The sequence below is a fragment of the Saccharopolyspora soli genome (genome assembly GCF_022678645.1).
Lineage (GTDB): Bacteria > Actinomycetota > Actinomycetes > Mycobacteriales > Pseudonocardiaceae > Saccharopolyspora > Saccharopolyspora soli.
On record NZ_JALBWV010000003.1, the window covers coordinates 1 to 56,588 of the forward strand.

Below are 56,588 nucleotides of genomic sequence, written 5' to 3' on the forward strand. Positions count from 1 at the left end.
TTGGTACCGCCGCCCCGGCCTGCTCGCCGGTATCGCCCTCATCCTCATCATCGCCCTCAACATCATCTTCGGCTGACAAGGAAGCGACATGGCCAAGAACCGGGGCACCGCGGGTGCCTTCGACATCCGATCGATAATCGGGCTGCTGTTCGGCATCTACGGTCTGGTGCTCATCGCGGTCGGCATCACGGATGGTGCGGCGGAGATCGAGAAGTCCAGCGGCATCAACATCAATCTCTATTCCGGCATCGGAATGCTCGCCTTCGCCGTGGTGCTCGTTCTTTGGGCCCGGCTGCGTCCCATCGCCGTCCCAGCCGCGGACGAGACGTCGGAATCCTGATCCGACGTTCGATGTGGACGCCTCGCAGGCGAGGCGTGACCGATGCCAGCCGGGAGAGTTCGCCGAACCCCGAACGGCCGAACTCTCCCGGCCACCATCCGCGGCGACCGGGAGGGAGGACGAATTCCTACCAGCTGCTCCAACCCCGAAAGAGTGCGGTAAGGAAAGGATTTGATGATGAGCCGAAAACCTTCGGCCAAGAAGCGAACGGCGCTGATCGCGGCCTCGACCGTGCTGCTCACCGCGGCCACCACCACCGGCGTGCTCGCGCAACAGGGGCTTGCCGCGCCGACCGTCGGTGTCTGGGTCACCACTGGTGATCAGAGCAAGCTCCTGCAGCAGGAGCCCAATGTGGAATTCGGTCCGGACGACGGCTCGGAGACCACTGTGGACGTCGACGACACCGTCACCCACCAGACGATGGACGGGTTCGGCGCCTCGTTCACCGACTCCTCGGCCTGGCTGGTCGCCAACGAGCTCGACCAGGCCCGCCGCGACGAACTGATGGCCAAGCTGTTCGCCCCGGACACCGGGATCGGGCTGAACATGGTCCGCCAGCCGATGGGCGCCAGCGACTTCGCGGTCAACGGCGACTACACCTACGACGACACCTGCTGCGACCTGGGTGACTTCTCCATCGCGCACGACCAGGAATACATCATCCCCGTGCTGCAGCAGGCCAAATCGCTCAACCCGGAGCTGAAGATCATGGGCACCCCGTGGAGCCCACCGGCCTGGATGAAGACCGGTGACTCGCTGCACGGCGGTAGCCTGAAACCGGAGAGCCACGGCGTGTTCGCCGACTACTTCGTCAAGTACGTCCAGGCATACGCTGCCGAGGGACTGCCGATCGACGCGATCACCCTGCAGAACGAGCCGCACCACGAGACGACCGGTTATCCGTCGATGCGGATGGACTCCGGCGAGCAGGCCGACGTGCTCAAGAACGAGGTGGGGCCGAAGTTCGCGGAGAACGGCATCAACACCAAGATCCTCGCCTGGGACCACAACTGGAGCGAGTCGAACTACCCGATCGAAGTGCTCAACGACCCGGCGGCCAAGCAGTACGCGGCGGGCTCGGCGTTCCACTGCTACGAAGGTGACGTCGGCGCGCAGAACGAGGTCCAGCAGGCGCACCCGGACAAGGGGCTCTGGTTCACCGAGTGCTCCGGCGGTGAGTGGTCGCCGGACTTCGCGGAGAACCTGAAGTGGCAGACCCAGAACCTGGTCATCGGCACCACCCGGAACTGGGCCAAGGGCGTCACCTTCTGGAACATGGCGCTGGACCAGAACCACGGGCCGACCAACGGCGGCTGCGCCGACTGCCGCGGCGTCGTGACCGTGGACACCAACAGCGGCGACGTGGCCTACAACGTGGAGTACTACGTGCTGGGCCATGCGAGCAAGTTCGTCCGCCCCGGTGCGCAACGCATCGACTCCAGCAGCTTCAGCAACGACATCGAGTCGGTCGCGTTCAAGAACCCGGACGGTTCGATCGCGGTCGTCGCGCTCAACGCTAGCGCGCAGGAGAAGACGTTCAAGGTGCGGCACAACGGGCAGTCGTTCCGCTACACGCTACCGGCCGGTGCGGTGGCGACGTTCACCTGGAGCGCCGCAGCGAGCTGAAACCGTGCCAGCACCTGGAAGGCTCCGGTGGACCGTCGGTTCACCGGAGCCTTCCAGGCGTTAGTGCTTTTGGTCTTGTTCTTGAAGCGGCGAAGCCGCTTAGCCCACCCTCGCCACTTGCACCGCCGCGGGTTCTCAGGCGGTGCCGTGCGGGGACACCCCGCACCCCGAGTTATCTCGGGAGGACAGCCTCGACGTGGTGCATTTGGACATACATGATGTCGGGGATCCCGGACCGAGAAGGCTTCTGAGGTTCCGCCACCCGCACCGCCATGCAGGACGAGTTCGAAGACAGGCTCTTACGACTTCGGTACCGCCACGACCATGTCGCGCAGTTCGTAGCCGCCGATCGCGTCGTTGAACGACACGCGTGGTGGTGTTTGCATCCGGACGTCCGGGAGGGCGAACAGCTTCTTGAGGAAGATCGCGGTCTCCATGATCGCGATGTTCGAACCGGGACACTTGTGCGCACCGTCGCCGAAGGACAGTCCGGGCGCGGATGCGTCGTTGAGCGGGCGCGCCGGGCACACCGCGAGCGGCTGGTCGCCCATCGCGTTCGGATCGGTGTTGGTCGCGCTGACCTGGATGTCGATGATCTCGCCGGTCGGGACCGTGACCGTTTCGCCATCCTCCGTCGGGAGTTCGACGGGCGCGGTGGTGCGACGCCGGAGATGCCCGACGACCGGTTCCAGCCGCAGCAGTTCGTGCAGGATCGCGAGCTGTTCGGGCTCCTCGGCCGCGCGGTAGCGGTCGAGCAGCGCGCTGTCGGTGAACAGGTGCCACGCGGCGAGGTTGACGAATTCGCGGGTGGTGACCATGCCCGCGGCGGCGAAGGTGATGCACTCGCCGAGGATTTCCGCCGACGAGCAACCCTCGTCGAGCAGGTGCGAGATCAGGTCGTCGCGCCGTTGCGCGCGACGCGCGCGGACGGCGGGCCGGACGTCCTTGAAGTAGATGCCGGACCAGTTGGTGGCCTGCCGCCAGATCCAGTAGAGACCGTTGAGGCTGGTGAAGCCCGGCTCGCCGAACTCCTCCGGGAAGAACCGCTCCAGCCGGTGGTCGAGGCCGGGACGGCTTTCGGTCAACCCGATCACCGCGCACGCCACCTCGATGGCCAGGTTGAAGCTCAGCTCCGACAGCTGCGCCTGCCCGGCGCCGCGGAGCTTGTCCAGCTGCTCCTCGGCGACGCGCTCCATGATCTCGCGGTAGCTCTCGTCGACGCGACGCGGTGTGAAGTACTTGGCGGTCTGCCGACGGTGCTCGCGGTGCTCCGGCCCGTCCCGGTACAGCACCGGACGTCGGATCTTGGCGGGCATCTTCTCGACCGTTTCCACCCCGAGCCCGGCTTGCACGGTGTCGGTGCTGCGCAGCGCGGTACGCGCGGCGGCGTAGCTGCGGACCGCCCAGACCCCGTCGGAACCTCGGCTGACCGGGCAACCGTCCTCGGCTTCGCCACGATCGATCTTGCGTGCGTTCGTCGCGTCGGTCGACATCTGCGGACCGGTCCTTTCCACAGCCGGGTGGTGGAGCATGATCCACTTCTTCTAGCAGGTCGGGTGCTCCCGGCGCAGCAGTCGGTACCGGTTCGTAGCGGAAAGTTCACCAGTGACGGCTGGTGGTCGGGCGAATTCGGACGGTCACCGCCAAACCCGCAGCGCTCGGGCCGTGCCGTGCCGCTGTGAGTCACCCAATAGTATGACGGCGATGTCGGTGCTGAGGAGTTGGGCACGGTGAAGTGGCAGTTCGGTCCATACCGGGTGGACGGGGTGATCGCGCGCGGCGGCATGGGTGAGATCCTCCGCGCGTACGACACCCGCCACGACCGCGTGGTAGCCCTGAAACTGCTCGCCCAGCACCTCGCCGCCGACGAGGAGTTCCGGGACCGGTTCAAGCGCGAGGCGCACGCCGCTGGACGGCTGCGCGAACCGCACGTCATCCCGATCCACGCCTACGGCGAGATCGACGGTCGGCTCTACCTGGACATGCGGCTGGTCGAGGGCAGCGACGTCGGCTCGCTGCTGGCCGCCAGTGGCCCGATGCGCCCGGCGGACGCGGTGGCCGTGCTGGAGCAGGTCGCGCAGGCGCTGGACGCCGCGCACGAAGAGGGTCTGGTGCACCGGGACGTCAAACCGTCCAACATCCTGGTCAGCAACAGCGGATTCGCCTATCTCGTCGACTTCGGCATCGCCGCCTCGGTGCGCGCCACCGCCACGCTGACCTCCACCGGCTACACCGTCGGGACGCTCGCCTACATGGCACCGGAGCGGTTCGACGACAGCCCGATCGACCACCGCGTGGACGTGTACTCCCTGGCCTGCGTGCTGTACCAGTGCCTGACCGGTGCGAAGCCGTTCGCCGCGGACACCGCGGCGTCGCTGATCAACGCGCACCTCAACCACCCGCCACCGGTGCCGACCGCGGTGCGCGGCGACATCCCGCGCGAGTTCGACCAGATCGTGGCGCGGGGTATGGCGAAGGCTCCCGCCGACCGCTTCGCCAGCGCTGGTGAATTGGCCAGGGCGGCACGGCAGGCGTTGACCAGTGTCACCCCAGTCCCGGCGCAGTTCGCGCCGACGCCGCAGGAGCCCAAGCGCGAGGGCAAGGCCGCCTGGGTGTACGTGCTGGCCGGGGTGGGCGTGGTCGGGGCAGTTGCCGGCGTGGTGGCCTTGGCCAGCACGATGAGCACGGAGCAGGGCCGCGCGATCCCGGCCGACGTGCCGTCGTCGTTGCAGGAGGCGCCAGGGTCGGTGTTGGCGCCACCCACTTCGCTGCCACCCACCATTGCGCCGCCGCCCCCACCGCCGAGCTCCGCGCCAGCGCCGCCGCCTGCCGAGGACACCGTCACGACGCCGAAGCCCGAACCCTCGGAACCAGCGGAGGATCCGGAGACACCGCCGCCGACGCCGGTGCAGACCAAGTGGTGCCAGTCGATCACCTACGACAACGCCAGTCGCGGCACCGGTTGTTTCGAAGCGGTCGGCGACCACATCTTCGCGCACGACTCCAAGGCCGACGGGATGTGGATCAAGACCGTGACGCAGACCGACTACGGCCGAGCGGACGAGTGCCAGGACCTCAACAGCGAGGGCGGCCCGATCGACTGCAACCTGGACCTCAGCGAAAAGGGCCGAATCCGCTTCAAGGTCGAGCTCTGGGACTCGAAGACCAAGATCAGCGAAACGTCCTGGTCCAATTACGTCCCGATCAGCCAGACCTGACCAGCCTGGCATTGGTCGCGCGCCCAGCACGCGGATCTGCTCGGCGCCCGTTCGGCGCTGGCCAAGTCGTCGTCGGTCCCGTTAACCTACCAAGCACTTGCTTGGAGGTGATCGCGTGCCCGAGTACCAGCCGCTTACCATCCCCGCCGCCGTCCTCGCTGCCGCACAACGATTTCCGGCCAGGGATGCAGTTGTCGACGGCTCGGTGCGGATCAGTTTCGCCGAGCTGCTAGAACGGGTTCGGACCGTGGCGCGGGCCTTCATCGGCGTGGGCATCGGACCCGGTGACCGGGTTGCGCTGTGCGCACCGAACACCCACCACTGGGTCGTCGCCGCGCTCGGCGCGTTGTACGCGGGTGCGACGATCGTCCCGGTCAACACCCGGTTCACCGGCGCGGAAACCCTCGATGTGCTCCATCGATCCGGTGCGCGTGCACTGGTGATCGCTGGGGAATTCCTCGGTGTCGACCGGCTCGCCGCGCTTCGTGCGGCTGCCGGGGAAAGCGGCCAGTCGCTCGACGAGTTGCGCACGATCATCCGCGTGCCGGTCGAAGGCGAAGTGCCGCCGGAAAGCGGTGTGTGGCGGTGGGATGACCTGGACTCGCTGGCGGCCGGGGTTTCGGCGCCGGAGGCCGATGCGCGGGCCGCGTCGGTCGGCCCGGACGATGTCAGCGACATCCTGTTCACCTCGGGCACGACCGGGCGCAGCAAAGGGGCGATGAGCGCGCACCGGCAGGCGATCGGGGTGGCTAGGTCCTGGGCCGAGCACGGCGGGTTGAGCAGCTCCGACCGGTACCTGGTGATCAACCCGTTCTTCCACAGCTTCGGCTACAAGGCCGGGATCCTGGCCTGCCTGCTGCGCGGCGCGACCATCCTGCCGCAGCGCACCTTCGACGTCCGCGAGGTGCTGCGGGTCGTCGAGTCCGCCGAGGTCACCGTGCTGCCGGGACCGCCCACGATCTACCAGGCCATGCTCGACCACCCGGAGCGCGCGAAGCGCGACCTGTCCAGCCTCCGGCTCGCGGTCACCGGCGCAGCGATCGTCCCGGTCGTGCTCGTCGAGCGGATGCAGCGGGAGCTCAGCTTCGACGCGGTGCTCACCGCCTACGGCCTGACCGAAGCCGTGGTGGTGACGATGTGCAGTCCGGACGACGACGCCGAGACGGTCGCGCACACCTGCGGCCGGGCCGCAGCGGGCCTCGAGGTCCGCGTCAGTCGGGAGGACGACACCCCGCTGCCCGCGGGCGAACCGGGGGAGGTGCAGGTGCGCGGGCCGAACGTGATGCTGGGCTACCTCGACGACGAGACCGCGACCCGGCAGGCGATCGGAGCGGACGGCTGGCTGCACACCGGCGACATCGGCACCCTGGACGCCCGCGGCTACCTCACGATCACCGACCGGCTCAAGGACATGTACATCTGCGGCGGCTTCAACGTCTACCCGGCCGAGGTCGAGCAGGTGCTCGCCCGGCTGCCAGGGGTAGCCGAGGTGGCGGTGGTCGGCGTGCCCGACGAACGGCTGGGCGAGGTGGGCAAGGCATACGTCGTCGGTGCCCCGGATCTGTCCACTGAGGACGTGATGGCGCACTGCCGGGACCGGCTGGCGAACTACAAGCTGCCGCGCCACATCGAGTTCCGCGCGGAACTCCCGCACAACCCAGCCGGGAAGATCCTGAAACGCCTGCTGCGCGAAACCGGCCCCGGACATGCCTGATGCCGGAGGACGGCGGCGCAACCGACACCGCCGCAGGTTGAGGTTCCGCCACTCGCACCGCCACGCAAAACGAGTTCGAAGACAGGACAAGGCGCTACAGCCGGGGGTCGACGGGTTCGGATTCCAGGGCCAGTACGGCGAAGACGCATTCGTGCACCCGCCACAGCGGTTCACCGCGCGCTACTCGCTCCAACCCTTCGATGCCGAGCGCGTATTCGCGGGTGGCCAGCCCGCGTTTGCGGCCGAGTCCCCGCTGGCGCAGCCGGTCGAGGTGCATCGGCTCGGTGTAGTCGGGCCCGTAGATGATCCGCAGGTATTCGCGACCGCGCACCTTCACACCCGGCTGCGCCAAACCGCGCTGCGCCTTGGTCAGGTTCGCGGCTGGTTTGACGACCATTCCTTCGCCACCGCCCTCGGTCAACTCCGTCCACCAGGCGGTTCCCGCCGCTGTCGAGGTCGGATCCGCGGTGTCCACCGCCAGCCGACGAGTCGTGGTGAACAGTTCCGGGTCGACGGCTACCAGCCGGTCCGCCAGTGCGAGGTGCCAGCTGTGTTCCTGGTCGTGGTAGGTCCGTCCCTCGGTGGCGAGCACCTGGAACGGCGCCAGGCGTACGCCAGCCAGCCCGTCGGTCGGCCAGCAGTAGCGGCGGTAAGCCTCGCGGTACGCGTCGGCGTTGGCGATGCGCGCACCGGTCTTGTCCCGCAGTTCGGCGACGTCGACCCCGCGTTGCGCTGCGGCTGTCAACGCGTCGAACGCGACTGGCAACGCCGCGCCTGCCGCCGCACCCACTGATGCGTACTGGTTCACGATCAGACCGCCTGCCTTCGCGCTCCACGGCATCAGCTCGGCGTCCAGCAACAACCAGTCGGTCGACAGTTCTTCCCACAACCCGGCCGAAGTCGCCGCGGCCCGGACGTGGGACAGCAACTCCTCGGTCTGGTCGGGGGCGAAGAACGGTCGGCCGGTGCGGGTGTGCACCGAACCAGAACCGTCGATGCCGAACCTGGCTGCCGAAGAGTCCCGGCACACCAGCACGACCGCGCGGGAACCCATGTGCTTCTCCTCGCACAGCACGTGTTGCACGCCGACAGCGCGGTACCCGGCGAACGCCTCCTCTGGATGCTCCAGCACATCGGGCCGGTCCGAGGTGGCAACCGGCGCCATCGTCGGTGGCAGGTACAGCAACCACCTGGGGTCGATCGCGAAGCGGCTCATCACCTCCAGTGCCGCGGCGGCCCGCTCGGGTTGGACGGCAATTCGTCCGTGGTAACGGGTTTCGACGGCGCGGTGGCCGGTGACGTCGTCGAGGTTGAGCACGTGCGGCTCCCGCCGCGACACCGTGTCAGCTGGCTGTTCGTTGCCCAGTCGCAGTGGCTTCGACGACTCGTACCAGACGCGGTGCGCCTGCACGGAGACGACCTCGCGCTCCGGGTAGCGCAGCGCGGTGAGCTTGCCGCCGAACACGCAACCGGTGTCCAGGCACATCGTGCCGTTGACCCATTCCGCCTCGGGCATCGGCGTGTGGCCGTAGAGCACCATCGCCTTGCCCCGGTAGTCGTTGGCCCACGGGTACCGCACCGGTAGGCCGTACTCGTCGATCTCGCCGGTGGTCTCGCCGAACAGCGCGAAACCGCGCACCGCCCCGGACGCCCGACCGTGGTAGCGCTCGGGCAGACCGGCATGCGCCACCACGAGGTCGCCGCCGTCGAGCACGTAATGCGCGATCAAGCCGTCGCAGAACTCCTCGGCCTGCTTGCGGAATTCCGGCGACTCGGCGGAAAGCTGCGCGAGCGAATCGGCAAGGCCGTGGCTGATCTTGACGTTCCGCCCGCGCAGTGCGCGAACGAGCTTCTGCTCGTGGTTGCCGCACACCACCAGGGCGGTCCCGGCCGCGACCATGCCCATGACCAGCCGAAGCACGCCAGGGGTGTCCGGCCCGCGATCGACCAGGTCACCGACGAACACCGCACGCCGACCCGCCGGATGTGCGGCGCCGATCGCCCGTTGCTCGGCGTCGCGCTCGATCACGTAGCCGAGCTCGCCGAGCAGTTCCTCCAGTTCGGCGCGGCATCCGTGCACGTCGCCGAGCACGTCGAACGGCCCGGTCTCGTCGCGCTTGTCGTTGAGCAACGGCTCGACCTCGATGGTGGCTGCCGCGACCTCCTCGACGCTGCGCAGCACGTGGACGCGGCGAAAACCCTCGCGTTGCAACGACTTCAACGAGCGCCGGAGCTCGGCGCGGTGACGACGGACGACATGTGCACCGAAGTCGCGGTCCGGGCGCCCTGCGTTGCGCTCCAGGCACAGCGCCTCGGGCATGTCCAGCACGATCGCCACCGGCAGGACGTTGTGGTCCTTGGCCAGCTGGACCAATGTGGACCGGGCGTTGCGCTGCACGTTGGTCGCATCGATCACGGTGATCCGACCGGCCGCCAGCCGCTTCCCGGCGATGTAGTGCAACGCGTCGAAGGCGTCCGCGCTGGCCGCCTGGTCGGTTTCGTCGTCGGCGACGAGGCCGCGGAAGTAGTCGCTGGACAACACCTGGGTCGGCGCGAAGTGCTGGCGCGCGAAGGTGGATTTCCCCGCGCCGGAAGCGCCGATCAGCACCACCAGCGACATGTCCGGAATGGACAGCCGCATCACGCCACCGCCGTCCTGGTGAACACCGCCAGCTGGGTCGGCGGCCCCACTTCGGGGTCTTCCTGGCCGACCGGAAGGTACTCGACGGCGTAGCCGTGCTGGTCGGCGGTCCCGTCCGCCCACTGCCGGAACTGCGCCCGCGTCCATTCGAAGCGGTGGTCGGCGTGCCGGAGGGTTCCGGTCGGCAGGTTCTCGAAACGCACGTTGTACTCCACGTTCGGGGTGGTGACCACGATCGATTTCGGTCGGGCAGCGGCGAACACAGCGTGCTCCAGCGCGGGCAGCCGCGTCAGATCCACGTGCTCGATGACCTCCATCAGCACTGCCGCGTCGTAACCGGCGAGCTCGGCATCGACGTAGGTGAGCGCGGACTGGCGAAGCACGAGCCGAGACCGCTGGTGCTCCGATAGCCGTTCGAAGCGGAGTGCGGCGACTTCGAGCGCCCGTGCCGACACATCGACACCGACGATCTCGGTGAACGACGGGTCCTTGACCAGCTCGCTCAGCAGCGCCCCACCGCCGCAGCCGAGGTCGAGCACGCGACGCGCACCACTGGTCTTGAGCACGGCGAGCACGCTTTCGCTGCGCTGCACGGCAAGCGGCACTTCGCGCTCGCTCGCCACTACCGGCTCGGTCAACGCATTGTCGAGTTCGCCTTCGGCATCATCGGATTCGGCCAGTTGTGCCAACGCCGAGCGGACGTATGCCTTGCGGTGCGCCAAATACCGGTTGCTGATCAGCTCCCGTTCGGGATGCTCGGCCAGCCAACCGTCGCCCACCCGCAGCAGCTTGTCCACTTCGTCCCCGCTGACCCAGTAGTGCTTCGCGTTGTCCAGCACCGGAATCAGCACGTAGAGGTGCTTGAGCGCCTCGGACACCCGCAGATCCCCGGACAACTTCAGGTCCACGTAGCGGGAATCGCCCCAGTCCGGGACTTGCGGATCCAGCGCTACGGGTTCGGCCTCGACCTGCCAGCCCAGCGGCTCGAACAGCCGCGCCGCCAACTCGTGCCCGCCCCGGCAGGGCAACGCGGGCACCCTGATCCGCAGCGGGATCGGCGTGTCCGCCAGCTCCGGCCGCGCATCGCAACGCCCGTTGATCGCAGTCCGGAACACCGATCCCAACGCGACAGCGAGCAGCGACCCCGCCGCGTACGGTCGATCGTTGACGTATTGGCCCAGCGCGAAGGCGTCGTTGTGCTTGCCGCGCACCAACCTGATCGGATCGACCTCCAGCAGCAGCGCCGCAGTGCACTCGTCTTGCTCGGCGACCGGGTAGAAGACGTGCGCTGTCCCGGCGGCCACCGGGAATGCCTGCGCTTTCTCCGGATGCTTGTGCAGCAGGAAGCCGAGATCGGTAGCCGGTCGATGCGTGGTGGTCAGGCTGACGAACACGGGCCCAGTCTGACCGATCACCTGGTCGCGGCGAAGCCGTTTTCCTCGTGTCCGATCATTTCGCGGTGCCGCGTGGCAGGATCTGCCGGAGGAGGCCGCGCGGGTGACCGCGCTTTCCCCACTCACGCGGGTAGCCGATGGACACTTCCTCGAACGGGACGCCATCGTGGTGCGTGGTTCGGGGGATGTGCAGGTGGCCGTACACGACGGTGTCGGCGCGGAAGCGCACGTGCCAATCCTTCGTGCTGGTGGTGCCGCACCACTGCGCGAACTCCGGGTAGTACAGCACGTCGGTGGGCTCGCGCACGAGCGGGTAGTGGTTGACCAGCACAGTTGGCATGTCGTCGAGTTCCGCGAGCCGCTTCTCGGTGGCGGCGATCCGAGCCTCGCACCACGCTTGCCTGCTCGGGTACGGGTCCGGGTGCAGCAAGTACTCGTCGTTGCACACCACGCCTTTCTGGTAGGCCACCCGCAGACCTTCCTCGGTGTCGGAGGTGCCGGGCGGCAGGAAGGAGTAGTCGTAGAGCAGGAACAGCGGAGCGATCGTGACCGGCCCGCCGTCGCCCGTCCACACCGGATAGGGGTCCTCCGGGGTGATCACGCCCAGCCCGCGGCACACCTCGACCAAGTGGTGGTAGCGGTGCTCGCCGCGGAGCTGCACGGTGTCCCGATTGGACGTCCACAGCTCGTGGTTGCCGGGAACCCACACGACCTTGGCGAACCGGCTGCTCAGCAGTCCCAAGGCCCACTCGACGTCGGCGACGACCTCGCCGACATCACCGGCCACGAGCAACCAGTCGTCCGCCGATTCCGGTCGCAGGTCCTCGACGATCGCCCGGTTCTCCGGATACGAGACGTGCAGATCGCTGGTGGCGAGCAGTCGTCCACCGGTAGCACCATTCACCGGATCGACACTACCAACGCTGCGCTGCGATCTTGGCCGCGTAGCGGGCGACAGCTCCACCGGCATGGCGAACGGGCTCAAGGAACCTCCAATACGCTGGCGGTCGTGGCTCATCGGACTGCTGGTGGCTCGGATGTCCCGGCCGGAGGACCGTTGGACCTGGGCTTGCTGCGGACGTTCCTGGCCGTGCACCGGGCCGGGTCGGTCACCGCTGCCGCGCGGATGCTGGGGATGTCGCAACCGACGGTGACCGGCCAGATCCGTTCGCTGGAGCGGCAGTTGGGACGGCAGCTCTTCGAACGGTTGCCGCGCGGTGTGGCGGCAACGGCGGTGGCTGACGTGCTCGCCGCCGAGGTCGCCGGTCCGCTGGACGCACTCGCCATCGTCGCCGAGCGCGGGCGTCCCGGCGTTGCCGCCACAGCCGAGCCGGTGCACCTGGGCGGCCCTGCCGAGTTGCTGTGCGAGCGGGTGCTTCCGACGCTGGCGCCGTTGGTCGAGCAGGGGGTGCGGCTGCGGGTCACCACCGGGCTCGCCGACGAGCTGCTCGACGGTCTGCGCGCCGGGCGCTTCGACCTGGTCGTGTCCACCATCCGACCGCGGGGCCGGACCATCACCGCGGTGCCGTTGACGGACGAAGAATTCGTGCTGGTGGCCGCGCCGGGCTGGGTCGAGCGCATCGGTGTGGTGACTGCGCACGCTCTGCGGGAAGTGCCGCTGGTCACCTACGCCGAAGACCTGCCCATCGCCCGCCGCTACTGGCGGCACGTGTTCGGCATCCGGCTGACCACGCAGGCGGCGCTGGTCGTACCCGACCTGCGCGGCGTGCTCGCCGCCGTGGTCGCCGGGGCGGGCGTCACCGTGCTGCCCCGCTACCTCTGCTTGGACGAACTGGCCACCGGCGAGCTGGTTGCGCTGCTCGAACCGGACGATCCGCCGATCAACACCGCCTATCTCGCCGAGCGCGCGGGCGCGGCGGAACGTCCGCACGTGCGGCAGCTGCGCGAACTCCTGCTGCACGCGGCCCGCTCCTGGTAGCTGAGTACGCCCAGCTGCGTAGGCGCGGAGTCGTTCGTGGCCGGATGTGGTGATCACGTGGTTCGGCGACTGTTGGGGCTGCGGCGTCCGGAAGTCCCGGCGTCGATCCGAGCCTTTCGGGAGGCCACCGTGTCGAACCGGCCAGCAGCGACCAAGCGCGGCGCACGTCGGCTTTCGCCGCGCGCCTACAAATTGCTCAGCGTTGTCCACCTCGTCGTCGCGGTCGGATGGCTGGGCGTCACCCTGGGCAAGCTGGTGCTCGGTCTGGCCGCCGTGCTGACGGGCGCACCGCCTCGCGCGCAAAGCCTCTACCTGGCGATGGACGCGATCGACATCGCGTTCCCACCGCTGGCCATCGCCACGCTCGTGTCCGGCATCGTGCTCTCGCTGGGCACCAAATGGGGCCTGCTGCGGCACTACTGGGTGGTGACGAAGTTGGTGCTGACCTTGGCGGTGATCGTGACGGCGGTGCAGATCGAGGACCGGTACGTGCGCCGCGCCGTGCCCAGCCTGCAATGGCGCGACGACGGCACGTTCTTCGGCGCCCAGCCCCTCTCGGCGACCCTGCTGCTCGCCCTGCCGGTGATCCACCTGCTGGTGCTGCTGGTGGCGACCGTGCTGTCGGTGTACAAGCCGTGGGGCAAGATCCGGCGGACCAAGCCGCCGGTCCGCGCCGAAGAACCGGTCGCGGCGAGGCGCTAGCACCCCGCACGGCCACGTAAAACGAGCTTGGAAACAGGTTCTCAATCCGCCAGGCCGGATTGGTAGGCGAAGACGACGAGTTGGGCGCGATCCCGCGCGCCCAACTTGATCATCGCCCGGCTGACGTGGGTTCGCGCGGTCGCCGGGCTGACGACCAGCCGCTCGGCGATCTCCTCGTTGTTCAACCCCTCCGCGACCAGGCCGAGCACCTCCCGCTCCCGTTCGGTGAGGGTGTGCAGCTGCGGGTGCGGTCGCCGCGAGCGCGGTGCCATCGAAACGAACTCGCGGACCAGTTGCCGGGTCGCCGACGGCGCCAGCAGCGCCTCACCACCGGCCACCAGCCGGATCGCCCGGAGCAGGTCGACCGGCTTGGTGTCCTTGAGCAGGAATCCGCTGGCCCCGCCGCGCAGCGCGGTGAAGACGTACTCGTCGACCTCGAAGGTGGTCAGCACGATCACCTTGGTGTCCGGGAGATCGGGATCCGCGGTGATCCGCCGGGTCGCCTCCAGCCCGTCGACACCGGCCATCCGCACGTCCATCAGAACGACATCCGGCCGGTGCTCGCGCGCCGCGGCCACCGCGGCCAACCCGTCCGCGGCTTCGCCGACGCAGGTCAGGTCGTCCTCGCTGTCGATGAGGGTGCGCAGTCCGATGCGGACCAGGTCCTGGTCGTCGACGATCAGCACGGTGATCATGAGCGTCCTTCGATGGGCAGCCGGGCGTGCACTTCGAACCGTCCGTCGCCGGTCGGACCGGCAGTGAACTCGCCACCCAGCGACTCGACGCGCTGCCGCATGCCGGGGATGCCGAGCCCACCGCTGTCGCCCGGCGGGCCGGTGAGCGGATTGGCGACGGTGATGACCACGGCGTCGGTCGCGTAGTCGACCGTGACCGTAGCGCGTTTGTCGCCGCTGTGGCGCAGCACGTTGGTCAACGACTCCTGCAAGATCCGGTAACCGGTCAGGTCGACCACGGCGGGCAGTTCGCGCGGCTCACCGGTGGTGATCACCTGCACCTGGACACCGGCTTCGCCCATTCGTTGCCGCAGGTCGTCCAGCCTGGCCAGGCCGGGAGCCTGGGCTTGCGACGAACTGCGCACCACGCGCAGCGTCGCGCGCAGTTCGTCCAGCGCATCGCTGCTGGTGCGGCTGATCGCCTCCAGCGCGACCTCCGCCTGCTCCGGCTTCTTCGGCAGCACGTGCAGCGCCACATCTGCCTGCATCTTGATCGCGGCCAGGCCGTGTCCCACGACGTCGTGCACTTCCTGGGCGATCCGCAGCCGCTCGTCGTCGACGCGTTGGCGCAGCACTTCCGCCCTGGCACGAGATGCCGCCTCGCGTTGCAGCCGGACGACGCTGCCCACCGCGAACGGCACCACGACCCACGCTGACCCCGGAATCACCCCGAGCAGGCCGGGCAGCGCCGTGCTGTTGGTGAAGATGTGGACCAGCAGCATCACCAGTGCGCCCAACGCGGTCGGCACGGAAGTGGCCGGTGGTCGGTGCCGAGCGACGGTGTAGACCGCGACGACGAGCGCCAGCAGGATCGGGCCGTAGGGGTAGCCGACCACGAGGTAAGTCGAGGTGAGCGCGGCAACCGCGATCAGCGTGAGGACTGGATGGTAGCGCCGCAGCACCAGGGTCAAACCGGCGGCGGCCACGAGCGCGAAGCCCAGGGCGTCCGGTGTTCGGCCCGTGACGGTGGCCCAGTGGTCGGCGGCCGACGTGCCAACCAGGCCGACCAGCGTGACCAGGACGGCGAGGACGACGTTCCCGATCAGCGACCTCATCGCGCGCATGCTCGCAGTCTCAGCGATGCGAGAGCAGCGGGAGTCGGCCCAGGAGCGAACATGCTCCTACTCTCCTCGACGTAGCCACCGGTGTCACCCCGGCCCAGGTGAGGGGCACCCGTGACCAAGTAACTGGGTCACGGGTGCCCCTCACCCAGTTCCCGCACGAGGTGGGGGAGGTTGCGCGGCCGTTGTCCACAATGGATTCCCGTGGATCGGCTGGCGTTCATCGGCGACGGTTGGACAGGAGCTCCGGGAGTCGCTGGAGCCAGGCTCGGGGGCCTGGGGTTTCGGATTTGAGCGCGGCGACCGCTGCGGCGTGCTCGATCCTGGTCGGGACCGTGGAGCCGGGCTGGCAGGCGAAGTAGCAGTAGGCGCCGTGGAAGACGTCGCCCGCACCGAGGGTGTCGACCGCCTGGATGCTGGGTGGGAGCACGGTTCCGTGGTCGGCCTGGTGCCACCAGCGCACCGGCTCGCCGCCGTGCGTCGTGATCACGGTCGGCACGCCTTGGTCGAGCAGGGCGTGCGCAGTCGTCTCGGAGCTCGTCGAGCCCGGCACCCGGAAGTCGGCCGAGGCGATGACCGTCTCGGCGCGCGGTAGCAGTGCCCGCATGGTCGGCTTCCACCGTCCGGCATCGACCACCACCGGCGCGGATGCCGCGTTGATGGCAGCGTCGGCGAGCACCGGGTGGTGACCGTCGACCAGGACCACGTCGGCATCGCCGACGAGTTCGGACAGTTCCGGCGCGTGCTGGACCTGCAGCGCGGTGGTGTCCATCCCGACGACCGAGCGCGCACCGGTGCTTCGGGTGACCGCCACGGCGGACACCGGGGCGTCGGCGGTCAGGTCCTCCGCGGCGTCGACGATGGTGACCGCGTGGGACTCCAGGTCGGCTCGGATGACCGCGGCGATCGGACTGCGACCGATCGCGGTGACCAGCACGGCCCGGCCGCCGAGGCCGGCGAAGGTGACCGCCGCGTTCGCCGCCGGTCCACCGGCCGCGACGAACTGGGCCGTCGCGGTGGTCTTCTGGTTGGCCGCCGGGCGGGCATCGACGTGGTGCACGACGTCCAAGGTGCTCAGGCCGACGAAAATGCCGCACGGGGGAACAGCCATGCTGCCAGTCTAGTCGGCCGAAATCCCAGTGCTGGTCGGGAAAACCGCTACATGTCCTCAGTGGCCCGGTTCCGGAGTGCGTGGCGCTGCGCCGGAAGGCGTGCTGGGAAGACCTTGTCCGGGTACGGCGCGATTCCTACGATGCCGGTGTTGATCGGTTCTGCCGAGAAGGCTTCGCGCCGCCCTCAATGTGGAGGACACCATGTTCAAACGTGGCCTGACGATCGTGGTCACCCTGCTGGCGCTGACCGCCGCGGGGTGTTCGGCCGAACGGGAATGGGGCGGCGGTCCGGCGACCGCGAACGGCACGGCCAAGATCGGCCTGATCACCAAGACCGACACCAACCCGTACTTCGTGGACCTCCGCGCGTCCGCGCAGGCCGCCGCAACCGCGAAGGGCGCCGAGTTCATCGCGCTGGCCGGGCAGTTCGACGGCGACAACGACGGTCAGGTGCGGGCCATCGAGAACTTCATGCAGCAGGGCGTGAACACCATCCTGATCACGCCGAACTCGTCCACCGGCGTGCTGGACGCCATCGCCCGCGCCCGGCAGGCCGGGATCATGGTCATCGCCCTGGACACCGCGACCGAACCGGCCGAGGCGGTGGACGCCACCTTCGCCACCGACAACTTCGAGGCCGGTCGGCAGCAGGGCGCCTACGCCAAAGCCGCCCTCGGGAGCGCACCGCCGAAGCTGCTGATGATCGACGGCACCGCAGGCGCCTCCGTCAACACTCAGCGGCACAACGGATTCCTCGCTGGGATGGGCTTGCCCGAAGGTGCACCGGAAATCCTCGGCACCCAGAACGCCAACGGCGACCAGAACCTGGCCCAGCAGGGCATGGAGAACCTGCTGGCCCGCACCAGCGACATCAACGTCGTCTACACGATGAACGAGCCGACCGCGCGCGGCGCGCACGCGGCGTTGCAGGCGCGCGGGTTGGCCGGGTCGGTGGTGATGGCGTCCATCGACGGCGGTTGCGAGGGCGTGGCGAACGTGGCCGCCGGGCAGATCCGGGCGACCGTGATGCAGTTCCCGGACAAGATGGCGCAGCTGGGCGTCGACGCCGCCGTCGAATACGCCAAGACGCAGCGCAAGCCCACCGGTTTCCACGACACCGGCTCGGTGTTGATCAGCAACCAGCCGATGCCCGGCGTGCGCAGTGAAACGGTGGCCTGGGGCGAGCAGAACTGCTGGGGAGACAAGTGACGACAACGCTTCCCGAGTCGGAGGTCGACGAGCGACCGGGCGTTCGCGAGTTCCTGTTGCGCGCACCGGCAGTCGGTCCCGCCTTGGCCCTGGTCGTGGCCATCGCGGTGTTCTCGGTGTTCACCGACACCTTCCTGAACCCGGACAACCTGTCACTGGTGGTGCAGCAGTCGTTGGTGATCGGCACACTCGCGCTCGGGCAGACACTGATCATCCTCACCGGCGGCATCGACCTCGCCAACGCCTCCGCCGCGGTGTTGGCCACGCTGATCATGGCCAAGCTGGCCCTCGGCGCAACGCCCGGTTTCGTCGCGCTGCTGCTGGGAATCGCGGTGACCGCGGTCATCGGCGCGGTGGTCGGTTCGCTGGTGACGCAGGTGCGGCTGCCGCCGTTCATCGTCACGTTGGGCATGCTCACGATGCTCACCGCGGTGGCCAAGCTGTTCGCCGATGGCGAGGCGGTACCGACCACCGATCCGCTGCTGACCTGGCTCGGCACCCGCCGCTACCTCTTCGGCGGCATCGAGATCACCTACGGCATGACGCTGGCACTGCTGATGTACCTCGTGGTCTGGTACGCGCTGACCAAGACCGCCTGGGGCAAGCACGTCTACGCCGTCGGAAACGCGCCGGAGGCGGCCCGGCTGTCCGGCATCAAGGTCAACCGCACCCTGCTGTCGGTTTACCTCGTCGCCGGGGTGATCTTCGGCCTGGCCGCGTGGCAGGCGCTCGGTCGGGTGCCCAACGCCGACCCGAACGCCTACCAGCTGGGCAACCTCGACTCGATCACCGCGGTGGTGCTCGGCGGGACGAGCCTGTTCGGCGGCCGGGGTTCGGTGCTGGGGACGATGATGGGGGCGCTGATCGTGGCGGTGCTGCGCTCCGGGCTGACCCAACTCGGCGTCGACGCGCTCTACCAGGACGTCGCGACCGGGGCGCTGGTGATCGCCGCGGTGGTGGTGGACCGGGTGGCGAGGAGGAAGAGCTGATGGTGCCAACACTTTCCGCCCGCGGCCTGGTCAAGCACTACGGCCGGGTGACCGCCATCGACGGTGCCGACTTCGAGGTTTACCCCGGCGAGGTGCTGGCGGTCGTGGGGGACAACGGGGCGGGCAAGTCGAGCCTGATCAAGGCGCTGTCCGGTGCCTTGCTCCCGGAGGCGGGCGAGATCGCGGTGGACGGCGAGGTGGTCCACTTCCGCGGCCCGCTGGACGCTCGCCGCTACGGCATCGAGACCGTGTACCAGGACCTGGCGCTCGCACCGGCGCAGGACATCGCCTCGAACATGTTCCTGGCCAGGGAGAAACGGCATCCGGGCCTGCTGGGACGGGTGTTCCGCAAGGTCGACCAGGCGGGCATGCGGGCCGAGGCGCAACGGGTGCTCGACGAGCTCGGCATCGCGGTGAAGTCGATCAGCCAGCCGGTGGAGACGTTGTCCGGTGGGCAGCGGCAGGGCGTGGCGGTCGCGCGAGCGGCGGCGTTCGGCACCAAAGCGGTGATCATGGACGAGCCGACCGCGGCGCTCGGGGTCGCCGAGTCGGGCAAGGTGCTGGCGCTGATCGACCGGATCCGGCAGCGCGGGCTGCCGGTGGTGCTGATCAGCCACAACATGCCGCAGGTGTTCGAGATCGCGGACCGGATCCACGTGCACCGGCTCGGGCGGCGGGTCGGGGTGGTGACGCCCCGCAGCCACACCATGAACCAGGTGGTGGGGTTGATCACGGGCGCGCTGCGCATCGGTGCTGACGGCGAGCTGGAGGAGGTTCCGGCGGCAGTCCGGACCGGTCTGGGGGAATAGCCCGCCGCGTCACCGGGACTGCGGCGCGGCGGACTTGAGCGCGGTCAGGAAGTTCGCGACAGCTGGCCGGGTTTCGGTACCCCGGCGGATCGCGGCGTGGATGCGTCGCTGCACCGGATGTCCGGTGGTGGCGACGGTGGTCACCGCCTCCGTGGCCGGTAGGCGCGCGGAGCGCGGCACCAGCGCAACCCCCAACCCCGCTTCGACCAGCGCGATCACCGCGGCCCAGTCGCTGGCGCGGTGCCGCACGGTGGGTTGGAAGCCAGCGGCTGCGCACGCCGAATGCAGCAGTTGGTCGCAGGTGTCGCCAGCCAACGTGCTGATCCAGTCCTGATCGGCCAGCAGCGCCAGGTCGGCGGCTCCGCGCTGCGCGATGGGATGGTCCGCGGGAACGGCCAGGCAGCACTCCTCGGTGCCGAGCTCGACGCGGGTGCATCGCGGATCGTCGTCGGCGAGCGCGACGTTCGCCGTCACCGAGACGATGACGTCCAGTTCGCCGTTGCAGAGCCGATCGAGGCAGTCGGGCATGGTGATCTCGTGGATGCCGACCCGCAGCCGTGGATACTGCTCGCGGACCGCTCGCGCCGCCGGGATCAGCAGGGTCGGGATCAGCGACGGGACGGCGCCGACGCAGAGCTGCCCCAACGCGCCGTTGGCGGCCGCCTGCACGTCGCCGAGCGCGCGTTCCATGTGGGCGAGCAGCGCGTAGGCGTGGTCGACCAGGACGCGGCCGGATTCGGTCAGGCGCAGGCGTCGCCCGTCGACTTCGGTCAGCGGCGCGCCCGCCTCTTTCGTGAGCGTGGCCAGCTGTTGGGAAGCAGCGGACGGCGAAATGTGCAACGCCGACGCGGCTGCGTGCAACGTGCCTCGTTCGTGCAGCGCCACCAGCAGGCTCAGCCGGGTCGGATCAATCATGCACGAAATCTTACCGTTATCAGAGAAAGTGTCCCACCTGTGTTGACGTTTTCCCCGGACGGCGGGGGAGCCTGGCGAATCCCGCTCGGGGTCCGCTGACGCGCGGTCGGCGGGCCATCCCGGCTGGAGTATCAATGTGACGGTTGAGCAGTCACGGATGGGAGGGCTGATGGGCGACATGCGAGTCGCGGTGGTGACCGGCGCCGGATCGGGCGTGGGGCGGGAGATCGCGCAGGCGCTGCTCGGCGCGGGATACCACGTGGCGCTGGCGGGTCGGCGGCCCGAGCCGCTGCGGGAGACCGCACGGGGTTCCACCGCAGCCAGCGTTATCCCGACCGATGTCGGTTCGCCCGATTCGGTCGCCGCGCTGTTCGACGGGGTGCGCGACGAGTGGGGGCGGCTGGACCTGCTGGTCAACAACGCGGGCTCGTTCGGTGCGCCCGGCTCGGTGGGCGAGCTGTCCCCCGACGACTGGCAGGCGACCGTGCAGGTCAACCTGACCGGTTCGTTCCTGTGCGCGCACCACGCGTTCCGGATCATGCGGGACCAGGACCCGCAGGGCGGCCGGATCATCAACAACGGCTCGATCTCCGCGCACAGCCCGCGACCCCGCAGCGTCGCCTACACCGCGACCAAGCACGCCATCACGGGCCTGACCAAGTCGATTTCGCTGGACGGCCGGGCCTACGGCATCGCCTGCGGGCAGATCGACATCGGCAACGCCGCCACCGAGATGACTGCGGGCATCGCAACCGGCGCGGTCCAGGCGGACGGATCGGTGCGCCCCGAGCCGACCTTCGACGCCCACCACGTGGCGGAGGCGGTGCTCTACATGGCGAGCCTGCCGCTGACGGCCAACGTCCAGTTCCTGACCATCACCGCCACCGCCATGCCGTTCATCGGCCGCGGCTAGGCGTGTGGTCGTGAGTGCCCAACCGGGCTCCAACCCGGTTGCGCACTCACGACCTATGCGGCTTCCCAAGCTTTGGCGAGGAGTTCGTAGGAGCGGACTCGGTCGGCGTGGTCGTGGGTGATCGTGGTGATCACGAGTTCGTCGGCATCCGTGGCGTCGCGCAGCGTCGTCAGCTTGCGCACCACGGCCTCCGGGGTGCCGACGAATTGCGTGTCGACCCGGTCGGCGACGATTTCGCGTGCCTGGTCGGTCCAGTCGAATTCGGCGGCTTCCGCCGGGCTGGGGAACCGGATCGCGCCGTCGCCAGCGCGGATGCTGTGCACCCACGGCGCGTAGGGCGCGGCCAGTTCGCGGGCCTTCGCGTCGGTGTCGGCGACCACCACGTCCGCCGACACCACCACGTACGGCCGCTCCAGCCTGGCGGAGGCGGTGAAGTCCTGCCGGTAGGCGGCCACCGCTTCGAGCACCGTGGACGGGCTGACGTGGTAGTTCGCCGCGAACGGCAGGCCCAGCGAGCCCGCGGTGGCCGAGCTCTCCCCGGCGCTGGAGCCGAGGATCCAGACGTCGAGGTCGGCGCCCTCAGCGGGCACGGCTTGTACGGATCTGCCGCTGGCGGTCCGGAAATCGCCGCGGATGAACCGGATGACGTGCTCCACCTGGCTGCGGTAATCCAGGGTCGATTCGCCGCGCTCGCCGACCCTGAGCAGGTGTTGCTGCTCCTCGATGCGGGTCAGGAAGCTCTTCGACTTGGCCAGCGCGCGGGGTTTGGGCGGGATCAGCAGTCCGTCGACCACTTTCGATTCGGGTGCCGGACCGTCACCGGGATCGACGAACCGGCGCACTATGTCGCGGGCCCGGCCGGGCCCGGACCGGCCCAGCCCGAGGTCGATGCGGCCGGGGTGCAGCTGCGCGATCGTGCCGAACTGCTCGGCGACCACCAGCGGCGCGTGCTGGCCCAGCAGCACGGCGGCGGAGCCCACCCGGATCCGGCTGGTCGCGCCGGCGACCAGCGCGATCAGCACCGCCGGTGCCGCCGAGGCGACGCCCGGCGTCAGGTGGTGCTCGGCCACCCAGTACCGGTGGTAGCCGAGGTGTTCGGTTCGCTGCGCGAGGTCGATGGTGTTGCGCAGGGCGTCGGCCGCGGTGCCTGTGGACACGATGGGCGACAGGTCGAGGATCGACAGCGGTGTGGGCATCAGCGCGACCTCCAAGCTGGCCTGGTCATGACGCGGTTCTCGTGCTGCGCCGGGGGTTTTGCAGCGGTGCCAGCCCGAGGTTGTCGCGCAGCGTGGAGCCGGGGTATTCGGTGCGGTACACGCCGCGTTCCTGCAGCAGCGGTACCACGGTGTCGGCGAACTCGTCGAGACCGCCGGGAGTCAGGTGCGGGACGAGGATGAAGCCGTCGGCGGCGTCTTCCTGCACGAACCGGTTCATCGTCTCGGCCACGGTCGCCGGGCTGCCGATGAACGACTGCCGTGCTGTCACCTCGATGATCAGTTCGCGGATGGACAGCTTCTTGGCTTCGGCCAGTTCCCGCCACTGCCGGGCGGTGTCGAGCGGATCTCGGAAGCGGCGGGTGCTCGCCCGGCCCTTGGTGATGGTGTCGGTGCCGACCTGGGGGTCGAAGGCGGGCAGCGGCCCGTCCGGGTCGAACTCGCTGAGATCGCGGTTCCACAGCTGTTCCAGGAAGCGGATGGCGGTCTGCGGGCTGACCTGCTGGTGCCGGATGTGGTCGGCGCGTTCCTGGGCCTCCGCGTCGGTGTCGCCGAGCACGACGGAAGTTCCCGGGAACACCAGCAGTTCGTCGCGCGACCGGCCGTGCCGGGCGAGTCGGCCCTTGACGTCGGCGTAGAAGTCCTTGCCCGCCTGGAAGGTGGCGTGCCCGGTGAAGATCGCGTCGGCGGATGAGGCGGCGAATTCGCGACCCGCGTCGGAATCACCGGCCTGGAAGATCACCGGTCGGCCCTGCGGGCTGCGCGGCACGTTGAACCGACCCGCGATGTCGAAGTGCGAGTCGTGGTGCTCGAAGCTGCCCGCTAGCGGATCGGTGAGGAAGGTTCCGGTGGCCTTGTCGGCGACGATCTCATCGCCGTGCCACGAGTCGAAGAGTTCCTGCGCGGTGCGCAGGAACAGTTGGGCGCGCTCGTAGCGCTGGTCCTCGGGCAGGAAGCCGCCGCGCCGGAAGTTCTCCCCGGTGAACGCATCCCACGAGGTGACCACGTTCCAGGCCGCCCGGCCGCCGGAGAGGTGGTCGAGGCTGGCGAACTGCCGGGCCACTTCGTAGGGCTCGTTGAACGTCGAGTTGATCGTGCCCGCCAGTCCGAGGTGCTCGGTGACCGCGGCCAGCCCGGCCAGCACGGTGAACGTGTCCGGGCGGCCCACCACGTCCAGGTCGTAGATCTGCCCGGCGTGCTCCCGCAATCGCAATCCTTCGGCGAGGAACAGGAAATCGAACTTCGCGCGTTCGGCGGTGCTGGCCATGTGCTGGAACGAGGAGAACTCGATCTGGCTCAGCGAAGCCGGATCGCTCCACACCGTGGTGTTGTTCACGCCCGGGAAGTGCGCGGCCAGATGAATCTGCTTGCTCACTGGTGTCCTCCGGCGGTGACGGCGTAGCGGCTGGCGGGACGCGGCAGGCCGAACCGCTCGCGCAGCGTGTGGGCTTCGTAGGCGGTGCGGAACACCCCGCGCCGCTGGAACTCCGGGACGAGGTCTCGGGTGATCGCGGTCAGGTCGTGCGCAATGGTGCCGGGCCGCAACCGGAATCCGGTCAGACCGGCCTCGGCCCAGGACAGCAGCCGGTCGGCGAGTTCGGCTGCGGTCCCGGTGAACACCGGTGCGTCCGAGGTGTACTCGGCGCCGTCGAGCTCGTCCAGCCGGGCCTTCCGGTCGGCCGCGTGCTCGCCGAGGAACACGACGAGGTCGCCGAAGACGTGCAGGGTGTCCGCCGCCCGCCTGGCGTCCAGTTGCTCGGCGCGGATGCGGCTTTCGATGATCCGCGCTTGTTCGGCGTCGTGCGGGGTGATGAACGCGATGTCGGCGGAGCCTGCCACGAACCGGTGCCCGGCGGAGTCGGTGGCCAGGGCGGTCACCAGCGGTTGCCCCTGCGGCGGTCGAGGCGTGATGGACGGTCCCTTGACGTTGAACCACTTCCCGGCGAAATCGATGTAGTGCAGCTTGTCGCGGTCGATGAACCGGCCGGTCGCGACATCGCGGATCTCCGCGTCGTCGTCCCAGCTGTCCCACAACCGCCGCACCACTTCGACGTAGTCGGCCGCTTCGTCGAAGAGCTCAGCCGCGTGCACGTCACGGCGGCCGAAGTGCGCGGCATCGCTGCGGCGGCCGGACACCTGCGCCTGCCACCCGGCCCGGCCCGTGCTGATGTAGTCGAGGCTGGCGACGGCTTTCGAGACGTGGAACGGCTCGGTGTGGGTGACCACCGCGCTGGGCACCAGGCCGATGTGCTCGGTGCGGGGCGCGACGCGGGCGGCGATCAGCCCCGCGTCGAGTCGGCCGCGCACCTGGTCGGTCCGGTCGTCCGGTCCGTCCGCCCGGCTGGACTGCGGCCCGAGCGCGTCTTCGAAGGTGACGAAGTCGAGCAGCCCGCGTTCGGCCTCCTGCACCAGATCGACCCAGTACCCGGCGGTGAACAGTTCGCCGGGCCGCGCGTCTTCGGCCCGCCATGCGGCGGGATGCCAACCGGCGCCGTCCAGCGCCACCGCGAGGTGCAACTTCTGCTGTGCTGCCATGGGCAGGTCCTTCCGGCCAGCGGTGGGCACTGGGACGGCGGTGTCCACAGTGTTGGGTCAAGCCAACGATCGTTCGAACAGCGGGTCGACGTTGACCTCCTGCGGGAGGAAACCGGCCCGGCGGTAGTCCGCGGCCACCGCTTGCAGTGCCGCGACAACGGAATCGTCGATCGGGACGGCGGTGAACGGGCTGCGGTTCTGGATCAGTTCGGACGCCGCCGGGGAGATCCCGGTGTTCTCGGCGTAGATCTTCGCGTAGGCGTCGCGATTGGCGTTGGTCCAATCCCACGCCTGCTTGTAGCGGCCCACCAGGTCGGCCAGCGCCGCGCGCTTCGCCTGGTCTTCGAGCGCTTCTTCGGCCGCGACGAGGTAGGTGTGCCCAGCGCTCAACCCCTCGGCGGTGGTGAGCACCCTGGCACCGCTGACCTGCGCGGCAGCGGTGTAGGGATCCCAGGTCGACCAAGCCGTGATGTTGCCGCTTTCGAACGCGGTGCGCGCTTCGGTCGGCTGGAGGAAGTTGAAGGTCACCGAATCCGGCGCGAGTCGATCGCGTTCCAGCGCCTTGAGCACGAGGTAGTGGCCGATGCTGCCGCGCGTGGTCGGGCTGATCGACTTGCCGCGGAGGTCCGTGACGCTGGCCACCGGGGAGTTCGCGGGCACCAGGATCGCGGTGCCGGTCGGATTGCGGTGCAGCACCCCGATGACCTTGATCGGGGCCTTGGCGGCGAATGCGGTCAAGGTCGGCGCGTCACCGGCGATCCCGACGTCGCAGGCGCCCGCCCGGATCGCTTCCAGGAGGGGCTGCGCGGCGGGGAAGTCCGACCACTGCACCTGGTACGACGTCCCGTTCAGCGCCTGCGACGCGGTGAGCTGGGACCGGTAGCCGCCGTTCTGGTCGGCGACCCGCAGGTTCGCGGGCTGCCCGGTCTGTTCGGAGGCGCCTGGCGCGCAGGCCAGCAAGGGGAGTGCGGATGCCGCGAGCAGGCCACCGCGGAGAACTTGCCTGCGGGACAGCGTGGTCATGTGGTTCGGGTGCTCCTAGTTCGGAAAAAGTGCGCACGTGGAACAAAAACGGCACGGCCGGGTGAGAGGAACGATTCGGCGAACGGTGCCGGACTGCGTATGCTCAGCGCCGCGGACAGGCGGCGGCGATGACCCGGAGGAGGTCGACGTGGTCCCTGGTGACCAACTGCACCGACTGAGCCATGACTAGCACGCTAGAAGCGCTACCAGCGAGCGTCAACGGATCACCGCGGCTGCCCACGATGTGGGCGCGCCGTCGGATCAGCGCAGCGAGATCGTTGCCGGGCCCGCGGGTAGCACTCGGCCGATCACCGGTGCGCCGGGAACTTCGCCGACCACGAGCAGCCCACCAGAAGTTTGCGCGTCGGCGAGCAGCAGCAGGTCTTCCTCCGACGCCAAGCCGGGATCGAGGTGGTCGCGGACCCAGGCGAGGTTCCGACGGGTTCCGCCGCTGACGAAGCCCGCGCGCACCGCATCCCGCGCGCCGTCGAGGTACGGCACGGCGGCGATGTCGATCTCGGCGGCGGCGCCGGACGCGCGCATCGTCTTGAACAGGTGGCCGAGCAGGCCGAACCCGGTGACGTCGGTGGCGCACACCGCGCCCGCCCGCAAGGCCGCCAGCGCCGCGTCGTGGTTGAGCGTCGTCATCGCCTCGATCGCCTGCTCGAAGCGCTGCCCGGTGCTCTTGTGCCGGGTGTTGAGCACGCCGATGCCCAGCGGTTTCGTCAGTGACAGCGGTAGTCCCGGCTGCGCGGTGTCGTTGCGCAGCAGCCGATCCGGATCGACCAGCCCGGTGACCGCCAGGCCGTACTTGGGTTCGGGGTCGTCGACGCTGTGCCCACCGCCGACGTGGCAACCCGCCAGCGCGGCGACGTCGAGGCCACCGCGAAGCACCTCGGCGGCCAGTTCGAACGGCAGCACGTCGCGCGGCCAGCCGAGCAGGTTGACCGCGAGGATCGGAACGCCGCCCATCGCGTACACATCGGACAGCGCGTTCGTGGCGGCGATGCGGCCCCAGTCGTAGGGATCATCCACCACGGGGGTGAAGAAATCCGTGGTGGCGACGATTCCCGGTCCGCCATCGGCGCGCACCACGGCCGCGTCGTCGCCGGTGTCCAAGCCCACGAGCAGCTCAGCGTTCGGCCGCGCGATGGCGGCGGCCAGCCCGTCGACGACGGATTCCAGCTCGCCGGGCGGAATCTTGCAGGCACACCCGCCGCCGTGCGCGTACTGGGTCAGACGAATCGATTCGGACCCGGCCATGCCCTGCATTACAGCACCGCGACCCCGCTGCGGCAGGGGAGCCGGGTGCTGGTCCAGCGGAGACGGACGGGAATCGAACCCGCCGCACCGAGGTGCTCGGTGCCATCGGCTTTGAAGGCCGTGGGGGCCACCAGGCGCCCAAACGTCTCCGACGACCACTCTAGTTCCGACCAAACCGAGGCACGCGACGACGAGCACCCGACGGCTGGTCGTGAGTGCGCAACCGGGCTCCAGCCCGGCTATCCACTCACGACCCCAGGCGGGTGAGGAGTGAAGGGCACCTTTTACCCAGTTACTTGGTAGGAGGTGCCCTTCACTCCGTTCCCGTCACGCTGTGGTGCCACAAGATGCGGTTCGCTCCAGCCCGGTTGTGCACTCACGACTGCTTGCGGGCCGCATGGCAAGTGGTGTTTCGCGTGCGGGGCTCTGATTCCCTTGGGGAATCACGGCGGATGGCAAGATGTCATGGCGGAAACAGCGGCGTGAACGTAATTTCGCACGTGCGATCACGTCGCACCGGCAACGGGGCCCGGAGAGGGGCAGGCAATGGAGCTACGTCATCTTCGCTATTTCGTGTCGGTTGCCGAAGAACTCCACTTCCGCCGGGCGGCGGAGAAGCTGCACATCGTGCAACCCGCGTTGAGCAAGCAGATCACCGCATTGGAGCGGGAACTGGGCATCGAGCTGTTGCAACGGGACCGGCGGCACGTCGCCCTGACCGAGGCCGGGGAGAGCTTCCTCCAGGAAGCGATCGAGATCCTCGCGCACACCAACGGCGCGATGCAGCGGGCGCAAGCGATCAGCCGGGGCGAGGTGGGGCGGCTGAACATCGGGTTCATCCACCCCGCACTGGCGGACCTGCTGCCCCGCTCGCTGCGCCGGTTCCGGCAGCACTATCCCGCGGTCAAGATCACCTTGAGCGAGGCCACCAGCCGGGCCGCGATCGAAAAGGTCGCCAGCAGGAGCATGCATTTCGCCTTCACCCGGCTGCCCGTCGCCGAGCGGCCCGACCTGTTGACGGAACCGGTCTCCGAGGAACCGGTGCTGCTGGTCGTGCCCCGCGGGCATCGCCTGGCGACGGCCGCCACCGTGATGTTGGGCGACCTGGCCGACGAGGACCTGATCTTCGTCGCCAGGCAGGTCGAGCCGGAGTTGCACGACTACTACGTCACCACCTGCGTGAACGCCGGATTCAGCCCGCGACTGGCTCAGGAGGTCAACAGCACGTCGGTGGCCATCGGCCTGACCGCCGCCGGGCTCGGCATCACCTTCGCGCCCGCGTCGGCCAGGATCACGGCGCAGCGCAACGTGGTCTACCGCGACATCACGGGCCCGGCACCGACGCTGACGATGGGCGCGCTTTACCACGCGGGACGCAAACCGGCGATCCTGGAGAATTTCCTGGCCCTGCGTCCCTGGGAACCAGCGGCGCCCGGCTCGGCCACCGGCGCGACGGGGCGCTTGCCGGAAGTTGGTTGCCGTTGATGCCAGCGGCTCAGTCCGGGACGTGACCTGTCGCCACGGCGGTTTCCGGCACCGTGTCGATGCGCTGGCCCGTCCGCTCCTCGTGTCCGTAGAACACCATGCTGGCCGCGGCCAGGAACCCGGCGATCGTGGTGGCGATGAACACCACGGACGCTCCCGGCAACGCACCGCAGATGTACGGCCCCAGGATGCCTCCCAACCGGCCGACCCCGAGCATGTATCCCACGCCGGTGCTGCGCGCGTTGACGGGATAGCTCATCGCGGTCACGTTGTTCAGCGGGTAGAGCACGGCGGCGATGAAGAATCCGGTGGCACTGACCGAAATCAGGGAGATGAGCGGGTCGGTCACGGTCACCAGGACCACCGCGCTCAGCGAACCGAGGACCAGCCAGACGATCATCGAGATCCGCTGCGGCAACCACTTGTCGGCGACGTAACCGCATGCGAACCCGCCGACGATGGAGCACAGCTCGAAGGAGATGGCGAAGAACAGGCTGCCGGTGAAGCCGTAACCGCGCGCCAGCATGATGTTCGGTGCCCAGGTGATGAGCCCGTAATTGTCGAACAGGACGAAGAACGACGTTGCCCACAGGGCGAGTGTGGTGACGAGGTAGCCGCGGCCCAGCGGAATCAGCCAGGCGCGTCGCGTTCGCTGTTCACCTGCCGTCCGAATGCCGCCGCCCGCTTGCGCGTACGCGGCGGCCCGGTCCGGTCGAAGCCGGGACAGCAGGCTGATCGCCTCGCGATTCCTCCCGCGCGCTGCGAGGTATTCCACCGATTCCGGGAACACGGCGAGGTAACCGATGCCCAGGAGCACCGAAAGACCGCCGATGTGCAGCAGAATCCGCCAGCCGAGGTCCTGGGCGAGCACGATGCCGAGCACCGGCGCGATGATCCCGCCGACGGCGAATCCGGCCAGCGAGATCGTCGCGATGCGGTGCCGGAGGTTGCGGGGCAGGAACTCGTTGATGTAGGCCGCGCACAACGGCATGATCACGCCGAGACCGATACCGGTCAGGAACCGGAGTGCGACGAAACCGGCGAGCGAATCGACGAGCAGTGCGGTGAGCACGCTGAACCCGCCGGAGATGACGAGCCCGGCGATGAGGGTGGGTTTGCGTCCGATCCGGTCGGCGATCACCCCTTGGCCCAGCGAGCCGACCATCACCCCGACCAGCGCCGAGGACACCAGCAGCCCGCTTTCGGCGCCGCTGAGTTCCCAGGTCCGCTGGACGAACGGAATGACGTACGGCGTGACCATCGTGTTGTAGCCGTCGATGGTGATCGCGAGCAGCGCCAGCACGACCACCCACCAGTGCAGCGGCCGCATGCTGGCCTGGTCGAGCTCCTCGCGAACGTCGATTTCCGCCTGGGGCATTCGAACTCCTTTGTCCGCTCATCGCCCACCTGCTTCCCGTGCACCGCTGCGGTTCGCGGGCGCTGCGATGCGTCTCAGATTCGGTGGCGGGCCCGACGTAGTCCAATAACTGTTGGATTCGATTGAGCACCTGCGGGAATAACCGCGGGCCTGATCACCGTCGGCCATCAGTGCGCACGAACAACCATCAGCGATGACGCTGGCGCACCTTGCTGGTCCGGGGAAATCGCGCCTAATTTCTGGCTGCACCACGTTGTCGAATCCAGCACGCCGCGTCACCTTCGCACGGCGGTCCGGGGCAGATCAGGGGAGTGTGAATGAACGAGGTCTTGTCGCGTTCCGGTACCGGTGACGCCGGTTCGGCCATCGACCCGGACGAGATCGTCCGCACCGCGGAAAGCCTGTACGGCCTCTTGGACAAATATGCCGCGAGCAGCGACGAGCAAGGCGTGCTGCACGACGCGGTCGTGTCGGCTTTGCACGATGTAGGCGCGGTGAAGATGTTCCTGCCGAGAGAGCTCGGCGGACTGGAGTTGCGACCCACCGACGCCATGCGACTCATCCGCGCGCTGTCCTATGCCGACCCGTCAGCGGGCTGGGCGGGCATGGCCCTGGCGACCGCGACCGGCCTCGCGGGTGCGTTCTTCCCCGCGGACACCGCGCGCGAGCTGTTCGCCGAGGGTTCCCGAACGGCGATCGCCGGGCAGGGCACCAAACCCGGTCGTGCGGTGCCGGTCGACGGCGGGCACCTGGTCAGCGGGGAGTGGAGCTTCGCGTCGGGCATCAAGCACGCCACGCACGTGCACACCGCCGCGATCGACGCGGTGACCGGGCAGTCGCGCTTCTTCGTGCTGCCCATCGCGGAGGCGACCATCATCGACAACTGGGAAGTGCTGGGACTGCGTGCGACCGGAAGCCTCGACTACGTGCTGGACGAGGTGTTCGTACCCATCGGATACAGCTACCCGTCGCTGAGCCGGGAACCGGTCACCGGCGGCGACCTGTACCGGCTCGGCATCGGGAACCTGGCCAGCATCAACCACGGTTCGTGGGCGCTCGGCGTCGGCAGGCGGATGCTCGACGAACTCGCGGCCTTCGTCAGGAGCACTGGCCGGGGGTTGGGTGACGCGTTCCACGGCGAGTACGCGACAGCGGAAGCCACCTTGCGCAGTGCCGAAGCACTTCTCTTCGATGCCTGGCGCGATATCGAACGCACCCAGGACCGCGGTGACCACCCCAGCGTCCGGCAGGAGACGCTCAACCGCCTCGCGCTCAACAACGCGACCTGGTCGATGCAGGCGGTCGCGGAGTTCGCGTACCGGTCAGCGGGCACCATCGCACTGCGGTCCGGGGTGATCCAACGGCTGTTCCGGGATGTGCACGCGGGTACGCAGCACATCAGCTCCTCGGCGACCATCCGGCAGTCCTGCGGCCGTGAATTGGCTGGCTTGGCCGAGAAGGAGCGGTGGGTCCACTTCCGCCTCGTCCGCGAGGACGGTTGACCGATCCGTCCGCTGTGGACTCGGCCCGTTGTGATCGGGGCGACTTTCGGCCACCTGGCGCCGCTTCGGCGGTCGTAGGATGTTGGCGTGCCGTTCGCGACGAGTACCGATGAAGCCAAGATCTACTACCAGGTGCGCGGTTCGGGCGAACCATTGGTGCTGCTCAGCGGACAGGCGAACACCCATCACTGGTGGGACAACGTGCACGCCGATTTCGAGCACAGCTACCAGACCGTCGTGCTGGACTACCTCGGCACCGGGCACAGCGACAAGCCCGAGGACGCGGAGTACAGCGTCCGCCGCTTCGCCGCGGACGTGATCAGCATCCTCGACGAACTCGACATCGCCCGCGCGCACGTCTACGGCGCTTCGATGGGCGGCAAGGTCGCGCAGTGGGTGGCTGTGGATCACCCTGGCAGAGTCGGTGCGCTGGTCCTCGGCTGCACCTCGGTCGGCGGCGCGCACGGGCTGCGCGCGGACGCCGAGGTGACCCGCTCGCTGGCGCAGCCGTCGGCGGAGGCCGCGCGCGAGGCCCTGATCGACCTGATGTACACGCCGGGCTGGGTGCGGACCCATCCCGGTCCGTACGTGACGCTCGGCGGACCGATGCCCGGCCACGCCCGCCGCGGGCACCTGCGGGCCAGCAACGACCACGACAGCTGGGCGGTGCTGGATAGGTTCACCGCTGCGACGCTGGTGCTGCACGGCACCGACGACATCTTCAGCCCGGTGGGCAACGCCGCGATCATCGCCGACCGAATCCCCGGTGCCGAGCTGCGCTACATCGACGGCGCCAGGCACGCGTACTTCGAGGAGAAGCAGGCCGAGGCCTCCGGTGCGGTGCTGCGGTTCCTAGCCGAGCACCCGCTCCGCTAGCCGCATCCGGTGCCGCTCATCGCGGGTAGATGTCGGGCAGGCCGAAGGCCGGGAACAGGCTGACGTCGAAGAACGCGACGGTGTGCTTGATCGCGGCACCTTCGAAGTCCAGCACTTGCAGGTGGAACGGCCGGAATTCGCCGTCGGGTTCGCGCATGTAGACGCCGAAGGCGAGCTGGCCGTTGGCGTGGGCGGGCAGCAGCCGCATGTCGTCCGGCCCGGCCGGGCACTGCGCGTCGACCAGGCGACCGATCTGCTCGGCACCGCGCACCCAGGTGAGGAACGGCGGCATCTCCCAGACCGCGTCCGCGGTGAACAGCTGCACGATGGCTTGGATGTCCTTGGCCTCGAAGGCCGCCACGTAGCGGTCCAGCAACTGCTGCTGCTCGGCGGTCAGCGATTCGGCGGTGTCCGCTTCCGACGGCTTGACCTGGTCGAGCTGGGTGCGGGCGCGTTGCAGGATGCTGTTGACCGCTGTCGTGCTGGTGCCGAGTGCGTCAGCCACCTCGGATGCCTTCCACTTCAGCACCTCGCGCAGGATCAGCACCGCGCGCTGCCGGGCGGGCAGGTGTTGCAGGGCCGCGACGAACGCCAGCCGGGTGCTCTCCCGCACGCCGACGATCGTCGCCGGATCGGTGTGGTCGTCGACGATCATGGCGTCCGGGATCGGCTCCAGCCACGGCACCTCGGACGACTCGACCAGTTCGCCGCCGGCGTCGTCGGCGGGTCCGCCCAGGCCGGTCGGCAGCGGTCGGCGCTTGCGGTTCTCCAACGCCGTCAGGCAGGTGGTGGTGGCGATCCGGTACAGCCAGGTGCGCAGCGACGACCGGCCCTCGAACCGGTCGTAAGCGCGCCAGGCCCGCAGGTAGGTCTCCTGCACCAGGTCCTCGGCGTCGTGCAGCGAGCCGAGCATCCGGTAGCAGTGCGCCAGCAGTTCCCGTCGAAACGGGTCGGCCTGCGCGACGAAATCGTCGTCGACCATCGTTGAGGTGGTCATAGCTGTGCCCTTCCGGCTGCCATACCTGTGATTTTGGGACTCCGCTCAGTGCACGAGCCAGCCGAACGGGTCAATCTCGACAGTAGTCGAACCCACCGACAGAACCGGTGTCATCGGACCTGGATCCAGCACCGGAATGCGAGCTCTGCTGAGCGGCGTCGGCGAGGCTGGTGCGACAGCGCGGGCGGCTGGGGCAGGATCACCGGGCAGCGGTTGGATCTTCTCGATCCGGATGTCCGAGGAGGGGTGGGATGTACTCTCGCGCGCTCGCGCCGCGTCGTGCCGTGGTGGTCGGGGCCGGGATGGTCGGGTTGTCCACGGCATGGTTCTTGCAGGAGCACGGCTTGGAGGTGGTGGGGCTCGACCGCAGCGGGGTCGCGGCGGGCGCGTCGTGGGGCAATGCGGGATGGCTGACGCCGTGCATGGCGGTACCGCTGGCCGAGCCCGGTGTGCTGTCCTCGGCGGTGCGGTCGCTGGGCGATCCGAACGCGCCGCTGCACGTGCCGTTGCGCCCGGACCCCGCGGTGCTGACCTTCCTGGCGAAGTTCGCGGCCCGCTGCACGCCGCGGGCATGGCGGCGTTCGATGGCGGCGTTGGTGCCGGTCAACCGGTTGGCGTTGGAGACCTTCGACGAGCTGACGGCGGGCGGCGTCGCGGCGAGCACGCGCAACGGTCCGATCGTCGTCGGTTTCGCGGGATCGGCGCACAGCGTGGAGCTGTTGCACGAACTGGACGAAGTGCGCAGCGCCGGATTCGACGTGCACTACGAGCGGATCGAGGAACCGCACGTTCCGCAGTTGTCCGGGCAGATCACCGAGGTCCTGCGCATCGATGGCCAGCGGCACTTCGAGCCCGGTCCGTTCGTGCAGGCGCTCGCTGATTCGGTGCGGGAGCGCGGCGGGCGGATCGTGTCCGGCGCCGAGGTGCGGGCCCTGCGGCACGGGCCGGGTGGCATCGCCGTGGAGACGTTCACCGGACCGCCGGAAAGGGCCGATGTCGTGGTGGTGGCGACCGGGGCGTGGCTGCCGGAACTGGCGCGGCGGCTGGGCGTGCGCCCGCAGGTGCAGGCAGGTCGTGGGTACTCGTTCAGCGTCGCGACCGAAGAACCGGCCGAGACTCCGATATACCTACCGGCCGCGCGGGTGGCATGCACCCCGTACCAGGGACGGCTGCGCATCGCCGGAACGATGGAGTTCCGCAACCCGGACGACCCGCTGCAACCCGCGCGGGTCGCAGCGATCGTGCGATCGGTGCGGCCGCTGCTGTCCGGTGTGGACTGGTCGGATCTGCGGGACGTGTGGGTGGGGCCGCGTCCGATGACGCCGGACGGGCTGCCGGTGCTCGGGCCGACGAGACTGCCGGGCGTCTACGTCGCGGGCGGGCACGGGATGTGGGGTGCCACGCTCGGCCCGATCAGCGGGAAGCTGCTGGCCGAACGGATCGTCACCGGTAGCACGCCCGCGCAGCTGCGGCCCTTCGATCCGCTGCGCTGACCGTCAGCTGTGGCCGTGGCGCCAGTAGCCCATGAACGCGACGGCCTGCTTCGGAATGCCGTAGTCGCGGACCAGCAGTTGGCGCAGCCGCTTGATGACGGCAGCCTCGCCCGCCAGCCAGCCGTAGAACTGGCCGGGTGCGGCATCGTCCGCGGGCACGTCCCACAATGTCGCGGCATCCACGTCGACCTCGTCGAGGTCCGCCACGCCACCACGCGACCGGGGGTGCAACTCGTCGAGCGCCGCGGCGACGCCTTCCTCCAGCAACTTGCCGTGCGGTGCGCTCGCGCAGCGTGGGAACCAGCGCACCTCGACCCCGTCGGGCACGGCCCACTCCTGCCGGTCGTGCTCCTCGGGCACCTCCAGGCAGACGATGCCCCGAGCGCACGGCGGCAAGGTCTCGACGATGGAGGCGACCGCGGGCACCGCGGTCTCGTCACCGGCCAGCACCAGGTGGCTGGCCGATGCGGGCGGCGCCCACTCGCAGCCCCACATGCGTCCGGTGCCCGGCCGGTCCGGGCCGAGCACGCCGATTTCGTCGCCGGGGCGGGCCGTCGCGGCCCACGTGGCGGCAGGCCCGCTGTGCCCACCCGGACCGCCGTGCAGCACGAAGTCGATGTCGAGTTCGGCGGGTTCGGGCCGGTAGGAGCGGACGGTGTAGGTGCGCAGGACGGGACGGATCTCGTCGGGCAGCGCCAACCACTGCTGGTACCAGTCCGGTCCGTTCGGGAAGTCCGCCAGGGTGCGGCCGGGCTGCGCGAGCACCAGCTTGATCCGCTGGTCGACGCCGCCCGCGCCGAAATCGCTCAGGCACTCGGCGGTGAAGGTGAGCCGGACGAAGCTGGGGCCGAGTCGCCGCACCCGCGCCACTTCGACGGGGAACAACCGGTATACGGGCTTGTGCCCGGTCCGCGTACCTGCCATCGGAAACCTCCCGAGATCAGGTGCTAGGTTAGCCTAGCCTTACGAAAATGGGAGGTTGGTGTGCGTCACAAAATCCGAGCCGCTGCCGCGTCGCTCGTCGTCGCCGGTGCGTTATCGGCATGCGCCTCGCCTGGTCAGGGCGACCAGGGTGGCACCGGTTGGTCCTACACCGATGATCGGGGGATCACCGTCAACGCGGCTGGGCGCCCGGAGCGGATCGTCGCGCAGGTCTCGGCGGCCGGTGCGCTCAAGGACTTCGGTGTCAACGTGGTCGGCACCTTCGGCCCGCTGGTGCGCGACGACGGCTCGACCGAGCCGGAAGCGGGCAGCATCGATCCCCGCCAGGTCACCGACGTCACCGGGCCCGGCTACGGCGAGGTGAACCTGGAACGGCTGACCGCACTGCACCCCGACCTGCTGGTCAGCGGCAAGTACGCGGAGTTCGCCGGGCTGTGGCACCTGGTCCAGGACCAGGAGGAGATGGTCAAGCGGATCGTGCCGACGGTCGGCGTCCAGCAGTCCGGCATCGCGCTGCCCGAAGCCATCGCCAAGTACAAGGAACTGGCTCGCGCGCTCGGCGGCGACGTCGACTCGGCGCGGGTCAAGGACGACGAGGACAGGTTCAACGCCGCGGCGCAACGGCTGCGCGACATCGGGGCGCGGATGCGGGCCGAGGGCAAGTCGATCCTGGCCGTGGGCGGTACCAAGGACGAGTACTTCGTGGTGGTTCCGGCGCGCAACCCCGATCTGGACTACTACGTCAAGGAACTGGGCCTGCCGATCACCACGCCGCAGCACCCGGACGTCGCCGGTGGCGGTTACTTCGAGCGGCTGTCGTGGGAGAAGGCCAACGCCTACCCCGGCGACGTCCTGCTGTGGGATGCCCGGCCCGCGTCGATGAAACCGGAGCAGATGAAGCAGAACCCGGTGTTCGCGTCGCATCCGGCGGCTGCCGCGAACCGCTTCGTGGCGTGGGACGCCGTCGCGCCGATGAGTTACGCGAGCTATGCCGGGATCATGACCGAATTGGCCGATCAGCTGGAGGCCCAGTTGGCCCGCTGACCCACAGCGGAGTCCGATGTGGACGGTGGCATCGGCGGCACGTCCGCTCGGTTCGGTCGTTGGCGGAGGTATCCTCACGGATCGGTCGCCTTCCCGCTGGGCGCCCGGAAGCACGGACTGGCTCAGTTGCACGACCTCGCGCAGCTGTCGAGGATCGTCGTCGGGTCGGGCCCGCACATGGGTGCGACCTCGACGGAGGGAACTGGATGTACGTGCGCGAAGCAATCGGCCAGGTACTGCACCAGCTCGGGGTGCGAACTGCGTTCGGCGTGGTGGGCAGCGCGAACTTCCACTACACCAACGCGCTCATCACGGCTGGTGTCAAGTTCGTCGCAGCGCGCCACGAAGGCGGTGCCGCGGTGATGGCGGATGCGTATGCGCGTCTCACGGGCGAGGTCAGCGTGCTGTCCGTGCACCAGGGCTGCGGATACACCAACTCGTTGACCGGGGTGGCGGAAGCCGCCAAGAGCGGCACCCCGCTCCTCGTGCTCGCTCCGGAGGCCACCGAACCCACCTCCAACTTCTTCGTCGAACAGGGCGAGATCGCCAGGGCGCTGGGCGCCGTTCCGCTGCGCGTGCGGTCCGCTGCCACAGCCGTCGCCGACGTCACGCGAGCCTACGAGGTATGCACCCAGCAACGCCGCACCGTCGTGCTGAACGTGCCGATCGACATCCAGGACCAGGAACTTCCGGACCAGCCGATCCCGACCGACAGGCGGGTGGTCGTCGGGCCGACCAGCCCGGCCGACGCCGAGGTCGAGCGGTTCGCGACGTTGCTCGAAGAGGCTCGACGGCCGGTTTTCGTGGCAGGTCGGGGCGCGAGGTCTCCGGAGGCTCGTGCCGCGCTGCTGGCGCTGGCCGAGCAAGCGGGCGCTGTGTTGGCGACGTCGGCGGTCGCTCGGGGACTGTTCAACGGCGAGCCCTGGAACATCGACGTGGCTGGCGGCTTCTCCACACCACTCGCCGCGGAGCTGATCTCCGGTGCCGACCTCATCGTTGGCTGGGGATGCGGACTCAACATGTGGACGATGCGGCACGGCCGGTTGATCGGTGCGGACTGCGCCGTCGTCCAAGTGGACATCGACCGAACCGCCATTGGTCGGCACCGCCAGGTCGACCTCGGACTTTGGGGTGACGTGGCAGAAACCGCGCGGGTGGTGACCACGTCGCTCGCGGGGCGCGGTGCTCTGCGGGCGGGATATCGGACCGCCGACGTCCGGGCCCGCATCGAGCGACAGGGCCGGTGGGAGCAGGTCCCCTTCGACGATGAAAGCGCCGACGGCCGCATTGATCCCAGAACCCTGACCGTGGAGATCAACAGGATTCTCCCGCGAGAGCGCACAGTCTCGGTGGACTCCGGCAACTTCATGGGCTATCCGAGCATGTACCTCGACGTCCCGGACGAGAACGGCTTCTGCTTCACCCAGGCGTTCCAATCGGTGGGCCTAGGGCTGTCCACGGCCATCGGCGCTGCCCTGGCCCGTCCGGATCGGCTGCCGGTCGCGGCCTGCGGTGATGGCGGGTTCCTGATGGGCATTGCCGAGTTGGAGACGGTCGGTCGACTGGGGCTGCCGATGCTGGTGATCGTCTACAACGACGCCATGTACGGCGCGGAAGTCCACCACTTCGCGGACAGCGGCGCGCCGCTTGGCGCAGTGCGCTTCCCGGACAGCGATCTGGCGGCGATCGCCAGGGGGTACGGATACCAGGCGCTGACCGTGACCCGCCGCGAAGACCTCGCCCCGCTCAACGACTGGGTGGACGATCCCGGCCGGTGCCCGATGGTCATCGACGCCAAGGTCACCACCAACTCCGGCTCCTGGTGGCTCGCGGAAGCCTTCGGGCACTGAGAGCGGTTCCGGCAAGTCGCCTACTTTGGACCGTGGAGTAGGAGGTGTCCCAGCGTGTCCCAGTGTTGTCCGCCGTCTCGTTCCGCCGCGCACTCCGGCCCAGCTCAGGACGTGCGTCCGGCTCGCGCCGCCGACTCCGAGGGCTTGGTCGTGCTGCCCGGCGGGACGTTCCGGATGGGAACAGTCGACAAAGACGGCTTCCCCGAGGACCACGAGGGGCCGGTGCGTGCGGTGACCGTCGCGCCGTTCGCGATCGACGCCTGCTGCGTCTCGAACGCGCGGTTCGCCGAGTTCGTGGACGCGACCGGGTTTCGCACCGAGGCGGAGACGTTCGGCTGGACCTACGTGTTCGCCAAGTTCGTGCCGGGTCAGCTGCGGAAGAGTTCACCGCGACCGCAGCAGACACCGTGGTGGTGCGGCGTGTCCGGGGCGTACTGGCGTGCGCCGGAAGGGCCCGGCAGCACCGTCGAAGACCGGTGGGACCACCCCGTCGTGCACATCTCGTGGCATGACGCGATGGCCTACTGCAGGTGGGCGGGTCGGCGGTTGCCGACCGAGGTCGAGTGGGAGTACGCCGCCCGAGGTGGGCTGGACCAGGCGCGGTACCCCTGGGGCGACGAGCTCACCCCCGGCGGGGAGCACCGGTGCAACATCTGGCAGGGGAACTTCCCGGTGCGCAATACCGCGGAAGACGGCTACCTCGGTACCGCGCCCGCGGACGCCTACCAACCGAACGGCTTCGGCCTGTACAACGTGTCGGGCAACGTGTGGGAATGGTGTGCCGACTGGTTCGATCCAGGGCAGACCGGCCGGGCGATGCGCGGCGGGTCGTACCTGTGCCACGACTCGTACTGCAACCGCTACCGGGTCGCCGCCCGCACCGCGAACACGCCCGACAGCTCCAGCGGAAACCTGGGTTTCCGCACCGCCGCCGACGTCTGACCGCGGCTACTGGACCAGGGAGTCGACGAGGGTCTTGGCGATGTTCGCCAGTTGCTCGCGGTCGTGGTGCACGCGCTCCATCACGGCGATGCCCCTGGTCGTGGTGACCACCAACCGGGCGGCGTCGCGCGGGTCGACGGCGAGCGCCGCTTGGTCGTCGATCGTGGTCAGCGCGTGGTGGACGGTTTCCTCTAGGGCGTCGAGCAATTTGCGGACCACGGCTTCGACCTGCGGCGCCTCGATGCTGGCGTCGATGGCCGTGCGAGTCGACAGGCATCCCCTGGAGGGGCGTCCGAGGGTGATCGACCGGATGCAGTAGTCGAAGAAGGCCAGCAGCGCGCTCCGCTTGTCGGGCTCGCGCAACGATTCCGCGGCACCGGCGAGGAACTGGTCGGCGTAGCTGCGGAAGGCGCGGAGGAAGATCTCCTCCTTGCCGCCGTACGCGTGGTAGAGCGACCCGCGCTGCACGCCGGTCGCCGCCGCCAGGTCGAGCATCGACGTCGCGCGGAAACCGCGTGTCCCGAAAACTTCCAGAGCGCGGCCGAGGGCCTGTTGCTCGTCGAAACGACGCACTCCCGCCATCTGTCCCCATCCACCTCGACCGGAGATGTGCGACTCGTCGATCCGCACATCGCAATGTTCGATCCCGCGTCGCGCGCAGCCCGAGGCGGGGTCCGGCTACGCCGAGGTCAGCTTCTGGAACAACTCCCACGAGGCGCGTTCGACCCAGTTGTGCAGCAACTTGCCGTCCTCGCGCACCGCCCAGACCGCGGTGCCGGTGACGGCGATCTGCTGCCCGTCGGGTTCGGTGCCGAGCACGCCGTTGTTCTTGCCGTGCAGCCGCCACCTGGATGCGACCCGGCTTCCGTCCTCGTTCTGGAAGGTTTCGATGACCTCAAGTTCGAGATCGTGGACCTTGTCGAGGAAGGCGGCGATCCACGTCTTGAAGTTCTCCCTGCCGACGATGTCCTCGCCAGCGTTGGTGATCACGAAGTCCTCGACCACGAACCGGTCGACCGCGTCGGGGTCGTGGCCGTTCCAGACCGCCTCCCAGAACGCCTCCACGATCTCGACCGAATTCCGGTGCCCCACTCGATCTCTCCCGAGCTTGTTTGACACTACTGTCAAACATACTTGCCGCCGCAACTCCCGTCCAGCGCCCCACCTGCGCTGTTGCGGTTGTTACAGAACGCGCACGTCTTCCGCGCGGGGCCAGGACATGACAGCGGCACCGTTGCTGGTGTTCGAGATTGGCGGCGTTGAGAGGACGGCCGGGATTGACAACGGGGACCAGGCAGGCTGGTGGCGGGGTGCGGTGGTTGTTGATGCCCCTCGCCGGTGCGCTGACCGCGGCGTTGGCGGCGTGCGCCGGTGTCTCGGTCACGGCGACGGCGTCGGAGCACGACGACGGCAGCCTTCCGGAGGACCGGAAGGTCACTCCGTTCGACACCGGGTACGCGGCCGTCGGCAGGCTCGACCCCGCGCTGCTGAAAGCGGTGCAGGAGGCCGCCGAGGATGCGCGGGCGGACGGTGTCGAGTTCGTCGTCGCGTCCGGCTGGCGGAGCAAGCAGTACCAGCAGCGCTTGCTCGACGAGGCCGTTGAGAAGTACGGCAGCTTGGCGGAAGCCAGGAAATACGTCAACGACCCGGAGAAGTCCACCCACGTGTCCGGCAAGGCGGTGGACATCAACCCGACCGACGCGGACGACTGGCTCATCCAACACGGTTCCGACTACGGGCTCTGCCAGGCGTACGCCAACGAGATGTGGCATTTCGAGCTGCTGACCAGTCCGGGCGGGCAGTGCCCGGCTCAGCGCTCCGACGCAGCGGGCTGAAACGCCGGTGCTGCCAACAAGCCCGCAGGCTTGTTGGCAGCACTCGCAGACGTCACTTCAAGACAGCCTTTATCGTCTGTTTTTGAGCGGCGTAGCCGCTTGCGGTGTGGGACTCAGCTCGCACCGCCGCGGGTTCTCAGGAGTCGTCTCGCGAGGACAGCCACGACAGTGCAGTGAAACTGCGAATTGGAAGTACATGATGTCGGGGATCCCACAGCGAGGCGGCGTCTGAGGTTCCGCTACCCGCGCCGCTACGCAAACCACTTCTGGAAATAGTTTCTAGTCCAGGAGGTCCTCGATCACGATCGGGATGTTGCGGACCCGGATTCCGGTGGCGTTGTAGACGGCATTGGCGACGGCTGCCGCCATGCCGACTGTGCCGATTTCGCCCAGTCCTCTTGCGCCGACAGCGTTGTGCAGCGTGTCCGGGTACTGGACGAAGTGGACGCCGACGTCGGGGATGTCCGCGTTCACCGGGAGCAGGTAGCCCGCGAAATCGCCGTTTGCCAGGCGACCGTTCTCCTCGATCTCCAGGCCCTCGTGCAGCGCCGCCGACACGCCCCAGATCATGCCGCCGATGATCTGGCTGCGAGCCGCTTTGTCGTTGATGATCCGGCCCGCGTCGAACACGCCGAGCATCCGGGACACCCGTGCTTCGCGCGTCCACCGGTGCACGCGGACCTCGCAGAACTGGGCACCGAACGAACTGAACGAGTGCTTGGTCATCTCCTCGCCGGGGGCCGACGAGCCAGTCGCGGACAGCGACGAGCGGTTCACCGCCCGCAGCACCTCGCCGAACGTCATGCTCTGGCCCTCGGCCAGCACGCGACCGTCCGCGTATGAGACCTCCATGCCGTCGAACGGCGCGCCTGGAGAGGACGCCAAGGCCAGCAGATCGTCGATCGCCGTCGCCGCGGCGATCATGATGGCCGTGCCCGCGCTCGCCGTACCGGTCGAGCCGCCCGACATGCCGCCGGGTGGGAACGCCGAGTCGCCCAACCGCGGCGTGATCTTCTCCGGCGAGATGTCCAGCGATTCCGCACCCACCAGGGAAAGCACGGTCAGCAGGCCGGTTCCCGGATCAGCCCCGCTGGTCGAGACCACGGCCGTGTCGTCCGCCTGCAAAACGACCTCGACCGTGGCCGGGAATCGCAGGGCGGGGAACATCGCGGTGGCTGTGCCGAGCCCGACGAGCCAGTCGCCGTCGGTGTGACCTTGCGGCGAGCGGTTCGCCCAGCCGAAGCGCTCCGCACCGATGCGGAAGCACTCGTCGAGGTGTTTGCTGGACCACTGGAGGTCCTTGCCGGGCGGCGCGGTCGAGTTGTTCCGCATGCGCAGCTCGATCGGATCCATGTTCAGCCGGACCGCCAGCTCGTCGATCGCGCTCTCCAGCGCGAAGGATCCGGGCGCCTCACCCGGCGCTCGCATGAACGTGGTCGGCGGGATGTTCAGCGGCACCATCTTCTGGCTGATGGCCAGGTTCTGGGTGGCGTACCACTCCCGCGAGGTGCCGTGCGAGGTCGGTTCGACGAACGACCGGTCCGCTGCCGTGCTGCACCACGAGTCGTGGCGCAGTGCGATCAGCGTGCCGTCGGTGTCCGCGCCCAACAAGATCTTCTGCAACGTCGCGGCGCGGCCCGCGGTCGCGCTGAAGACCTGTTCGCGGGTGAGCGCGGCCTTGACCGGCCGGTCGAGGGCCTTGGCCGCAGCCGCTGCCAGGAACGCTGGCGCGGAGGTGCGGGCTTTGCCGCCGAAAGCCCCGCCCACGAAGGGATTCACCGAGTGGACCGAGGCCGGGTCCACGTCCAGCGCCGCGGCCAGCTCCGCAGCCTGGAGGTTCGCCCCTTGGTTTCCGCTGTAGACGGTCAGGCCGTCGGCGTCCCACACCGCGACCGCGGAATGCGGCTCCATCGCGGCGTGGTTCTGGGTAGCGGTGGTGTAGGTCGCCTCGACGACCACCGGACTCGCCGCCAGCGCGTCCTCAATGGACTCGACACCGTCCGCGAGGACTTCCAGGGACGGGGGTTCTTCCCGAGCCACGGGCGGCGCGTCCTCGGCCGAGGCGAGACCGTCCTCCAGGGAGGTCAAAGCTGGCCGTTGGTGGTACGCGACCTCGATGAGCATGGCCGCGTCCCGTGCCTGTTCGAAGGTCTCCGCCACTACGAACCCGATCGGCTGGCCGTAGTAGGTGACTTCCTTGTCCTGCAGGGGAACCCACGTTTCACCGAAGAGCGGGGAACTCGGCCTGCGCAGCTCCAGCGGGTCGAACGGCGAGTACACGCCGATCACACCGGGAGCGCTGTTCGCCGCTGTGACGTCCATGGCTGCGATCTCGCCGTGGGCGATCGTGCTGAGCACGACGTACCCGTAGGCCATACCGGGGAAGTTGTTGTCCGCCCCGTACTTCGCCTGTCCGGTGACTTTCAGCGGGCCGTCCAGCCTGCTCGTCATGAATGGCTCCCCTCGGTCAGTTCGAGCAGTGCGCGGACAACGGTCCGCTTCAGCAGGGACACCTTGAAACCGTTCGCGGACAACGGCCTGGCGCCATCGGCCGCCGCGGACGCGGCCTCCTCGAAGGACTCCAGGGTCGCTGGCGCACCGCGCAAGGCGTCCTCGACCGCTGCCAGCCGCCACGGCACGGTGGCCACGCCACCAACCGCCACCCGAGCGTCGACGATGCGCGAGTCCTGGATGTGCAGCGCGACCGCGGCCGAGCACAACGCGAACTCGTAGGACTGCCGATCCCGCACCTTGACGTAGGTGGAGTTCGACGCCCAGTCCAGCCGTGGGACCCGCACCTCGGTGATCAGCTCGCCGGGGCGCAGGTCGTTCTCCACCTCGGGAGTGCCACCCGGCAGGCGGTAGAAGTCGGCCAGCTTGACGGTGCGGCTTCCTGGCGCGCTGAGCAGTTCGATCTCCGCGTCGAGTGCGGTGAGGGCGACAGCCACGTCACTGGCGTGCGTCGCCACGCACGAGTCGCTCGTGCCCAGCACGGCGTGCATCCGGTTGGCCCCCGAGATCGCGGAGCAGCCGCTGCCGGGTTCCCGCTTGTTGCACGGCATGGCGACATCGCGGAAATACGTGCAGCGGGTGCGCTGCAACAGGTTCCCGCCGATGCTGGCCATGTTCCGCAGCTGCTGGGAAGCGCTCAGCAGCAAGGCGCGCGAGATCGCCGGGTACACACCGGGGTGCTCCGCGATGTCGCCCATCCGCTCCAACGCGCCGATCCGCAGCCCGTCGCTGGTGTCGATGCCGCGCAACGGCAGCCCGTTGATGTCCAGGACGTGTTGCGGCGTCAGGACATTGAGCTTCATCAGGTCTACCAGGGTGGTCCCGCCAGCCAGGAAGGAGCCGGGGGAGGCGAGTGCCGCTTCGACGGTCGCGGGTGCCGTTAGTTCAAAGGGACGCATCGACCCGCCTCGCTTGTTCGACTGCCGCGACGATGTTCGGATAGGCCGCGCAGCGGCAGATGTTGCCGGACATGAACTCCCGGACGTCCTCGACGCCCTGTTCGACCGCGGCGACCGCCGACATGACCTGCCCGGACGTGCAGAACCCGCACTGCAGGGCGTCCTGGTCGACGAACGCCTGCTGGACCGGGTGCAACTGGTCGTCCGCGGACAGTCCTTCCACCGTGGTCACCGGCTGCTGCACGGTGGCGGCCAGAGTGAGGCACGAAAGCACGGGCCTGCCGCCGACGTGCACGGTGCAGGCGCCGCACTGGCCCCGGTCGCAGCCCTTCTTCGGGCCGGTGATGGCGAGCTGTTCCCGCAACGCGTCGAGCAGCGTCACACCGGGATCGACACTCAGCTGTTCTGTCCTACCATTGATTTCGAGTGAGATGTCCACTGGATCTCTTCCCCGCCGATCGTCCTCTGGAACGGCCTGGCGGCATGGTTGTCGTGGTGGGATTACGTCGAGTCCGCCGCAGAGCGGTACCGGATATTCATCCGCTTGGCCGAGGCTAGCGGATTCTTATCCGCTTCGCAATGAATGTTCTCACCCCCGGGGTTGCTCCAGGTCCAGCCGGTTTTGCATTACATTTCACCAAGGTCGACGCGGACAACCGGGAGGGACGATGACGACGGGATCGGTGAGCCCTCGACGCGCGGACACCCGGCGCAACCACGAGCGCATCCTCGTCGCGGCGGCGGAGTCGCTGGCCACGTCGGGCCAGGTCTCGTTCAACGCCATCGCGAAGCAGGCCGGGGTGGGGGTCGGCACGGTCTACCGGCACTTCCCCACTCCAGAAGCGCTGATCCTGGCGGTGTACCAGCGTGAGGTGCGACACCTCGTCGATGTCGTGCCGAGCCTGCTCAAGGCGCACACCCCGGAACGGGCTTTCCGGATCTGGACGACCGATCACCTAGCTCGCTACATGATGACCAAGCGCGGGCTCGCCAACGCCCTCAGCGCTGCGACGGCGTCCCGCGGGGAACTGCCCGCGAGCGCCTACCAGGCCATGATCGGCGCGGTCGCCGCGCTGCTGGACGCCAACGTCGAGGCCGGAACGGTCCGTGCTGGCCTGGAACCGGAGACGGTGCTGCGTGGGCTGGGCGGCCTGTTGTACCTCGACCCGAACGGCGACTGGCGGAGCCAGACCGCGAGCCTCACCGACCTGCTGTGGCAAGGCATGTGCACGGAGAAGTGCTGCCCGAAAAGCTGAGCCGGTCGACCGTTCGAGCTGAACGGCAAGATCGACGCCGAAGCGGCGTCAGTCCTGTTCGACTAGGGCCAGAACCCTGGTGGGGCTGCCCGAGCCGCCCGCGATCGGCAGCGGGGAGGCGATCAGCACCGCACCGGTGGGCGGCAGCAGGGCCAGGTTCTGCAGCTGGGTCAGGCCGTACTTGCCAGCGCCGAGCAGCAGCGAATGGCACGGGAAGGCCGGTTCGAAGGTGGGCGCCAGTCCGGCGTCGGTGCCGACGGTCTCCACCCCGATGCCCAGCAGCGAGGTCTCCTCGGCCAGCCAGCGGGCGCATTCCGGTGCGATTCCCGGTGTGTGGGAGCCGTTCTCGTCGGCGTTGAGGAACTCGTCCTGGTCGCCGCTGCGGGTGTCCCAGCCGGTGCGCAGCAGCAGCCAACCGTCCGCGGGCAGCGGGCCGTGGGTTCGCTCCCAGTCGCGGATGTGGTCGATCTCCAGCAGGAAGTCGGGATCGTCGGCGACCTGCGCGGCGAAGTCCAGGACGACCGCCGGACCGATGAGCTGGCGCGGCGGGACCGAGGCGATGTCGAGCCCGTCGCGTCCGGTGATCCAGTGCACCGGCGCGTCGAAGTGGGTTCCGGTGTGCTCGCCGGTGTGGATGTTGTTCCAGTACCAGGCAGGTCCGCGGTCGTCGAACCGGCTGATCTCCTCCAACTGGAAGCCGATGGTGTTCGCGAACGGCTCCGGCAGTTGCAGCACGGGCACTTCGGGGGTCAGGCGCGCGGTGAGGTCGATGACGCTGATGCGCCCGGACGTCAGAGCCCGCAGGAGTTCGGTGAGGACGGCCACCTTGGTGCCTCCCAGGTCCGGATGGTGGAAACGTGCGGATCCTACTTGGCCGTCGTGGGCCTGCCAACGTACGACGATTTCGGCTGCACAGCACCAGATCAGGCGACGCCAATGTGGATCTGGTCGGGGCCGCGCGGTCCGGCCGCTGTTATCGTGCTCGCGTGACGACGGACATGATGACGGATGACGCGGTGGTCGGTGAGCTGACCGGACGCGGCGTGCAGCCCCGGCAGCTGATCGTGACCGTCTACGGCCTGTACGCGCGGGAGTCCGGTGGCTGGCTGTCGGTGGCGTCGCTGGTGCGGCTGCTCGCGGACCTCGGCGTGGACGAGCCAGCGGTCCGCTCGTCGATCTCCCGGCTGAAGCGGCGCGGCATCCTGCTCGCTGAGCGGCGCGGCGGTGCGGCGGGTTACGAATTGTCCGGTGCGGCGCTGGAGATCTTGCGGGAGGGCGACGAGCGGATCTTCCGCCGGGAGCGCGCCACGCTGGCCGACGGGTGGGTGCTGGCGGTGTTCTCGGTGCCGGAGTCCGAACGGCAGAAGCGGCACGTGCTGCGCACCCAGCTGACCCGGCTCGGATTCGGCACCGCCGCGCCGGGCGTGTGGATCGCACCGGCGAACCTGCGGGACGCGGCCTCCAGCGTCCTGCGGCGCTACGAGCTGGACGGCTACGCCGACCTGTTCCACGCCGAGCACCTCGCTTTCGGCGATCTGCGGACCAAGGTGTCGCAGTGGTGGGACCTCGATCAGTTGCAGGCGCTCTACGGCGAATTCATCGGGGTGCACCGGCCGGTTGCGCAGCGGTGGCGCCGCCGCCGCGCGCCGCGCGGTCCGGAGGCGTTCGCCGACTACGTGCGGGTGCTGACCGACTGGCGGCAGCTGCCCTACCTGGACCCCGGTCTACCCGCCGAACTGCTGCCCGCGGACTGGAACGGGGCGGTGGCCGCGGAGTTGTTCTTCACCCTCAAGTCCTGTCTGGAGCAGCAGGCCCACGACCACGTCGAGACCGTCACCTCGCGGTCGTGACGCTCACGACTTCGGGATCGCCGCGGTGCCCTTGACCTCGACCAGCGCATCGGCGTCCCAGAGGCGGGTGACACCGATAGCGGCCATCGCCGGGTAGTGCCGACCGATGAGCTTGCGCCACACCGCGCCGATTTCCCCGGCGTGCTCGCGGTAGGCGTCCACGTCCACGAGGTAGATCGTCAGCTCGGTAAACTGCTCCGGGCTGCCGCCAGCGGCGCGTAGTGCGCTGAGGATGTTGCCCAGGGCCTGTTCGAATTGCGCGACGATGCCGTCGCCGACGATCTTCCCGGCTGAATCGAGCGCGGTTTGCCCGGCGAGGAACACCAGGCGGCAGTCGTCGGCGACGACAGCGTGGGCGAAGCCCGCCGGTCGGGCGAGCCCTTCGGGGTTGATCCGTTGGATGGTCACGATTGAACCGCTCCTCCGTCCACAGTGATCCCTTGTCCGCTGATCGCCGCGTTGCGCAGGCAGAGCTCCACGACGTCGGCGACCTCCTCCGGGCTGATCAACCGGCCGATCGGCTGCCGGTTCCGCAATGCGCTGCGGGCTTGCTCCGCGCTGCGTCCGGTCTTGGCGGCGATGTTGTCGATGCTGCGCTCGGTCATCGGTGTGTCGACGAAACCAGGGCACACGGCGTTGACCGTGACGCCGGTCCTGGCCAACTCCGCGGCGGCTGATCGCACCAACCCGAGCACGCCGTGCTTGCTCGCGGTGTAGGCGCTGACGTACGGGTCGCCGCGCTTGGCGGCCATCGAGGCGATCACCACGATTCGACCGAAGCCGCGCTCGACCATCGCTGGAACCGCGCGGCGCAGGAAGCGGAACGGCGCGGTCAGGTTGATCTCCAGCGCACGGTCCCAGTCGTCATCGGTGGTCGCGACCAGCGGCGCCGAGGTGGCCGTGCCCGCGTTGAGCACGAGCACCTCGACCGGCCCCCACTGACGTTCCACGGCGCCGAAAACCCAGTCCGGAGCGTGCTCATCGGCCAGGTCGGCGGGCAGGTCGAGGGTCGCCGCGGGCAGTTCCGCGGCGACCGCGGCGAGTGCCTCGGCATTGCGCGCGGTGAGGGCGACCCGGTTGCCGGATTCGGAAAGCCGCTGCGCGATGGCGCGCCCGATGCCGCGACTGGCTCCGGTGACCAGGCAGTTTCTCGTCGTCACGCGGCGATATTACGTATAATTGACGGTCGTGCGCAATGCGGCATACCCTGCCGAGGGTGGGAGGCGACGGAAGGAGTGCGCGGTGCGCGTCGCGGTCATCGGTGGCGGTCCAGGCGGTTTGTACTTCTCCGCACTGCTGCGGCAGCTCGGCCCGGAGCACGAGATCACGTTGTGGGAGCGCAACTCCCCGGACGACGCCTTCGGGTTCGGCGTGGTTTTCTCCGACGAGACACTGGGCGGGATCGAACATGCCGATGTCGGGATCTTCCAAGCCATGCAACGGGATTTCGCCAGGTGGGACGACATCGACGTGCACCACCGGGGCACCGTGTTCACCTCCGGTGGGCACGGCTTCGCCGCGATGAGCCGCAAGCGGTTGCTGCGCATCCTGCAGGACAGGTGCCGCGAGTTGGGCGTGGCACTGCACTTCCGCGTCGAGGCGCCGGACGTCGAGGAACTGGCCGCCGACCACGACCTGGTGGTCGTCGCGGACGGCGTGAACTCGCCGGTCCGCGACCGGTATCCGGAAACGTTCGGTCCCGGCGTGGAAACCGGGCGGTGCAAGTACATCTGGCTTGGGACCGACCTGGTCTTCGACGCGTTCAAATTCGTCGTCCAGGACACGCCGTACGGCATCATGCAGCTGCACGGCTACCCCTACAGCCGGGATGCCAGCACCTTCATCATCGAGCTGCACGAGGACGTCTGGCAGCGGGCCGGATTCGCGGACTTCGCCGCCTCGGCGTCAACCCGGCCCGGCGACAGCGACGAGAAGTCGATCGAATTGATCCGCGAGCTGTTCGCCGACGCGCTCGCCGGGCACGAGGTCGTCGGCAACAACTCGAAGTGGCTGAACTTCCGGACGGTGCGCTGCGAGTCGTGGCGGCGCGGCAACGTCGTGCTGCTGGGCGACGCGGCGCACACCGCGCACTTCTCCATCGGCTCGGGCACGAAACTGGCGATGGAGGACGCGCTCGCGCTGGCCGCCTGCCTGCACGAGCAGGCCACGATCCACAGAGCGCTGGAATCCTACGAGACGGAGCGGCGGCCGGTGGTGGCCTCCACCCAACGCGCTGCGCAAGCCAGCCTGGAGTGGTTCGAGAACATCGGCCAGTACGTCCACCAGGAACCCGAGCAGTTCGCCTTCAACCTGCTCACCCGCAGCCGCCGGGTCACCTACGACAACCTGCGGCTGCGCGACCCGGAGTTCGTCGCCGGGATCGACACCTGGTTCGCCGGGCAGGGCGAGGTCCGGCCGCCGATGTTCCAGCCGGTCCGGCTCGGCCCCCTGGAGTTGAACAATCGGGTCGTCGTGTCGCCGATGGACATGTACTGCGCCACCGACGGCGTGCCCGGCGAATTCCACCTGGTGCACCTCGGCGGCAAGGCGCTCGGCGGCGCGGGACTGGTGATGACCGAAATGGTGTGCGTGTCCGAGCAGGGACGCATCACGCCTGGCTGCGCGTGCCTGTGCACCCCGGAGCAGGAAGCCGGGTGGCGTCGGGTGGTGGATTTCGTGCACGGCAACAGCGCCGCGAAGATCGGCATCCAGCTGGGCCATTCCGGCCGCAAGGGCTCGACGAAGCTGATGTGGGAGGGCATGGACGACCCGCTGGAGGAAGGCAACTGGGAGGTCGTCGGACCTTCCCCGGTGCCGTACTCGGAGCGCAACCAGACGCCGCGCGAGTTGACCGTGGCGGATCTCACCGAGATCAAGCAGCAGTTCGTCGCCGCCGCGCAGGCGGCCGCGCGAGTCGGTTTCGACGTGCTGGAACTGCACTGCGCCCACGGCTACCTGCTGTCGTCGTTCATCTCACCGCTGGCCAACCACCGAACCGACGACTACGGCGGCTCGTTGGCCAACCGGCTGCGGTTCCCGCTGGAGGTGTTCGACGCGGTCCGCGAGGTGTGGCCGCGTGACCGGCCGCTGACGGTGCGGATCTCGGCCACCGATTGGCACGAGGGCGGCGTGGACGCGGACGAGGCGGTGCGCGTCGCCCGCGCGTTCGCCGAACACGGCGCGGCCGGGATCGACGTTTCCACCGGACAGGTGGTCAAGGCGGAGCGTCCAGCGTTCGGGCGCAGCTACCAGACGCCGTTCGCGGACCGGATCCGCAACGAGGTGGGACGCGACTACGACATCGCGGTGATCGCGGTCGGTGCGATTTCCTCCTACGACGACGTCAATTCGCTGATCCTGGCCGGTCGAGCCGATCTGTGCGCGGTCGGCCGAACCCACCTCTACGATCCACAGTGGACGCTGCACGCGGCGGTGGAACAGGACTACGACGGCCCCGGCGCTGTGTGGCCGAAGCCGTTCCGGGCCGGGCGGCGCAAGCCGCAGCTCGGGCGCACCGACGGTCCGAAGCCCCGCCTGGAACTCATCCGCAGCGGCGGCTCGGGCACCGCCCACGCGCGTTGGAACCCGTCGGAAGGGACGAAATGAGCACGTTCGCACTCAGCGCGCAGCAGCGCGAGTTCGCCGCATGGGTCGGCCGGGTGGGTGCCGAGCAGCTTCGGCCCGTCGTGGCGGCCGGTGCGCCGGGCACGGTGAACCGGGAGCTGATCAAGGCGATGGGGGATTTGGGGCTGCTGGCTCGGCTGTTTCCCGGCGGTTCGGTGTCGCGCGAGGCCGCCTCGTTGGACCTCTGCCTGCTGCGCGAGTCGCTGGCGCGCGTGAGCACCGAAGCCGAAACCGCATTGGCGTTGCAAGGGTTGGGCAGCTACCCGGTGTTGCAGTCCGGCCAGGACGAACAGGTGCGGCGGTGGATTCCCGCCGTGGCCGCGGGTGACGCGGTCGCGGCGTTCGCGCTGACCGAACCCGAGGCAGGATCCGACGCGGCAGCGCTGGGGCTGGCCGCCGAACCGGACGGTGACGGCTGGCGCCTGACCGGCGAGAAGATTTGGATCTCCAACGCCCCGGAAGCCGACTTCTACACGGTTTTCGCCCGTACCACCGCAGGCGCGGGGGCCAGGGGAGTGAGCGCGTTCGTCGTCCCCGCCGAGCGCGCCGGGCTGTCCGGAGAACACCTGGACATGATCAGTCCGCATCCTATCGGCCGGTTGACCTTCGACGGGGTCCAGGTGCACCGGGCGGAGCTGTTGGGGGAGCCGGACCGGGGATTCCGGGTGGCGATGCGAACCCTCGACCTGTTCCGCCCGAGCGTGGGTGCGTTCGCGGTGGGCATGGCGCAAGCGGCGCTGGACGCTGCGGTCGAACACGCCGCGTCGCGCCAGGCATTCGGCGGACCGCTGAAAGACCTGCAGGCCGTGTCGCATCCGCTAGCCGAAATGGCCACCCGAACGGAAGCGGCGCGCCTGCTGGTGTACTCGGCGGCAGCGGCCTACGACGCCGGAGAGCGGAACCTGGCGGCGCGCTCGGCGATGGCGAAGCTCTTCGCGACGGAAACGGCCCAGTCCGTGGTCGACGCGGCGGTCCAGATCCACGGAGCCCTAGCCCTGCGAAAGGGCCACCTCCTGGAACACCTCTACCGAGAAGTCCGAGCCCCCCGAATCTACGAAGGAGCCTCAGAAGTCCAACGCACCATAATCGCCCGCACTCTCTACGGCTGAAGCCCCGGGTGAGGGGCACCTGTGACCCAGTTACTTGGTCACAGGTGCCCCTCACCTGCTTCGGCAGTGTCGCTCGCGCTCAGCAGGCTGGGGAGTTCTCGCGTGCGGTGTGTACCTCGCGCGGTGCGTCTGCGCCTTCCGCAAGCAAGTTCGCCAGACCTCGTTCGGTGAAGACGAGATCAACCCCATCGCAACTGTCGCCTGCCCGAAACTCGATCTCATCCCGAAACACCGCGTATTCCAACGGGCAGTCATCGATCACGATGCAGGTTCTCCCAGCACGCGCTGGCGCGCACAACGTTCCTCGACGCCATCAAGGGCGGCGACTTCGACTGAGTGCCGTGCCGTGGTCAGCGGCCTTGCCAGTTCGGGGGGCGTTTGGCGTTGAAGGCGGCGTGGAATTCCGCGTAGTCCGCCGTTTTCATCAGCAGTGCTTGGGTTACCGCTTCCAGTTCCAGGGCACCCGACAGGCTCATGTCGAGTTCTCGGGTGAGCAGTTCTTTGGTCTGGGCGTAGCCCTGGAACGGACCTGTTGCTAGGCGGCGGGCGAGGGTGTGCACCGCTTCGTCGAGTTCGTCGTCTTCGACGAGTTCGCTCACCAAGCCGTAGCGTTCGGCCTTCTCCGCCGTGATGGTGTCGCCGAGCATCAGCAGTTGGGTGGCTCGGCCGAGGCCGACCAGACGGGGGAGCAGGTAGGCCGCGCCCATGTCGGCACCGGAGAGGCCGACCTTGGTGAACAGGAAGGCGAACTTCGCCGAGCGGGACGCGATGCGGAAGTCCGCCGCTAGTGCGATGACCGAGCCCGCTCCGGCGGCCATGCCGTGCAGCGCCGCGATGATCGGGATCGGGCACTCCCGCATCGCCCTGATCACCGCGCCGGTCATTTTGGTGAACTCCAGCAGCCGGTCGGGGCCCATCTTCAGGGTTTCGCCGATGATCTCGTTGACGTCGCCGCCGGAGCAGAACGCCCGGCCCTCGCCGCGCAGCACGAGCGCTCGGGTGTCATCGCGCTGAGGCAGCTCGGTCAGCAGGTCCCGCAGGTCTGCATATGCCTCGAAGGTGAGCGCGTTGAGCTTGTCCGGGCGGTCGAAGGTGACCGTGGCGACGCCCTCGGCGTGCGCGAAGCCGAAGTGCTGCCACTCGTCGTTGAGCGGGACCGATCCGCGAAACGGGCTCATGCCAGCGTCCTCCCTTGCAATGCCGGGTCGAGGCGGAGAGTATCACCGATTTTTGACTGCCGTTATCAAGGCGACATGCTTGACGGACAGTATGGCGAGATGTTGACTGTCGTCACATCAGGCGAATAGTTGGGGCATCATGTCGCCCCTGCCGTCCTTGGAGGGAGTGCTGCTGCATGCAGCCTTCGTCGCAGTTATCGGTCTCCGGGCATGTCGACACGTTCTCCCGGGACAGCCTGCCACCGCGCGAGCAATGGCCGCAGTTCCGCTTCGATCTACCAGAACTGGCCTATCCGGAACGCCTCAACTGCGCGGAGGTGCTGCTGGACGAAGCGGTGGCGCGGTGGGGACCGGACCGGACCTGCTTGATCACGCCCACCGAGCGGTGGACTTACGGGGAACTCCAACTACGCGCCAACCAGGTCGCGCAAGTGCTCACCGAGGACTTCGGACTGCAGCCGGGCAACCGCGTCTTGCTGCGCGGCCCGAACAATCCCTGGCTGGTGGCGACGTGGTTCGGCGTCATCAAGGCGGGTTGCGTCGCGGTGACCACGATGCCGCTGCTGCGCTCCGGCGAAATCAGCCAGCTGATCGAACTCACCCGCCCGGCGCTGGCGCTGTGCGACCACCGCTTCGTCGCCGAACTCGACGGCACAGCACTGAAAGTTCCCGCCACGACCTACGGCGTCGACGCGGCGGCGAGCCTCGATCGACGTTGCGCGGCCAAGAGCGGCCAGTTCACCGCGGTGCGCACGGCGGCCGATGATGTCGTGTTGCTGGCGCCGACCTCCGGAACCACCGGAAAACCCAAAGCGACCATGCACTTCCACCGCGACGTGCTGGCCAATGCGGACACCTTCGCCAAGTACGTGCTGAAACCGAACGCGGACGACGTGTTCACCGGAACGCCGCCGCTGGGCTTCACCTTCGGACTCGGTGGACTGGTGGTGTTCCCGATGCGCGTCGGCGCGTCGTCGCTGCTGCTGGAGAAGGCGGGCCTGGACGAGTTGGCGGCTGCCATTGCCAAGCACGGCGTCACGGTCCTGTTCACCGCGCCGACCGCTTACAAGGCACTGTTGTCGGCGGACCGGGGAAAGGATCTGGTGAGCCTGCGGCGCTGCGTGTCGGCCGGGGAACACCTGCCCAAGGAGGTGTGGGAGGAATTCCACCGCCGGACCGGCATCAAGATCATCAACGGGATCGGTGGAACCGAGCTGCTGCACATCTACATCTCGGCCGCCGACGACGACATCCGACCAGGCGCCACGGGCAGGGTGGTGCCCGGATTCGAGGCAGCGGTCATCGATGACGACGGAACGCCGGTACCTGATGGAGCGCCCGGCCGACTAGCGGTGCGTGGGCCGACCGGCTGCCGCTACCTCAACGACGCCCGACAGCAGCAGTACGTGCAGCACGGGTGGAACATCACCGGCGACACCTACATTCGGGACGGCGAGGGGTACTTCTGGTACCAAGCGCGCAACGACGACATGATCATCTCGTCGGGGTACAACATCGCCGGACCCGAGGTGGAGGAAGCACTGCTCGGCCACCCGGATGTGGTCGATGCGGCAGTCGTGGCCGCACCGGACGAGGAGCGCGGCACGATCGTCAAGGCATACATCGTGCTGCGCGACGGCCTGGTCGGCGACGACGATAAGACGGCGGAACTGCAGGACTTCGTCAAGCAGCGGATCGCGCCGTACAAGTACCCGCGCGCGATCGAGTTCCTCGAAGCCCTACCGCGAACCAGCAACGGCAAGCTCCAGCGATTCGTCCTCCGCGAACGAGCCCGAGCCTGACCGGCGCAGTCGCCCGGCCTCGCCCCTGGCTCGCCGGGGGGGGGGGGGGGGGGGGGGGGGGGGGGGGGGGGGGGGGGGGGGGGGGGTGCCCCCCCCCCGGGGGGGCCGCGCCCCCCCCCCCCCCCACCCCTCCTCAAACGGTCCCTAGCTGTCGAGGGCGGACTGGATCCGGGCCGCCGCCGCGACGACCTGGGCTCCGAAGCGTTGGCCGGGGCTGGGTTGGAGTCGCTGTATCGGGGCCGAAAGGCACACCGCGGCGATGGTGTCGCCGTGCAGGCGCACCGGCGCGCTGACCGAGCCGACACCCGGCGCCCGCGCCTGCATGCTCTCCACCCAGTCGTAGCCGTCCGGATTCCGTTCGCCGAGCAGCACTTGGCCGGACGAGCCGTGCGGGAGCGGGTTGAGGGTGCCCACCGGCTGGCTGGCGCGCAGTTCCTCCGGCGACTCGACGCTCACGACGCACAACCGGTGGTCTGCGCGCCGCACCCACAGCTGCACCGATTCCCCGGCCGTTGCGCACAGTTCGGCCAGTACCGGGCGCGCCGCTTCGGCGAGGGCCGAGGTCGCGAAGCGCGAGCCCAGGTGGAAGCAGCCGGAGGCGTCGCGGCGCAGCAGGCCGTGCGCGACCAGGGCGCTCGCCAGCCGGTGCGCGGTGGACACCGTG

General features: G+C 68.8%; 49 protein-coding genes and 1 tRNA gene (1 of these 50 running past the window's edge). 23 read left to right on the forward strand and 27 right to left on the reverse strand.

All coding sequences use genetic code 11. The annotated features are described in order from the left end of the window. Window positions 1–88 precede the first annotated feature (88 nt). Complete coding sequence (locus MOQ72_RS02840; protein WP_242180377.1) at window positions 89–340, forward strand: hypothetical protein; 252 nt, start codon at window positions 89–91, stop codon at window positions 338–340. Window positions 341–517: 177 nt separating this feature from the next. Further along, window positions 518–1,966 carry a glycoside hydrolase family 30 protein gene (locus tag MOQ72_RS02845; protein ID WP_242180378.1) on the forward strand — a complete coding sequence of 483 codons (1,449 nt, stop codon included), beginning with the start codon at window positions 518–520 and terminating at the stop codon, window positions 1,964–1,966. Window positions 1,967–2,265: 299 nt separating this feature from the next. Here MOQ72_RS02845 and MOQ72_RS02850 read toward each other — a convergent pair whose 3' ends face one another. After that, window positions 2,266–3,459 carry a cytochrome P450 gene (locus tag MOQ72_RS02850; protein WP_242180379.1) on the reverse strand — a complete coding sequence of 398 codons (1,194 nt, stop codon included), beginning with the start codon at window positions 3,457–3,459 and terminating at the stop codon, window positions 2,266–2,268. A 237-nt stretch (window positions 3,460–3,696) separates the two neighbouring features. On the opposite strand from MOQ72_RS02850, the gene MOQ72_RS02855 reads away from it, so the two are divergent. Together MOQ72_RS02855 and MOQ72_RS02860 are read left to right on the forward strand one after the other, a co-directional pair. After that, window positions 3,697–5,184, forward strand: a complete 1,488-nt coding sequence (locus tag MOQ72_RS02855; protein WP_242180380.1) for a serine/threonine-protein kinase — start codon at window positions 3,697–3,699, stop codon at window positions 5,182–5,184. 115 nt (window positions 5,185–5,299) lie between these two features. After that, on the forward strand, window positions 5,300–6,898 hold the full coding sequence (locus tag MOQ72_RS02860; protein ID WP_242180381.1) for a FadD3 family acyl-CoA ligase: 1,599 nt from the start codon (window positions 5,300–5,302) through the stop codon (window positions 6,896–6,898). A gap of 94 nt (window positions 6,899–6,992) precedes the next feature. Here the strand turns inward: MOQ72_RS02860 and MOQ72_RS02865 are convergent, their stop codons facing one another. From MOQ72_RS02865 to MOQ72_RS02875, 3 genes are read right to left on the reverse strand one after another with little or no spacing between them, the layout of a single operon-like run. Next, window positions 6,993–9,539, reverse strand: a complete 2,547-nt coding sequence (locus tag MOQ72_RS02865) for a polynucleotide kinase-phosphatase (RefSeq protein ID WP_242180382.1) — start codon at window positions 9,537–9,539, stop codon at window positions 6,993–6,995. Next, window positions 9,539–10,933 carry a 3' terminal RNA ribose 2'-O-methyltransferase Hen1 gene (locus tag MOQ72_RS02870; protein ID WP_242180383.1) on the reverse strand — a complete coding sequence of 465 codons (1,395 nt, stop codon included), beginning with the start codon at window positions 10,931–10,933 and terminating at the stop codon, window positions 9,539–9,541. The genes MOQ72_RS02865 and MOQ72_RS02870 overlap by 1 nt, the downstream gene beginning before the upstream one ends. Window positions 10,934–10,988: 55 nt before the next feature. Continuing rightward, window positions 10,989–11,837: a metallophosphoesterase family protein gene (locus MOQ72_RS02875; protein WP_242180384.1), complete on the reverse strand. Its 849-nt coding sequence runs from the start codon at window positions 11,835–11,837 to the stop codon at window positions 10,989–10,991. 105 nt (window positions 11,838–11,942) lie between these two features. Between MOQ72_RS02875 and MOQ72_RS02880 the strand changes: the two genes are divergently transcribed. Beyond that, window positions 11,943–12,872, forward strand: coding sequence for a LysR family transcriptional regulator (locus MOQ72_RS02880; protein ID WP_242180385.1), 930 nt, complete (start codon window positions 11,943–11,945; stop codon window positions 12,870–12,872). A gap of 129 nt (window positions 12,873–13,001) precedes the next feature. Continuing rightward, window positions 13,002–13,574: a hypothetical protein gene (locus tag MOQ72_RS02885; protein ID WP_242180386.1), complete on the forward strand. Its 573-nt coding sequence runs from the start codon at window positions 13,002–13,004 to the stop codon at window positions 13,572–13,574. A gap of 41 nt (window positions 13,575–13,615) precedes the next feature. Here the strand turns inward: MOQ72_RS02885 and MOQ72_RS02890 are convergent, their stop codons facing one another. The 3 genes from MOQ72_RS02890 to MOQ72_RS02900 form a co-directional block, all read right to left on the reverse strand. Continuing rightward, on the reverse strand, window positions 13,616–14,269 hold the full coding sequence (locus tag MOQ72_RS02890) for a response regulator (RefSeq protein WP_242180387.1): 654 nt from the start codon (window positions 14,267–14,269) through the stop codon (window positions 13,616–13,618). Beyond that, the gene (locus MOQ72_RS02895) at window positions 14,266–15,363 is read right to left on the reverse strand and encodes a sensor histidine kinase (protein WP_242180388.1); all 1,098 of its coding nucleotides are present in this window, start codon (window positions 15,361–15,363) and stop codon (window positions 14,266–14,268) included. The genes MOQ72_RS02890 and MOQ72_RS02895 overlap by 4 nt, the downstream gene beginning before the upstream one ends. A gap of 226 nt (window positions 15,364–15,589) precedes the next feature. Further along, window positions 15,590–16,480 (reverse strand): PfkB family carbohydrate kinase, encoded by an 891-nt coding sequence (locus tag MOQ72_RS02900; RefSeq protein WP_242180389.1) that lies wholly within the window; start codon window positions 16,478–16,480, stop codon window positions 15,590–15,592. 202 nt (window positions 16,481–16,682) lie between these two features. Here MOQ72_RS02900 and MOQ72_RS02905 point away from each other — a divergent pair, with 202 nt between their 5' ends. From MOQ72_RS02905 to MOQ72_RS02915, 3 genes are read left to right on the forward strand one after another with little or no spacing between them, the layout of a single operon-like run. Further along, a complete protein-coding gene (locus MOQ72_RS02905; RefSeq protein ID WP_242180390.1) occupies window positions 16,683–17,690 on the forward strand; it encodes a substrate-binding domain-containing protein in 1,008 nt (335 codons plus the stop codon). Then, window positions 17,687–18,679 carry an ABC transporter permease gene (locus MOQ72_RS02910; RefSeq protein WP_242180391.1) on the forward strand — a complete coding sequence of 331 codons (993 nt, stop codon included), beginning with the start codon at window positions 17,687–17,689 and terminating at the stop codon, window positions 18,677–18,679. Before MOQ72_RS02905 ends, MOQ72_RS02910 begins: the two co-directional genes overlap by 4 nt. Further along, window positions 18,679–19,488: an ATP-binding cassette domain-containing protein gene (locus MOQ72_RS02915; protein WP_242180392.1), complete on the forward strand. Its 810-nt coding sequence runs from the start codon at window positions 18,679–18,681 to the stop codon at window positions 19,486–19,488. Before MOQ72_RS02910 ends, MOQ72_RS02915 begins: the two co-directional genes overlap by 1 nt. A gap of 9 nt (window positions 19,489–19,497) precedes the next feature. Here MOQ72_RS02915 and MOQ72_RS02920 read toward each other — a convergent pair whose 3' ends face one another. Then, the gene (locus MOQ72_RS02920; RefSeq protein WP_242180393.1) at window positions 19,498–20,403 is read right to left on the reverse strand and encodes a LysR family transcriptional regulator; all 906 of its coding nucleotides are present in this window, start codon (window positions 20,401–20,403) and stop codon (window positions 19,498–19,500) included. 169 nt (window positions 20,404–20,572) lie between these two features. Here MOQ72_RS02920 and MOQ72_RS02925 point away from each other — a divergent pair, with 169 nt between their 5' ends. Then, window positions 20,573–21,316, forward strand: coding sequence for an SDR family oxidoreductase (locus MOQ72_RS02925; RefSeq protein WP_242180394.1), 744 nt, complete (start codon window positions 20,573–20,575; stop codon window positions 21,314–21,316). 53 nt (window positions 21,317–21,369) lie between these two features. Here MOQ72_RS02925 and MOQ72_RS02930 read toward each other — a convergent pair whose 3' ends face one another. The 6 genes from MOQ72_RS02930 to MOQ72_RS02955 all read right to left on the reverse strand — a co-directional run bounded on the left by MOQ72_RS02930 (window position 21,370) and on the right by MOQ72_RS02955 (window position 27,501). Beyond that, a complete protein-coding gene (locus MOQ72_RS02930) occupies window positions 21,370–22,512 on the reverse strand; it encodes an MsnO8 family LLM class oxidoreductase (RefSeq protein WP_242180395.1) in 1,143 nt (380 codons plus the stop codon). A 25-nt stretch (window positions 22,513–22,537) separates the two neighbouring features. Next, the gene (locus MOQ72_RS02935) at window positions 22,538–23,905 is read right to left on the reverse strand and encodes an NtaA/DmoA family FMN-dependent monooxygenase (protein WP_242180396.1); all 1,368 of its coding nucleotides are present in this window, start codon (window positions 23,903–23,905) and stop codon (window positions 22,538–22,540) included. After that, entirely contained in the window at window positions 23,902–25,065 is a 1,164-nt protein-coding gene (locus MOQ72_RS02940; protein ID WP_242180397.1) for an LLM class flavin-dependent oxidoreductase, read from the reverse strand. Before MOQ72_RS02940 ends, MOQ72_RS02935 begins: the two co-directional genes overlap by 4 nt. A 57-nt stretch (window positions 25,066–25,122) precedes the next feature. Continuing rightward, window positions 25,123–26,088, reverse strand: coding sequence for an ABC transporter substrate-binding protein (locus MOQ72_RS02945; RefSeq protein WP_242180398.1), 966 nt, complete (start codon window positions 26,086–26,088; stop codon window positions 25,123–25,125). Between the two features lie 261 nt (window positions 26,089–26,349). Further along, window positions 26,350–27,351, reverse strand: coding sequence for a selenide, water dikinase SelD (gene selD / locus MOQ72_RS02950; RefSeq protein WP_242180399.1), 1,002 nt, complete (start codon window positions 27,349–27,351; stop codon window positions 26,350–26,352). 56 nt (window positions 27,352–27,407) lie between these two features. Next, window positions 27,408–27,501, reverse strand: a tRNA-Sec gene (locus MOQ72_RS02955). Between the two features lie 396 nt (window positions 27,502–27,897). On the opposite strand from MOQ72_RS02955, the gene MOQ72_RS02960 reads away from it, so the two are divergent. After that, window positions 27,898–28,836: a LysR family transcriptional regulator gene (locus tag MOQ72_RS02960; protein ID WP_242180400.1), complete on the forward strand. Its 939-nt coding sequence runs from the start codon at window positions 27,898–27,900 to the stop codon at window positions 28,834–28,836. A gap of 10 nt (window positions 28,837–28,846) precedes the next feature. On the opposite strand, the gene MOQ72_RS02965 is transcribed toward MOQ72_RS02960, so the two are convergent. After that, the gene (locus MOQ72_RS02965; RefSeq protein ID WP_242180401.1) at window positions 28,847–30,214 is read right to left on the reverse strand and encodes an MFS transporter; all 1,368 of its coding nucleotides are present in this window, start codon (window positions 30,212–30,214) and stop codon (window positions 28,847–28,849) included. 317 nt (window positions 30,215–30,531) lie between these two features. On the opposite strand from MOQ72_RS02965, the gene MOQ72_RS02970 reads away from it, so the two are divergent. Next, window positions 30,532–31,716, forward strand: a complete 1,185-nt coding sequence (locus MOQ72_RS02970; protein WP_242180402.1) for an acyl-CoA dehydrogenase family protein — start codon at window positions 30,532–30,534, stop codon at window positions 31,714–31,716. Window positions 31,717–31,803: 87 nt separating this feature from the next. Beyond that, on the forward strand, window positions 31,804–32,592 hold the full coding sequence (locus MOQ72_RS02975) for an alpha/beta fold hydrolase (protein ID WP_242180403.1): 789 nt from the start codon (window positions 31,804–31,806) through the stop codon (window positions 32,590–32,592). A gap of 16 nt (window positions 32,593–32,608) precedes the next feature. Here the strand turns inward: MOQ72_RS02975 and MOQ72_RS02980 are convergent, their stop codons facing one another. After that, on the reverse strand, window positions 32,609–33,589 hold the full coding sequence (locus tag MOQ72_RS02980) for a sigma-70 family RNA polymerase sigma factor (protein WP_242180404.1): 981 nt from the start codon (window positions 33,587–33,589) through the stop codon (window positions 32,609–32,611). A gap of 251 nt (window positions 33,590–33,840) precedes the next feature. Between MOQ72_RS02980 and MOQ72_RS02985 the strand changes: the two genes are divergently transcribed. Further along, window positions 33,841–35,082 carry an NAD(P)/FAD-dependent oxidoreductase gene (locus MOQ72_RS02985; RefSeq protein WP_242180405.1) on the forward strand — a complete coding sequence of 414 codons (1,242 nt, stop codon included), beginning with the start codon at window positions 33,841–33,843 and terminating at the stop codon, window positions 35,080–35,082. A 3-nt stretch (window positions 35,083–35,085) separates the two neighbouring features. Here the strand turns inward: MOQ72_RS02985 and MOQ72_RS02990 are convergent, their stop codons facing one another. Continuing rightward, the gene (locus MOQ72_RS02990; RefSeq protein WP_242180406.1) at window positions 35,086–36,006 is read right to left on the reverse strand and encodes a siderophore-interacting protein; all 921 of its coding nucleotides are present in this window, start codon (window positions 36,004–36,006) and stop codon (window positions 35,086–35,088) included. 60 nt (window positions 36,007–36,066) lie between these two features. Here MOQ72_RS02990 and MOQ72_RS02995 point away from each other — a divergent pair, with 60 nt between their 5' ends. From MOQ72_RS02995 to MOQ72_RS03005, 3 genes are all read left to right on the forward strand, one after another. Next, complete coding sequence (locus MOQ72_RS02995; protein ID WP_242180407.1) at window positions 36,067–37,068, forward strand: ABC transporter substrate-binding protein; 1,002 nt, start codon at window positions 36,067–36,069, stop codon at window positions 37,066–37,068. A gap of 206 nt (window positions 37,069–37,274) precedes the next feature. Then, a complete protein-coding gene (locus tag MOQ72_RS03000) occupies window positions 37,275–38,918 on the forward strand; it encodes a thiamine pyrophosphate-binding protein (protein WP_242180408.1) in 1,644 nt (547 codons plus the stop codon). Window positions 38,919–38,972: 54 nt separating this feature from the next. Next, window positions 38,973–39,860 carry a formylglycine-generating enzyme family protein gene (locus tag MOQ72_RS03005; protein ID WP_242180409.1) on the forward strand — a complete coding sequence of 296 codons (888 nt, stop codon included), beginning with the start codon at window positions 38,973–38,975 and terminating at the stop codon, window positions 39,858–39,860. A 6-nt stretch (window positions 39,861–39,866) separates the two neighbouring features. On the opposite strand, the gene MOQ72_RS03010 is transcribed toward MOQ72_RS03005, so the two are convergent. Together MOQ72_RS03010 and MOQ72_RS03015 are read right to left on the reverse strand one after the other, a co-directional pair. After that, window positions 39,867–40,442 (reverse strand): TetR/AcrR family transcriptional regulator, encoded by a 576-nt coding sequence (locus tag MOQ72_RS03010; RefSeq protein WP_242180410.1) that lies wholly within the window; start codon window positions 40,440–40,442, stop codon window positions 39,867–39,869. Between the two features lie 96 nt (window positions 40,443–40,538). Then, a complete protein-coding gene (locus tag MOQ72_RS03015; RefSeq protein ID WP_242180411.1) occupies window positions 40,539–40,952 on the reverse strand; it encodes an ester cyclase in 414 nt (137 codons plus the stop codon). Between the two features lie 218 nt (window positions 40,953–41,170). Between MOQ72_RS03015 and MOQ72_RS03020 the strand changes: the two genes are divergently transcribed. Beyond that, window positions 41,171–41,695: a M15 family metallopeptidase gene (locus MOQ72_RS03020; protein ID WP_242180412.1), complete on the forward strand. Its 525-nt coding sequence runs from the start codon at window positions 41,171–41,173 to the stop codon at window positions 41,693–41,695. A 279-nt stretch (window positions 41,696–41,974) separates the two neighbouring features. On the opposite strand, the gene MOQ72_RS03025 is transcribed toward MOQ72_RS03020, so the two are convergent. The 3 genes from MOQ72_RS03025 to MOQ72_RS03035 are packed head-to-tail and all read right to left on the reverse strand — an operon-like array spanning window position 41,975 to window position 45,544. Beyond that, complete coding sequence (locus tag MOQ72_RS03025; RefSeq protein WP_242180413.1) at window positions 41,975–44,146, reverse strand: xanthine dehydrogenase family protein molybdopterin-binding subunit; 2,172 nt, start codon at window positions 44,144–44,146, stop codon at window positions 41,975–41,977. Beyond that, complete coding sequence (locus tag MOQ72_RS03030) at window positions 44,143–45,105, reverse strand: FAD binding domain-containing protein (RefSeq protein ID WP_242180414.1); 963 nt, start codon at window positions 45,103–45,105, stop codon at window positions 44,143–44,145. Before MOQ72_RS03030 ends, MOQ72_RS03025 begins: the two co-directional genes overlap by 4 nt. Then, the gene (locus MOQ72_RS03035) at window positions 45,092–45,544 is read right to left on the reverse strand and encodes a (2Fe-2S)-binding protein (RefSeq protein WP_242180415.1); all 453 of its coding nucleotides are present in this window, start codon (window positions 45,542–45,544) and stop codon (window positions 45,092–45,094) included. The genes MOQ72_RS03030 and MOQ72_RS03035 overlap by 14 nt, the downstream gene beginning before the upstream one ends. A gap of 229 nt (window positions 45,545–45,773) precedes the next feature. Here MOQ72_RS03035 and MOQ72_RS03040 point away from each other — a divergent pair, with 229 nt between their 5' ends. Then, window positions 45,774–46,361, forward strand: coding sequence for a TetR/AcrR family transcriptional regulator (locus tag MOQ72_RS03040; RefSeq protein WP_242180416.1), 588 nt, complete (start codon window positions 45,774–45,776; stop codon window positions 46,359–46,361). A 48-nt stretch (window positions 46,362–46,409) separates the two neighbouring features. Here the strand turns inward: MOQ72_RS03040 and MOQ72_RS03045 are convergent, their stop codons facing one another. Next, complete coding sequence (locus MOQ72_RS03045) at window positions 46,410–47,186, reverse strand: cyclase family protein (protein WP_242180417.1); 777 nt, start codon at window positions 47,184–47,186, stop codon at window positions 46,410–46,412. 173 nt (window positions 47,187–47,359) lie between these two features. Between MOQ72_RS03045 and MOQ72_RS03050 the strand changes: the two genes are divergently transcribed. Beyond that, a complete protein-coding gene (locus MOQ72_RS03050; RefSeq protein WP_372495274.1) occupies window positions 47,360–48,211 on the forward strand; it encodes a PaaX family transcriptional regulator in 852 nt (283 codons plus the stop codon). Between the two features lie 3 nt (window positions 48,212–48,214). Here the strand turns inward: MOQ72_RS03050 and MOQ72_RS03055 are convergent, their stop codons facing one another. Continuing rightward, entirely contained in the window at window positions 48,215–48,619 is a 405-nt protein-coding gene (locus MOQ72_RS03055; protein WP_242180418.1) for a RidA family protein, read from the reverse strand. After that, complete coding sequence (locus MOQ72_RS03060; protein WP_242180419.1) at window positions 48,616–49,371, reverse strand: SDR family NAD(P)-dependent oxidoreductase; 756 nt, start codon at window positions 49,369–49,371, stop codon at window positions 48,616–48,618. The genes MOQ72_RS03055 and MOQ72_RS03060 overlap by 4 nt, the downstream gene beginning before the upstream one ends. A gap of 82 nt (window positions 49,372–49,453) precedes the next feature. On the opposite strand from MOQ72_RS03060, the gene MOQ72_RS03065 reads away from it, so the two are divergent. Together MOQ72_RS03065 and MOQ72_RS03070 are read left to right on the forward strand one after the other, a co-directional pair. Further along, complete coding sequence (locus MOQ72_RS03065; protein WP_242180420.1) at window positions 49,454–51,817, forward strand: bifunctional salicylyl-CoA 5-hydroxylase/oxidoreductase; 2,364 nt, start codon at window positions 49,454–49,456, stop codon at window positions 51,815–51,817. Then, window positions 51,814–52,944: an acyl-CoA dehydrogenase family protein gene (locus MOQ72_RS03070; RefSeq protein WP_242180421.1), complete on the forward strand. Its 1,131-nt coding sequence runs from the start codon at window positions 51,814–51,816 to the stop codon at window positions 52,942–52,944. The genes MOQ72_RS03065 and MOQ72_RS03070 overlap by 4 nt, the downstream gene beginning before the upstream one ends. A gap of 350 nt (window positions 52,945–53,294) precedes the next feature. Here the strand turns inward: MOQ72_RS03070 and MOQ72_RS03075 are convergent, their stop codons facing one another. Continuing rightward, a complete protein-coding gene (locus MOQ72_RS03075; RefSeq protein WP_242180422.1) occupies window positions 53,295–54,122 on the reverse strand; it encodes an enoyl-CoA hydratase family protein in 828 nt (275 codons plus the stop codon). 176 nt (window positions 54,123–54,298) lie between these two features. Between MOQ72_RS03075 and MOQ72_RS03080 the strand changes: the two genes are divergently transcribed. After that, window positions 54,299–55,924: an AMP-binding protein gene (locus tag MOQ72_RS03080; protein WP_242180423.1), complete on the forward strand. Its 1,626-nt coding sequence runs from the start codon at window positions 54,299–54,301 to the stop codon at window positions 55,922–55,924. Between the two features lie 144 nt (window positions 55,925–56,068). On the opposite strand, the gene MOQ72_RS03085 is transcribed toward MOQ72_RS03080, so the two are convergent. Next, on the reverse strand, window positions 56,069–56,588 hold the 3' portion of the coding sequence (locus MOQ72_RS03085) for an IclR family transcriptional regulator (protein WP_242180424.1). The gene runs 113 nt beyond the window's last position; 520 of the gene's 633 nt are visible here — the last part of the coding sequence; its start codon lies beyond the right edge, outside the window — the gene reads right to left on this strand; its stop codon occupies window positions 56,069–56,071.

What these genes read in the sequence shown, in the direction of transcription:
- MOQ72_RS02840 (WP_242180377.1), top strand. Translation starts at nt 89, where the DNA reads ATGGCCAAGAACCGGGGCACCGCGGGTGCCTTCGACATCCGATCGATA.
- MOQ72_RS02845 (WP_242180378.1), top strand. Translation starts at nt 518, where the DNA reads ATGAGCCGAAAACCTTCGGCCAAGAAGCGAACGGCGCTGATCGCGGCC.
- MOQ72_RS02850 (WP_242180379.1), bottom strand. Translation starts at nt 3,459, where the DNA reads ATGTCGACCGACGCGACGAACGCACGCAAGATCGATCGTGGCGAAGCC.
- MOQ72_RS02865 (WP_242180382.1), bottom strand. Translation starts at nt 9,539, where the DNA reads ATGCGGCTGTCCATTCCGGACATGTCGCTGGTGGTGCTGATCGGCGCT.
- MOQ72_RS02890 (WP_242180387.1), bottom strand. Translation starts at nt 14,269, where the DNA reads ATGATCACCGTGCTGATCGTCGACGACCAGGACCTGGTCCGCATCGGA.
- MOQ72_RS02895 (WP_242180388.1), bottom strand. Translation starts at nt 15,363, where the DNA reads ATGAGGTCGCTGATCGGGAACGTCGTCCTCGCCGTCCTGGTCACGCTG.
- MOQ72_RS02900 (WP_242180389.1), bottom strand. Translation starts at nt 16,480, where the DNA reads ATGGCTGTTCCCCCGTGCGGCATTTTCGTCGGCCTGAGCACCTTGGAC.
- MOQ72_RS02905 (WP_242180390.1), top strand. Translation starts at nt 16,683, where the DNA reads ATGTTCAAACGTGGCCTGACGATCGTGGTCACCCTGCTGGCGCTGACC.
- MOQ72_RS02915 (WP_242180392.1), top strand. Translation starts at nt 18,679, where the DNA reads ATGGTGCCAACACTTTCCGCCCGCGGCCTGGTCAAGCACTACGGCCGG.
- MOQ72_RS02920 (WP_242180393.1), bottom strand. Translation starts at nt 20,403, where the DNA reads ATGATTGATCCGACCCGGCTGAGCCTGCTGGTGGCGCTGCACGAACGA.
- MOQ72_RS02925 (WP_242180394.1), top strand. Translation starts at nt 20,573, where the DNA reads ATGGGCGACATGCGAGTCGCGGTGGTGACCGGCGCCGGATCGGGCGTG.
- MOQ72_RS02930 (WP_242180395.1), bottom strand. Translation starts at nt 22,512, where the DNA reads ATGCCCACACCGCTGTCGATCCTCGACCTGTCGCCCATCGTGTCCACA.
- MOQ72_RS02940 (WP_242180397.1), bottom strand. Translation starts at nt 25,065, where the DNA reads ATGGCAGCACAGCAGAAGTTGCACCTCGCGGTGGCGCTGGACGGCGCC.
- MOQ72_RS02945 (WP_242180398.1), bottom strand. Translation starts at nt 26,088, where the DNA reads ATGACCACGCTGTCCCGCAGGCAAGTTCTCCGCGGTGGCCTGCTCGCG.
- selD (WP_242180399.1), bottom strand. Translation starts at nt 27,351, where the DNA reads ATGGCCGGGTCCGAATCGATTCGTCTGACCCAGTACGCGCACGGCGGC.
- MOQ72_RS02960 (WP_242180400.1), top strand. Translation starts at nt 27,898, where the DNA reads ATGGAGCTACGTCATCTTCGCTATTTCGTGTCGGTTGCCGAAGAACTC.
- MOQ72_RS02965 (WP_242180401.1), bottom strand. Translation starts at nt 30,214, where the DNA reads ATGCCCCAGGCGGAAATCGACGTTCGCGAGGAGCTCGACCAGGCCAGC.
- MOQ72_RS02970 (WP_242180402.1), top strand. Translation starts at nt 30,532, where the DNA reads ATGAACGAGGTCTTGTCGCGTTCCGGTACCGGTGACGCCGGTTCGGCC.
- MOQ72_RS02980 (WP_242180404.1), bottom strand. Translation starts at nt 33,589, where the DNA reads ATGACCACCTCAACGATGGTCGACGACGATTTCGTCGCGCAGGCCGAC.
- MOQ72_RS02985 (WP_242180405.1), top strand. Translation starts at nt 33,841, where the DNA reads ATGTACTCTCGCGCGCTCGCGCCGCGTCGTGCCGTGGTGGTCGGGGCC.
- MOQ72_RS02990 (WP_242180406.1), bottom strand. Translation starts at nt 36,006, where the DNA reads ATGGCAGGTACGCGGACCGGGCACAAGCCCGTATACCGGTTGTTCCCC.
- MOQ72_RS03000 (WP_242180408.1), top strand. Translation starts at nt 37,275, where the DNA reads ATGTACGTGCGCGAAGCAATCGGCCAGGTACTGCACCAGCTCGGGGTG.
- MOQ72_RS03010 (WP_242180410.1), bottom strand. Translation starts at nt 40,442, where the DNA reads ATGGCGGGAGTGCGTCGTTTCGACGAGCAACAGGCCCTCGGCCGCGCT.
- MOQ72_RS03025 (WP_242180413.1), bottom strand. Translation starts at nt 44,146, where the DNA reads ATGACGAGCAGGCTGGACGGCCCGCTGAAAGTCACCGGACAGGCGAAG.
- MOQ72_RS03030 (WP_242180414.1), bottom strand. Translation starts at nt 45,105, where the DNA reads ATGCGTCCCTTTGAACTAACGGCACCCGCGACCGTCGAAGCGGCACTC.
- MOQ72_RS03040 (WP_242180416.1), top strand. Translation starts at nt 45,774, where the DNA reads ATGACGACGGGATCGGTGAGCCCTCGACGCGCGGACACCCGGCGCAAC.
- MOQ72_RS03050 (WP_372495274.1), top strand. Translation starts at nt 47,360, where the DNA reads ATGATGACGGATGACGCGGTGGTCGGTGAGCTGACCGGACGCGGCGTG.
- MOQ72_RS03070 (WP_242180421.1), top strand. Translation starts at nt 51,814, where the DNA reads ATGAGCACGTTCGCACTCAGCGCGCAGCAGCGCGAGTTCGCCGCATGG.
- MOQ72_RS03075 (WP_242180422.1), bottom strand. Translation starts at nt 54,122, where the DNA reads ATGAGCCCGTTTCGCGGATCGGTCCCGCTCAACGACGAGTGGCAGCAC.
- MOQ72_RS03080 (WP_242180423.1), top strand. Translation starts at nt 54,299, where the DNA reads ATGCAGCCTTCGTCGCAGTTATCGGTCTCCGGGCATGTCGACACGTTC.